Below are 57671 nucleotides of genomic sequence, written 5' to 3'. Positions count from 1 at the left end.
TCAATAGTCTTTATTCTAAGAGTAAGTCAAAAAATTTCTTAAAACACCATGTAATAGAAGGTACTTTGATACAGAAAATTTTAGAGAACCTCCTGCTAGAATACTATTCAACAGAACAAAGATCTACAGCTGCTATTAACGGCTATTTTCTAATACTTTTTACAGAATTATCAAGAGAAATTACAAATAGAACTGGTGAAGATATTAAGAATGAACAACATAAGGTAAAGGAAAAGATTTTAAAGTATATTAGAGATCGATATAAAGATATTAAACTTAATGACATGGCAGAGTATTTTAATTTTCATCCAAGTTACCTAAGCAGCCTTATAAAAAAAGAATTTGGTAAAAATTTAAAAGAGTTACTAATTGAGCTCCGAATGACAGAAGCAAGTGAATTACTTAAAAATACAGATATGACAATTGAAAATATCGTACTTGAAGTTGGTTATAAAAATTCTAGTCACTTTTATAATATATTTAAGAAAACCTACGGGATGACTCCAAACCAATATAAAACAAATGTAATAAAAAAGATATTTGAATTCTAATTGAAACTTGTCCTATTTTTTGACTGAAAACCCGCTAGAATTGCGGGTTTTTTCCTGTTCCTAAATAAATAGAAGGAAACAATCTGAAAAATAAACCTAAAAAAAACATATAATCTCCTAAAGTTACAACATTACTAAATGATCTTTAAATTTGTAAGATTATAAATGTAAGCGTTATTAATTTTAGAGTGAGGAGGTTAAGAAACATTGTGACTTAATCTTTATAGGCTTGGAAATGGAATATTCGCAAATTAGTTTGTTTAGTGAACTAATAAATGGTATAGGGGGAAATTAAGATGAAAAAGAAAAAGTTATCTTTGATATCAATGTCATTGTTATTAGCAGGAAGTGTCTTAGCTGCATGTGGAAATTCTGAATCTAGTTCGAATGAAGAAGGAGGAGGAACAGAAGGTAATAAAGAACCAATCGTACTCAAACTAGCGGAGAATCAACCAGATGATTATCCAACAACAATTGGTGACAAAGAATTTGCGAAATTAGTAGAGGAAAAAACAGATGGTCGTTATAAGGTAGAGGTTTACTCAGGTGGTCAACTTGGTGATGAAAAAAGTGTCATTGAACAAATGCAACTTGGAACAATGGATTTAGCAAGAACAAATGCTGTACCTCTTGCTGAGTTCTCAAAAGAAATTGGTGTGCTACAAATGCCATACATCTTTAAAGATGAAGACCACAAATGGAACGTACTTAATGGTGAAGTAGGAGAAGAAATTTTAGGAACACTAGAATCAGCCAATATTGTGGGCTTAACGTATTATGATTCTGGTAACAGAAGTTTCTATAATTCAAAACAACCTGTTGAATCACCAGAAGATATGAAAGGACTTAAAATTCGTGTTCAGCAGTCAGCTTTATTTGTAGATTTAGTCGAGGCTTTAGGGGCATCAGCAACACCAATGGCTTATGATGAAGTGTATTCAGCATTACAAACAGGTGTTATTGATGGAGCTGAGAATAACTATCCTAGTTATTATTCTTCTAACCATTATGAGGTGGCAAAGTATTTCACATTAGATAATCACTCTGGAGTACCTGAAGTATTAATGGCTTCAAAATCACTATGGGATAAATTAAGTGACGAAGATAAAGTAGCTTTTAAAGAAGCGGCAATTGAGTCCCAGACTGCACAACGTGAAGCGTGGGATAAATTAACAGAGGAATCAAAGAAAGCAATTGAAGAAGCTGGTAATGAAGTTGTTGTAATTGAAGATACAACTCCATGGAGAGAAGCTGTTCAATCTGTTTATGATAAGCACGGTGGAGATTATAGTGAGTGGATCGAAAAAATCGAAAATGAGTAATCTACTAAATTTAAAAAATGGTTCATGTTCATTAGTAGGAGTATATCTCCTATTAGTGAACATGGCAAAATGGCCCTTTCAAATAGGCTAATTAGAATTACAAAAAAATCAACTTTCAAATAATAAAGCTTATGCTACAAACAACATACCCATAATTCTTTAACATAAGGCATTCATGAATAGCAAGTTTAAAAAACCTCCTATTCATGAATGTCTTATAAAAGGATTGCAGGTGTTAGAGCATGAATAGTTAGGAGGCCCTTTGCATATGAAAGCTTACAAAAAAGTTAAAAATGGGTTTGACCAAGGGGTAGACACAATTGCAATGACCTTTATTGCTATAATGGCAATCATTGTCTCAGCGACTGTATTTTCTCGATATTTTTTTAGTTACACACCTCGTTGGTCTGCAGAAGTTTCCTTGCTCTTGCTAATTTGGGTAAGCTTCATCGGAATAGCTGTAGGATTTCGCGAAAAACTTCATATTGGGGTAGGAGTCTTTGTGGGAATGCTTCCAAAGAAGGCACAAGCATTTTTTGATTTCATAACAAAGATCATTGTCATAATAGTAGGAATTTTATTCACTTATTTTGGAATTAAATTCACCATGTTGATGGGGAATTCAACGATGTCAGGTACTGGACTACCTCAGAGTGTCTTATATGGTGCAATTCCTGTATCAGGTATTTTAATTGTTATTTATGGGGTTGAATTGCTCTTTAAAAAAGGTATGCATCAAGAATGGGAAGAAAACACAGAGGAGTGATGAACAATGGGTATTTTTATTTTAATGGGGAGCTTTGTTTTACTCTTACTTTTACGGGTTCCTGTTGCCCTATGTTTAGTCGTATCATCATTTCTAACCGGAATGTATTTAGATATAGACTTAGCAGCTTTAGTTCAACGAATGGTTGGTGGATTAAATTCCTTTTCTCTCTTAGCTATCCCTTTCTTTATCTTAGCGGGTGAGATCATGAATGAAGGTGGTATTTCCCGACGCCTAATCAACTTATCTAATGTCATAATCGGAAAAGTACGTGGTGGGCTAGCTATGGTAAACGTTTTAGCAAGTACTTTTTTTGGAGGAATTTCAGGGTCAGCCGTTGCAGATGTTTCTTCGATAGGCTCAGTGTTAATACCAATGATGAAAAAGAAGGGTTATGATTCTGATTATGCTGTCAACGTAACGATATCCAGTGCAGCGCAAGGGGTCATGATACCGCCTAGTCACAACATGATTATCTATTCAACAGCAGCTGGTGGTGTTTCAGTTGGCTCACTTTTTATGGGTGGATTAGTACCTGGCTTGTTACTAGGTTTGGTATTGATGATCATCACGTATATGATTGCTGTAAAGAGGAAGTATCCAAAAGGAGAACCGATTAAACGAGAAGAAGTTCCAAAGATTATCCGTGAGGGATTATTGGGCTTGTTAACAGCTGTCATTATTATTGGAGGAATTGTGACTGGTATTTTTACAGCCACTGAATCAGCAGCAATTGGGGTCCTATATGCATTTATTATCACATTCTTTGTTTATCGAGATATTCCAATTTCGAGAATGGGAATTATTTTGAAAAGAACGTTTAATACATTAGCAATGGTTATGTTTTTAATTGCTGCTTCATCAGCATTTGGGTGGCTTTTGGCTTTATTAAAAGTTCCGGCTATGGTGACAGAGGGATTAATTTCAATTTCTCCAAATGATGTTGTGACATTACTATTAATCCTTCTTATTTTATTAGTATTAGGGATGTTCATGGATATGGCACCACTCATTCTTATCGCAACACCAATCTTACTACCAGTAGCAACAAGTGTCGGGATGGATCCTGTACAATTCGGAGTAGTTCTTATCTTGAGTTTAGCTATTGGTTTAATTACTCCTCCTGTAGGAACCTGCATGTTTGTTGGGTGTGCAATAGGAAAAATCCCGATCGAAAAATCGGCTAAAAATATGCTCCCATTCTATGGAGCAATGATTATTGTCTTATTACTGATTACATTCATACCACAACTAACCCTTACTTTGCCGAAAATATTAATCAACTAGATTAGAAGACTGTTATGCCTAAATAAGCAGTAAATCATAGGCATAACAGCTCTTTGAAGATATATCAAGTTACACTAAACACTCAACTAGAGCTCTACATCCTATGAATATATCAAGCGTTTGTTAGTAGTTTACAGTTTTTAGTTTTATCTTTAAATGAAAACGCTTAAAAATATGAGGAGGAATAATATGGCTTCAGTATCTAAGAAAATAAGGAAATTTTCAAAGTTAAGAAAAAGAGTTTTAGCTAGTACACTTGCACTATCATTAGCCGCTCCTGTATTGGGTGTACAAGAATCTTTAGCTGCAGATAGTGGTAACCTAGGACAGTTTGAAAACTCAGGACCAAGTGCATATACAGGTGTTGGGGCAATTGAGACATATAAGATTGCAGCAAAAGAAAATCAACCGGAAATTGAAGTTGCTTCTCCAGAGCTAGCTATAGAAGAAGCTGGTAAGTATTTTAGAGATGCAAATAGAAATGGTACCCTAGAATTATATGAGGACTGGAGAAAACCAGTCGATCAACGTGTTGCCGATTTAATCGAGCGCATGAGTTTACACCAAAAAGCAGGTTTAATGCAAATTAATGTGAACTTCTCGATGAATAATAACCCAGGGGAAGATGGAAATTTATTAACAGAGGGAGGCATTAACCAACTTGTTGAACAAAATATGCGGTATGTCATTTTCCGATCAACACCAAATTTAGGAACTTTAGCAAATTTTAATAACCAAGTTCAAAGATATGCAGAAGACCTGGACTTAGGGATTCCGGTTACGATCATATCAAACGCACGTAACCATGCTTCAACGGACTACACTAATATTGGAGAGGCTGAAGGACAACATACATTTTGGCCTGGTCCATTAGGATTTGCTGCAGCTGGTGACGCAGAAGCAGTACGTGAATTTGCTGATATTGCCAGAAAAGAATGGGATGCTGTTGGTATTCGTAAAATTTACGGTTACACAGCGGATGTAGGAACAGACCCACTTTGGGCAAGAATTGAAGACACATTTGGTGAAAATCCAGAAGTTGCCGGTGAAATGATTTATAACGCAATAAAAGGTTTTCAAGGTGATATGCTCGGAAAAGATAGCGTTGCCATTACAGTTAAGCACTTCCCTGGTGGTGGAGCACGTGATGATGGTTTAGATCCGCACTTTGAAGATGGAAAATTCAATCCATACCCTACACCTGGAAGTCTATTAAAATATCATATTCCCCCGTTTGAAAAAGCAATTGAGGCAGATGTATCTTCTGTTATGCCTTATTATGCTTACCCAAGCAACACAAGTGCAGACCAAGGGTTGGACTGGTACAACGAAACGCAGCAATTCGAAGAGGTTGGTTTTGCGCTAAACAATGGAATCTTAGGGTTTTTGCGTGAACAACTAGGCTTCAAAGGTTATGTAAACTCAGATACGGGTGCTGTAAATGATAATGCATGGGGTGCTGAAGATTTAGAACTACATGAAAAGTTTGCAAAAGCAATTAATGCTGGAACAGATATCGTTTCGGGTTCCAATAATCCAGACGCTTTAATTAAAGCGGTTGAGGAAGGTTTAGTAACAGAAGAAACGATTGATGAGTCAGTTACATTATTGTTAACGGAAAAGATGAATTTAGGACTTTTTGAAGACCCATATGTAAATCCGCAGGTGGCTCTTGATCTGGTTGATCGTGATAAAAATCCAGAAGTATTTGCTTCTGCAGAATTAGCACACCGCAAATCTGTTGTTCTAATGCGTAATGATGAAGTTGATGGTGAAAATCTATTACCGTTAACAGAAGAAAAATTAGAAAATGTTAAATTGTACGTAGAAGGGTTTGTTGGAGCAATTGCAGGAAGAGGCGTAGCAGATCCAGCTGCAGACATTCAAGAGAAAGCTCCATTACAATCTGCTGCATTTACGACAAATTTAAAAGTAACACTTGAAGAAAAGTTCCCTAACATTATACTAGTAGATACTGTTGAGGAAGCAACTCATGCTTATGTCTTTGTACAACCAATGCAATCTAACTGGGATAATAATCCACGTATTACAGTTGGGCCTGAAACGGCAATTTTCGATACAGACAAAATCGTTGATATTCAACAAAAAGTTCCAACCATTACGGCAATTAACTTTACCAATCAGTGGCTAATTAATGAACTTGAACCAAATGCTGCAGCATTAATCGCTACTTTTGGTACTTCACAAGATGCAGTATTTGATGTTATTACTGGAAAATTCGATCCTGTTGGAAAACTACCATTTGGTATTCCAGCCAGTGAGGATGTAGTGGAAAGAGAAATTGGCGATGTTCCTAGTTTTGCTGATGAAGAAATTGAAGATTTCGCTTATGTAAACGCTGCTGGAGACGCATATGCTTACAACTTTGGACTTTCTTATAGTGAAACGAACCCAGGAACAGATCCAGGAACAGATCCAGGAACAGATCCAGGAACAGATCCAGGAACAGACCCAGGAACAGATCCAGGAACAGATCCAGGAACAGACCCAGGAACAGATCCAGGAACAGACCCAGGAACAGATCTAGGAACAGACCCAGGAACAGATCCAGGAACAGATCCAGGAACAGACCCAGGAACAGATCCAGGAACAGATCCAGGAACAGACCCAGGAACAGATCCAGGAACAGATCCAGGATCTATTGAAACACCAGGAACTGATAACGAAAACCAAAAAGGAAATGAGTTACCAAAAACTGCTACTAATCAATATAACTCTTTAATATTTGGACTAATTTTGCTATTAATTGGTAGCGGGGTATCTGTCATTATAAGAAAGAAAAAAGTAGGTATGTAATATATTAAAATTGAAGGAATGTAGTTCGATAGAAATAAGGAAAAGCACTTTAATAGAAGGAAAGGAAAAACCATCCCAAATAAGGATGGTTTTTCCTTTAGACGTGGCAAGTAAGTTTTTCTAATCTGAAAGTATCCTTCATTAAAATAAAAGTCGATTTGTAAACTGTAGATTTAAATGTTGATTGAATTGATATAATAGTAAAAACTCTGTCAAACAGAAAACAGAAAACAGAAAGATTCACCATTTTTGTCTTAATTTATGAAAATAAAAAGATTAGGGATGGGAAGATTTTATGACTAAATTTATTTACTTCTTATTCGACACATGGCGTGTAGTCCTTTTCCCATCAAGTTCCGCAGCTTCTAACGTACACCTCTATTTCTTTATGGAGTTCTTTCTCATCTTTTCAACAGAGGCACTAAGTTTAAATCCAGTATTTGTTGGGATTATCATGACTGTGATGAGGTTATTGGATGGTATAACAGATCCTTTCGTAGGATCAATGATAGATAGAACACAAACAGGAATCGGTAAATTTACACCATTTTTACTAGTAGGATCTATCCTTCTATCAATTAGCTTGGCTATGATAATAGTTGTGCCATTTTATATCCCTCAACATTATCACTATATTTGGGTTATTAGTTGGTTTGCTATTTGGATGATAGGATATAGATGTATGACAACAGTTAATAAATCTGTCCTTTCGATCATAACAAGGAATCCTAAACACAGACCAATTTCTGGGATTACAGGGGGGCTTTTTTCGGTTGGTATTCGATTAATCATTTTTAGTGCCATTGTTCCGATTTTACAAAACAGTGGTGGAATGAGCTCTCAAGAAGGATGGATGAAAGTCCTATTGTTTATCTTAGGACTTCACTTGTTATTATTTATTCTTGGTCTTTTTTCTATTGTAGGCGTGGATAAACCCCAATTCTATAGGGATATAAAAGTATCGACGAAAATGAAGCTGAAAGATTATTTTGGAGTGATTAAAGAAAATAGAGCCTTACAAATGCTTTTAATTGCTGCATCAACTGATAAACTAGCCATTATTGTAAATAGTGCATCAACAATTTATTTTTACATGTATGCTGTGAAAAATTTAGATTTACTTCTTTTCGTAAAAGGAGTTTTCACTCCAGTGGCATTCATTGGAGCATTTATTACCGGAGGAATAGCTATTAAATTTGGAGTAAAAACCATTTGTTTTAGGAGCGTGGGGAAATTTTGTAGTAACGGTTATTTTGATCATCTTTAGACCTTTTGCAGATGAATCTTTCGTAATGATCGTGTTTATTGTGTTAATGGCCTTGAATATGTTATTTCGGCGTTTAAATGATCAAAATGTGAATCCCATGATCGCTGATATTATTGATTATCATACCTACAAAACTGGAAAATTTATGCCTGGTACAGTTGGTGCTACTTTTACCTTTGTTGAGAAAATGATTAGTTCATTTGGAAGTACAATTGTCGGGTTAGCAATGGAGCTGCAGGTTATACTGCAGGTGCTGAACCAACAACCGCACTCTTCTGGACAGTAATTGGTCTTTATTTATTTTTACCGTTGTTGAGTGACATAACCAGTATCCTCGTAATGAAATTCTATCCAATTGATAATGAAATGTATAAAAAAGTGTATACTGAACACACAGATATTAAAAGCTGAGGTGGACTTTTATGTACTACCCTTACGAAAGTGTCGTCGTAAACGAAGAAGTACCCGTATTCTTGCTCATGACAACAGTCAAATACGTCGCCATGCATTGGCACGACCGAATTGAATTCTTATTAGTGTTAAAAGGAAAAGTCCACGTTTACGTCGGAAGAGATGATTATACCTTACATGAAAATGACCTTCTTCTTATTAATAGTAATGAAGTTCACGGAGTTGAATCAGATGTAGAGAATACGATATTGATTGTTCAAATTCCCATTTCATTTATAAAAAAATGCTATAAAACGATAGAACAGGAACGATTTCAATGTCAATCTTTTCTCCATGAAAATCAGCAGCAATTTAATGAAATTCGAACATTGCTCACTCAGTTATGTCTAAAAGTAAAAGAAAAAAAAGAAAGCTATGATTTAAAGGTTCATTCTCTTCTTCTGGACACCATCTATCTCCTTGTAACTAACTTCAAGTTGAAAAATCAACAAGAATTAAAACAAAAAAGCAAAAAAAATATTGAACGTATGAATAGAATTACCAATTACATAGAGAAACATTACATGCATCCTCTTTCACTCGAAGAACTAGCAGAAACCGAGCAGTTAACTCCCCCATACTTATCAAGATATTTTCAACAGCATATGGGGCAAACATTTCTGAAATATTTAAATGGAGTTCGCCTCGAGCACGCTCTTTATTATTTATTAGAAACAGATTTTCCCATCATTCAGATCGCAATGGAGTGCGGTTTTACTAACTTAAACACATTCCATAAGTTATTTAAAGATACGTTTCATACAACACCACATCAATATCGAAAGAAGCAATCAACATCTTTTACAACTCCTCGTCGGAAAAAAGAGGGTGTAGAAGGGTATGAATTTGTAGAGGAAAATGACATTCGGTACTTATACAAATATTTAGAAAAAGATAAAAATCAGTATGATTTATCGTAAAAAAGTAAACGTTTTCAAAATGAACCTTCCTTATAATTAAGTTAACACACAGTTTTTACAATGCTGTTTATTTAAAAAACTTATTATTGGAGGGTTATTTTATGTATAAAAATCCACATTATTTCTCACATCTTGCACATGTTGAATTAATTAGCCCAAAGCTAGAAGAATCGGTTGAATTTTTTAAAAATATTATCGGATTAGAAGAATCAGATAGAAAAGGGAATTCCGTGTATTTCCGTGCCTGGGGTGAACACTATCATCACAGTTTAAAGATTACAGAAGGGGAAGAACCTGGCCTTGGCCATATTGGCTGGCGTGCTGATAGTCCTGCTGCCCTGGAAGAAGCAGCAGCACAAATTGAAAAACTTGGACAGGGAATTGGATGGATTGAAGGTGACTTAGGACATGGTCGTGCGTATCAATTTCAATCACCTGATGGTCATTTAGAGGAAATTTTCTGGGACGTAGAAATTTATGAAGCACCAGCAGCACTTCAAAGTAAATGGAAAAATCGTCCGCAAAAAAATCCAGGGCGCGGGATCTCTCCACGTCGTCTTGATCACATTACCTTACATAGTAACGATGTGGCAAAAGATCGTGAATTCTACCAAAATATCGGATTCCGATATAATGAAGGAATCTTTTTAGATGCAAATGAACCAGGAAGTCCAGAAATTGGTGCATGGCTTTCGGTGACAAATCTATCTCATGATATTGCTTTCTTAAAATCTCACAATGGAAAGCCAGGCGGTTTCAATCACGTTTGCTATGCGGTTGAAAGTAGAGAAGAGGTTCTACTCGCAGCTGACCATATTATTGAAAACGGATACGAGTTAGCAATGGGTGGACCAACTCGTCATGCTCTTGCCGAAGGCTTTTTCTTCTATGTTGATGAGCCAGGCGGAAATCGATTTGAATTGTATGCAGGAGCACATTTAGTGTTTGCACCTGATTTTGGTCCATACAGATGGAGTCTTCCTGAAAATCCAAATGATGCCTGGGGTAGAGAAATGCCATGGGATAAATCTGGTAAAATTATAAAATAATTTTACCTTAGAGGCTAAGTTTAATCGTGGTGTTTAGGGAGTTGAATAAGTTTTGCCGAAATGACTCCCTATCACCAATAAAAAGCAAGGCCTTATGACTGCTAACAACTTGTTTAACAGAATCAGATCAATAGAAAGGATGTTTTATAGATGTGGCACTTTTTCCCTGAAAACTACATGTGGTCTTATCAGATTGTAAGAATGATAAGTCAGTCATATTTTGGAGGCGGTGAAGTAAATGAGATTTTGGATGCCGCTAGTCGAATGAAGCTTGGTGATTTTGATAGTTTTCATAATGAATGGATGAACGCCGGTAACAAGTCACTATCAACAGCAAATGATGCAATGGATAAAGGCTATAAGGAAACTGCTAGAGCAGCATACTTACGTGCAGCCAACTACTTCCGTACATCTGAATTTTTCCTGCAGCCAGAAGATGAACGCAAACTACCAACCTATTTAAAATCAGTTGAGTCCTTTAGAAAAGGCGGAGAATTGCTAGACAATCCACCAAAGGTTGTTAATGTTCCATTTGAATATGCCTCTCTTCCAGGATATTTCTTTGAAGCGCCTGGTCAAAAAAGAGGACCTTTAATGGTGATGTTCGGTGGTTTAGACTCAACAGCAGAAGAATTATACTATGGCCCTGCACAATTTTTAAATCAAAGAGGCATTTCCCTTTTAGCTCTTGATGGACCTGGTCAAGGAGGAGCATTGCGACTTCACAAAATTCATTCAAGACATGATTATAATACAGCAGGAACAGCTGCATATGAATGGGCCGTTGATAATTTAGATGTCGATCCTGAGTGTATCGGAATTATGGCCGTTTCAATGGGAGGTTATATGGCGGCAAGATGTGCAGCGTTTGAACCAAGATTTAAAGCATGTGCGATCTGGGGTGCTGTTTACGATTATAATGATGTTTGGCGAAAACGACCTGATAATCATCCTTTAGCTAAGATCCTGCAACATATTTTTGGTGTAGAAGACATGCCGGCTGCAAGAGCGAAACTGGAGCATTATAACCTTCGCGGTGTTGCCGAAAAAATTCAAATGCCTACTTATATTATTCACGGTGAAGATGATCGTCAAAATACAGTGGATAATGCCTATAACGTATATAATGAATTAACTTGCCCAAGATGGTTGAAAATTGTTCCGAAAAGCAGTCCAGGTTCTTCTCATTGTCAAGTGGATAATGTTATAGAAACGTACGAAATGTATGATTGGCTCAAAGAACAGTTAACGAGCTAACAAGGGGGCCCTTAGTAAATGAAGTTTGTGACATTTTACAATTCAGAAGGAAACATGCGTGCAGGATGTCTGATAAATGATAGAGTGATAGATTTAAATCTCTCATCTGATGGGTATTTACCTGATTCAATTGTGGAACTTATAGGAAATCAAAATCAATATCTACCTATGGTTCAGTCACTGGTTAACAAGAAAGATGTTCCTTCTTATTTATTGGAAGAGGTACGTCTTGCTCCACCTTTACCAAATCCAACTAGCTTTCGAGACTTTGTTGCTTTTGAAACACATGTTAAAAACGCAACAAAACGAAATGGTGATACAGTTGCACCTGAATGGTATGAAATGCCGATTTTCTACTTCTCCAATCACAATTCTATGAAGGGACCAGATGAAGAGGTAAAGAGACCAGCAAAGTGTTCAAGACTTGATTATGAGCTCGAATTAGCTTGTGTAATTGGAAAAGAAGGAAAAAACATTAAAGCTAGCGAGGCTGAAGATTATATTTTTGGCTATACCATCCTAAATGATTGGTCTGCACGAGATCTTCAAATGAAAGAGATGAAAGTGCTTCTAGGACCAGCAAAAGGAAAGGATTTCGCAACGTCTATTGGACCTTATATCTTAACTAAGGATGAACTAGATTCGTATAAAGTTGGTCATGTTTTTGATTTGGAAATGACGGCATCTGTAAATGGTGAGGTTCTCTCGAAGGGGAATTTTAGAGATGTATTCTATAGTTTTGGAGAGATGATTGAAAGGGCATCAGAGGAAGTCACCTTGTATCCAGGCGATATCATTGGATCAGGAACAGTCGGATTTGGATGCCTTATGGAACTTGGTACAGATGTTCATCCATGGTTAGAGCCGGGAGATGAAGTGGAATTAAAGATTACTGGACTAGGTTCTTTAAAAAATAAGATTATCTAAGAAGGGACAGATACAAAAGATGAAAATTGTCGACCTTAGTGTATCAATTGAAGAGGATTTGAAGGATCCTCTTCCTTTTTCTATCCGCTATGAAACACATGAAGAAGGAGCGGAATTCGGTGCAAAGCTTGTCGGAGTGACGCCCGATGACTTTCCAGAGAGAAAAGGACTTGCCGGTGAGTTTTTAACCTTAACAAGTCATGCAGGAACTCATGTGGATGCACCTTGGCATTATTGGCCAACAGCAGAAGGGAAGCCTGCTCGAACAATTGATGAAATGCCGCTGGAATGGTTTTTTAACGACGGTGTTGTGCTTGATTTTACTGACAAACCAGCAGGCTATGCAATTACAGTTGAAGATGTGAAAGAAAAACTCGAGATTATTAATTACAAATTGAAGCCTTTAGATATCGTCATGATCCGATGTGATGCAGATAAAAAGCGATATGAATCTAACTATAGTGAAATACATGTAGGTGTCTCAGCTGAAGCTACCCTTTGGTTAGTTGATCAAGGAATCAAAGTAATGGGAACTGACGGTTGGGGCTGGGATACACCACTTGCCATCCAAGCTGCTGATTACAAACAAAATCCACGTGAAGGTGTTCTTTGGGCAGCTCATTACGCTGGAAAAGAAAAGGAATATTGCCAAATTGAAAAACTAGCAAACTTAGATCAATTGCCTCCCTACGGCTTTAAAGTATCAGTGCTTCCGGTGAAGATAAAGGGAGCAAGCGCAGGTTGGACGAGGGCAGTGGCAATCATTGATTAAAAAACTAAATCAAAAATTAGCGTTTTGCAAGCACTTCAAAAAATGTGAGGAGGTACTAGCTTGACAAATCAATATGTAAAAAAAGTACTCGTTATTGGTGGAGGAATAAGCGGATTGTCAGCAGCGATTGCTTTAAATAAAATTGGGATTGAAGTTGAAATAGCTGAAAAAGAATTAGAGTGGAATGTGTATGGTGTTGGGATTATTCAGCCACCTAATGCTCTAAGAGCTCTTAATGAAATAGGCTTAGCAGATGCTTGTATGGAACAAGGTACGTCATATCCAGGTTTTGATTATTATACGGGTCAAGGTCATTTCCTGTTTCACACAGCATCTCCAACAATTGAAGGCTACCCAGGTGTAAACGGAATCTCAAGAAGACAGCTACACAATATTTTATTTGATTCCGTTCAATCAATTGGAACGAAAATATATATGGGTACAACAGTAAATACCATTGAAGATCAAGGAAATGGCGTAAAAGTCGAATTAAATAATGGAATAACTAGCACTTACGATTTAGTGATTGGATCAGATGGTGCAAATTCTAAGGTTCGAACATTACTATTTGGTGAAATCGAACAACGATATAGTGGGCAAGGAGTTTGGAGATATAATCTACCACGACCAAAAGAAATTAAGAATGGTCTTTTTTACTATGGTAAAGATGCAAAAGCAGGATTAGTTCCAATGTCTGACGACTTAATGTACCTACTTGTAACAACAAATGAACCAGGAAATCCTAGGTTCCCTAACGATCAATTACATGTTTTATTAAAGGATCGAATGACAGAATTTGGAGGGATTATTGCTGATATCACTAAGCAAATCGTCGATCCTTCTGAAGTCGTTTACCGCCCAATATTTACGCATCTTATACCAGGTCCATGGTATAAAGGAAATGTTTTACTAGTCGGTGATGCCGCACATGGAACAGCTCCACATCTAGGCCAAGGTGCTTCAATTGCGATTGAAGATGTTGTCGTTTTAGCTGATATTTTAAAACAAAACATTCCTGTTCAAGAAACCATGGAAGCATTTATGGAAAAACGATTTGAACGCTGCAAAATGATTGTAGAGAATTCCGACCAATTAGTTGAGTGGGAATTATTAACTGCTGCTGGAAAAATGACAGAAAAAGTGAACGTTGGAGAGTTTGTAAAAATGACTCTGGGAAAAATGAATGAACCTTTTTTAACAGAGTTAAATGTTTAACATAGTAACATAATTTGTATACGCTTTCATTTTAGATTGTTAAAAAAGGGTAAGGAGGCATTAAAAATGAATGGTTTAAGCAAAAGCAAACGTTATGAGAATTTCCTTGTCATCATTATGTTTTTCGTTGTCGGGCTTGTGTTTTTAGATCGATTAAGTTTAGGGTTTGTTTTTCCTATCATGGGACCGGATTTAAATCTATCAAATACACAGCTTGGTTTAACAGTTGGGATTACAAGTTTATTCTTTGGAATCTCTACGTTAATCTTCGCTAGTCTTTCTGATTTTCTAGGGAAAAAGAAGGTCATGCTCGTTATCTTTGTTTTTGTTTTTTCAATTGCTACCTTACTAACTGGACTTGTTGGTTCATTTATTGCTTTAATTATGACGAGAATCATCATGGGATTAGCTGAAGGGCCAGTTATGCCGTTAGTTCAATCGATTGTTATGGAGGAATCCTCTGAGAAAAGAAGAGGATTTAATATGGGAGTTATTCAAAGCGCTTCCTCCTTGATTGGAGGAGCAATGGCACCTGTATTGACCGTTTCTCTAGCAGTTGCTTTTGGCTGGAGATCAGCATTTTATATCATTGCCATTCCAGGGATCATCGTAGGTATTATCTTATGGAAGTATTTAAGAGAACCTAAAGTTGTTGAAGAACATGACGAGAAACATCAAAGGGTAAAACCAACGAAAGCAGATTACTTTAACGTATTTAAAACAAGAAACGTATGGCTATGCACAATTATCGGGACTTGTAATATGGTCTTCATCCTGACTCTTACCGCTTTTCTTCCAACGTTGTTAGCGAACTCAACAAACTATAAAGATGCTCAGATTGGCATGCTGCTTGGATCTATGGGGCTCATGATGTTTGTTGGGCAAATGGGAGCACCTGCACTTTCTGACCGTATAGGAAGACTACCTATTCTTAAAATCTTTTCATTTATTGCCATTTTCCTTCCAATCATGATCGCATTATATTACCAAAACTTTGTTGTTTTAATTATCTCAATGATTATCCTCTCGATTGGTAATGGATATCAACCACTTGTGATGAATATTGTGCCAGCTGAATCTGTATCTCGCAGATTTACTGCTACTGCGATAAGTTTCGTTATTTTAACAGGGGAAATTATTGGGGGATTTGCTGGTCCGATGATGGCAGGGGTTTTAGCAGATAAATATAGTTTAACAGCACCATTATGGGTTACTGCAATTGCTGCTTTTATTGCGTTTATATGTACTTTTGGCATTAAGGAAACAGCACCTATTAAAGTAGAGCAGTCTAAAGATATAGATTTAACGATGTAATCATTTTTTGAGGTTTATATTCTCGATATTTCACAGAGCAAAAAAAATTAATCAATATTTTAAAAAATCATCATATTGTTCCATATATAGGTAAAGTGGTGTTTTATAAGGACCAATTTTATACTATCCTATATATACAGAGAATGAATAAAACATGATAAAAAATGGAATCGGTTACTTAAGTGGGATGTTTGGAAAACAAAGACATTAACAGAACGTTCTAAAGTATTATTTTTGTAGAATTGGAAACTCGTTTAGAACAAAGAGTTTCTATTAAAAAAATAATTTTGAACGAACAAAGGAGCTTTTGATATGAAAACGAAAGTAGGGATTATCGGAGCAGGTCCAGCCGGTTTAATGTTATCACATCTCTTGCACCTTGAAGGTATTGAATCAGTGATCCTAGAAAAACGCCCTAGAAAAGATATTGAGGGAACGATCCGTGCAGGGGGTTTAGAGCAAGAGACAGTAGATCTTCTAATTGCGTCTGGCGTAGGCGAAAGAATGATGCGAGAAGGACATACCCATCATTGAATTGAGCTTCAATTCAATGAAGTCCGACAGAGAGTAAACATGCATGAGCTTATGGAAGGGAAAAGTATTATGGTATATTCCTCAACATGAGGTCATAAAACACCTTGTAGCTGCTCGATTAAAGGCAGGTGGAGAGATACTCTTTAATGCAGATAATGTTAGTTTGCATGATGTAGACAAACAATCACCGAAAATTAGATTTCAGTACGATGATAGTGATCATGAACTTAGCTGTGATTTTATTATAGGCTGTGATGGCTACCACGGGCCAAGTAGAAAAGAAATATGGTTCACAATGAGGTCGTTATTGTAAGCGCTTTAATAATACTTATTGGTCAATTTGGTGGGAGCTTAAAAAATCTCAGCGCCGTTCAATTAGGTGCACATGTTAAAAAGGCGGTTCTAGAGCAGGTAGGAGTTTGGGGTGATCAAGTTGATGAGGTCATCATGGGAAATGTACTTCAAGCTGGTCTCGGTCAGAACCCAGCAAGACAATCTGCTATACATGCAGACCTTCCTGAACATGTATCTGCTTTCACGGTAAATAAAGTGTGTGGATCAGGATTAAAGACTGTTCATTTAGGGACTCAAGCTATTTTAACAGGAGATGCCGAAATCGTGTTGCTGGTGGAATGGAAAATATGAGTCAGGCACCTTACTTATCTATGGCAGCTAGAGAGGGTTATAGAATGGGAGATCAGATACTCATAGATAGTATGATTCATGATGGATTGTGGTGTGCTTTTAATGATTATCACATGGGAATTACAGCAGAAAATATTTGTGACCAATATGAAGTAACGCGGCAGGAACAAGATGCATTTGCTGCATGGAGCCAAGAAAAGGCAGCAACAGCTATAAAAGAAGGGAAATTTAAGGATGGAATTGTAGAAGTAGAAATTCCTCAACGAAAAGGAGAACCAATTTTGTTTGACACAGATGAATATGTAAAGGTGGAAACAACAGTAGAAACATTAGAAAAGCTAAAGCCAGCTTTTAAAAAGGACGGACGTTTAACCGCGGGGAATGCATCAAGAATTAATGATGGAGCAGCTGCTGTTCTCATGATGAGTCTTCGCAAAGCAAAAGAACTTGGGATCGAACCCTTAGTCACAATTCGTGCTAATGCAAGTGCTGCTGTAGACCCAAGTATTATGGGGATCGCTCCTGTGCCAGCCACGAAAAAAGCATTAAGTAAAGCGGATCTTACAATCAATGATTTAGATTTAATTGAAGCGAACGAAGCATTTGCAGCACAAGCACTTGCGGTTGGAAAAGAGCTTCAATTTTTAAAAGAGAAGTTAAATGTAAATGGTGGAGCCATTGCCTTAGGACATCCGATTGGGGCAAGTGGAGCAAGAATTCTGACGACATTAATCCACGAATTAAAAAGAAGAAATGGAAATATGGTTTAGCGGCATTATGCATCGGTGGTGGTCAAGGAGTTTCAACCATTATAGAAAACTATGAAAAAGAGGTGCAGTAAAATGAAAAAAATATTTACTAGTTTTGAAGAAGCAGTTCAAGATATTAAGGACGGAATAACGCTTATGGTTGGGGGGTTTGGATTAGTTGGAATACCAGAGAACCTCATCAAAGCTCTATGTGAGAAGAATGTGAAGAATTTGACCGTTATTTCAAACAACTGTGGAGTTGATGATTGGGGACTTGGGCTTTTACTTAAAAATAAACAAATAAAAAAGATGATTTCATCTTATGTTGGTGAAAATAAAGAGTTTGAAAGACAAGTACTAAGCGGTGTATTAGAGGTACAACTAACCCCACAAGGTTCTTTAGCAGAGAAAATTCGTGCAGGTGGTGCAGGCATTCCAGCCTTTTACACCCCAGCTGGAGTAGGGACACCGATTGCAGAAGGTAGAGAAATAAGGGAATTTAATGGGAAGGAGTATTTGCTAGAAGAGTCCCTTACAGCTGATTTTAGTTTAATTAAAGCGTGGAAAGCAGACAAAATGGGCAATGTAATCTATCGGAAAACAGCTCAAAATTTCAACCCTATGATGGCAGCAGCAGGGACAATAACAATTGCAGAAGTAGAGGAAATTGTTGAAGTAGGAGAACTAGATTCAGATCAAATACATACACCAGGTATTTATGTTCAAGGACTTATTGTTGGTAAGCATAAAAAGCGAATCGAAAGACTTACTGTTCAAGCATAAAAAAGAGGAGGGACAAAGATGAGCAAAAACGTAAGAATACAAATTGCAAAAAGAGCAGAAAAAGAGATTCAAGATGGTTTCTATGTAAACTTAGGAATAGGGATGCCTACCATAGTTGCAAACTATATTTCGGAAAATAAGCAGGTTGTTTTACAATCAGAGAATGGGTTATTAGGGATTGGTCCTTATCCAACAGAAGAAAAAGTCGATCCAGATTTAATCAATGCGGGAAAAGAAACAGTAACGGCAATAAAAGGTGCCAGCTTCTTTAGTAATGCAGAGTCATTTGGCATGATACGTGGTGGTCATATTGATTTAGCGATCTTAGGCGGTATGGAGGTCACAGAAAACGGTGATTTAGCCAACTGGATGATACCAGGAAAAATGATCAAAGGTATGGGAGGGGCAATGGATTTAGTTCACGGGGCCAAAAAGATTATTGTCATCATGGAACATGTGAACAAGACAGGCCAGCCAAAGATTCTAAAAAAATGTTCGTTACCATTAACTGGTCAGAATGTTGTTAATCGGATTATTACTGATCGTGCGGTTATTGATGTAACGGAGGATGGATTGAAATTGATTGAAGTGGCACAAGGTTATAGTGTACAGGATGTTATTGATTCTACTGAGCCGGAGTTGATTGTGACTGAACAAGTTTTGAGTGATGCCTATTAGCAATTGTATGATTGTTTAATCGACAAAACCTTGGATATTGTACAAAAAATGTACAGACTTAATTTATTTCAATGATTTGTTAACTTATTTTACAACCAAAAGCCAAAAACGTTGATTTACCAATACTTAATTAACTCTATTTTATTACTTTAACCTCTATTAATTCCCCACCCAATTTTGACATGGTAGGGGTCGGGGGTTCGAATCTCTCTCGGATCATCGAAGTGAGAAGCTTCATTTCCTAGTAGGTATATGGAATTGGAGCTTTTTTTATAGTGATAAGTGTTATTAACACGTCTAGAATAAAGTCACCTTTAATAGGAAATTGTTCTTTTAATAATTATTAAGTAAGCGTATATTAAGTGGGAAGTTGGTAATTTTTTTTCGCCAACTTCCTACTCGTTATTTTATTTCTATAAAATCATTATAGATAACAACCTGATCTCTTCCCATATTTTTAGCTTTATATAGGGACTCATCTGCTAGCTGAATCATGTTATTGATTGATAAGTTTTTATTGCTAGTATTACTACAAACTCCAATACTAACAGTTAAAAATAGGCTATTTCCATTTTCTACTGAAAAAGAGTGTATATGAAGAGTCTTAATTAACAACTCGGATATTTCCAACGCCTTTTTTTCGCCAACATTGTTCAGCAGTGCTATAAATTCTTCCCCACCATATCGTCCAACAAAACCTATATCTTTAATTATCTCTTTTATTCGATCAGCAACAAAGATTATAGCTTTGTCACCTATGTTATGACCATAAGTATCGTTAACCTGTTTGAAATGATCAATATCTATTAATAGGATTGTTACATTTTGATTTAATTCAATCGATTCTTTCATCATATTGTTTGCTTTATCTAAAAAGTATTTTCGGTTTAATACATTTGTTAGGTGATCATACATTGCTGATTTTTGTATTGATTGATAGTTGATTAAGTTGTCTATTAATACCATATATTGCTCCCTAAAATATGGGATAACATTCTCTACCTCGTATGTATCTATTTTAAGGTTCTCTTGACTATAAGTAATAAGAAGAGCTTCATGTCCCTTACAATCTATTGGTATTGAAAGGTATGAGCCTGAAGACTGATGAATACCTAATATACTTAGATCTACATCAGTTGCATAAGTTAGTTTTTTAAATTGTTCTTGATCTATATTAAATGTGTGATTAACTAAAGTTTCACCTTTTTGAGTTAATATAGACCAACCTGATTTATTTTTAGAAAGGTAAAACCCATTTTCAAACTTTGTCAGAATCATTATTGTAGTAAGACCACTAACCGCTAACTCTTTTATTTCCTTCATACCTGACATTTGTTTGAAAGAACTTTGTATAAGTGTTTGCATGTAATATTTCTTTGATTCCAGCTCTTTTTCTAAAGTAATCCTTTTAATCCTATCAGCTAACCCCAATGATAAAACCAATACTTCGATAAGAGATCCAATTTTGGGGGCAAATAAGGTTATAGGAGTAAGTGGAACTAGCTTATATGCAGCCAAGATATTTAATAAGACTCCTATTAAAAGAAAGACCCATGCAGCAATGAAAAATTTTGCTTCCCTTGTTTTTAACCTTACTTTTATTGCAATTAATAGTATAAACAGAACAAAGATCGTTGCAATAAGGGTACTAGTCATGGTTGAGATACTGATACTAAGTGTAAAAGGAAGTATCAAAGCTATTGCACACACTGTATTAAAAATATTGACCAATTTAAATAAAATAGGTGCTTTCCTTTTTAATTGTAAAAAGTGTTTTGTGAACTGTAATGCAAATATTGCAGTCCAAAGAATAAAGAATGAATTTGATCTTAATGCCCACCAAGGATAATCTCCCCATAGCCATTGAAATGCATATCCATCCCATATTGATTGCATCGTTGTAAATCCAGCAATAAATAGAATGTAATAAAAATATGTTTTTTCTCTAAGTGAAAAGAATAAGAAACTATTATATAAAATTAATCCAATCATTGTGCCATAAAATAGCCCGTACATCATTTGTGCATTAGAATTTTCTATTGAAAATGCCACAGGGTCCCAAATAGTGATGGGCGCTTGAAAAAAGCTGTCGGTTTTAATCTTTAGATAATATGTACTTGCTTTTTCTGAAGGTTGTAGTTCAAGAGCGAAAATTAGATTACGATGTCTTATATTTCTCTCATTAAAAGGTTTACTGTAGCCAATTGTTTCCTTTAATTCAAGCTTTTGATGGGTAACCGAATATAATGAAACTAAACTTAAATGTGGCTTTTTTAATTCTAGTAATATATCTTTTGGAGAATCACTAGTATTTAAGATATTTATTTTTATCCAGTAGGTAGAGTGTGCAATGTCTCCGTCTATATCCAGCTTACTTATAGGAAGAAATTTGTCTTGCTTTTTAAGAATCTCGTTTTCTGAGATATTATTTTGATCAACGTATACCTCCCATGAATCTTTTATATTCACTTTTTCAAATTCGTTATTAATAATCATATTTTTTGAAGAAGCAAAAATAACGTTCCTGTCTGTAAGAATAAATGTGAAAAAGAGAATAAAAATAATTAATATTATCTTCTTAAAAGCCATTTTCATGAGGTTGGACTCCTTATTGCAAGAATTATTGTATAATTATATCATGAGCAATTCGTATTAAAACGAATAATATTTGGAGGATCTTATGAATTCAAAGTCATTTAACAATCTATTGCCAACGTTCAAAACGGGAGATTTAATCCTTTTTAGTGGTCAATACTCTATAAGTAAGTTAGTAGAAAAACTTGAAAACAGCATGTGGTCACACGTTGGAATGGTAATACGTCCAGATCCAAAGGGAGAAGTTTATTTTTTTGAGTCAACAGCATTAACTAATTTACAAGATGAATGGTTTCATGATAATAAGACAGGACCAAAAGTCGTGAAACTTTTAGATCGACTTAAATCATATGGACAAGATGTCACTCCTTATGAAACTCCTCAATATGCACTTCGTTCATTAAACCTAAATCACAAAATAGATCAACAAAAGCTATTTGATTATATTAAGGAAGTACATGGAATTCCAAATCCTAGTGAATGGAAAATGATTGAAGAGGTAATCGAAGGAAGATATTTATCTATAATCTCCAAAAATATTGACTATACATGTAGTAGGTTAATAGGTGAAACATATAAGACATTAGGAATTGCATCATTTAACATCCCTCTTAATGGTTTAATTCCTAGCGATTTTTCTTCAACAGGGAAAATTCTGATAAAAGATGGCAATTTGGAAGAAGAAGTATTAATTGATATCAAGGAAAACGTTGAACATACGTAGAATATTTTCGGAGTATAAATGCATAAATTTTAAAAAGTATTCAATTATGCAATTTAAATTAAGCTTTAATGTGTATCATTCGGACAAACTAGTGAAGCAGTAATCAAAACAGAAATCTGACTAAATTAACTTTGCATAAAATAGTTATTAACACAACGAAATAAAAATAGTTAAAACGTCTCGAATTCCTGATAGTAATGGATTTGAGACGTTTTCTATTAGCTTTGGAACTAAAAGAAAAGCGTAATTAACACAACTATGGAAAGGAAAGATTAACCTTTTGCTAATCCTTTATGATCTGGGATTTGTGGAGGTTGTTCTAACCATGCATTCTTAATCATTATTTCCACACCGCTCCTCGCAAATTGAGCTACTTCTGTTGTCAAGCGAACATAAGAGGTTGCAATATCTGTTCTTAAGGAGGCTGCTGAAGCAGTTGCATAATTGGATATACTAGATGCAATGATTAAAGAAGTATGAAACATAATTAATTTATCAGAAAATGGTGGTACTGTTGAATCGGTTACTTCTAAGTCCCAAGGCATTGGTGAGGGAAGATCATCATCTGTTAACATTGTTGTAAAAACCTGCACATGTTTTGTAGCGATTTCCTTCCCCTTTAAACAATAGTTACGAACTTTTTTAGATTTTGCCACTTGTGCAAGTCCTGCCATAAGAGCTTTCCCTAAGGAATTCGTTTCAACATTTGCCTCTATATGAGTAATTTCAATCACATTTAATGGTCTGTTTTTGTTAGTAAGATTTAGTATTCCTCCTAGATAACTCTTTTCATCAACAAAATCAACATGATTGGAGGTTGTTACATAAGGTGGTCTTACAAATAATCCCTTTGATAATAATGTTTCTGCTGTTTTATTATATAACTCAGTTGAAGTTTGTATTGCTTGACTTAGGAATGCACGGACATCGGAGTGGGCACTGGTTGCTAATGCTACACCATAAATAGATAAACCAACCTTAGACATGTTTTTAATGTAATATAAATAAAATGAATCTGAATACAATCGTGGAGCATGTGGACTTACATCTTCATCTGTAAATCCAATTGGCATCGGTTGGTTATCATTATGTAGTATTTTTTTACTAAAATTAAAATTTTCGATTGATATGTCGAGCGCAAATTGTAATATTGACTTTATTTCAGAATCATCAACATTGGATAAAAAATACTTCAAAATACAAATAGAAAAACTGTTGTTTTGGTAGGTGCTCCAAACCACTGATATTTCAGAAGATGTTAACCTTAAATTACTTTCTTCTCGCATTTTTAATCCTCCAGATGTTTTGTTATAAGTAATATCCACTTGTCCAGGAAATTTATTCAGTTATTAAAAGAAGGTAACTTTGTCCCCTATCATATTATGTGTGCTTAACTATGAAATATCCTTCATTTAACGGTGCTATATTGGCGGAAAAACAAGAAACTCTTGCTGCACAAATATATTATTCAATAGATATGTTTTACAAAAGAAAAAGCGCTAGTGTTGAAGATCTAATAATACTTTCTTTCTAAACTAAACTAAGTTAAATGAATTTCATGTTGGATATCTTTTCTGAAGATAGGGAGGAAATTCTCTATTATTCTTAAAGTATTAACTTCTTGTAAAATATCTATTAACAAAACTAAGTAAAGGTAGTTAAAACATCTCGTATCTTTGAAATCACTGTGGTTGAGAGGTTTTTTTATTAGAGAAAGAACGAAAGATAAGTGTTATTTATTAACACATCTTGAGGGATAAAACCTAATCTAAACATATCTTTTTCTTCAGCAAAGACCTAGATAGATGAGTCACACATAGTTTCGTAGTACGAAGAAAATGGCGACATAAAACAAGTTCCTATTTATTTCTAGGAACTGGTGTATTCGGGGATTTTCTAATAATAGCTATAAAAGTTCTAGATATCAAAAATGTAATTGTTATCGTATAAAAACTAGTAAATGAACTCCAGCCCTTTTTAAATTTTATTAAACTTGTTCTAGTTTCAAAAAAGTGTTCCACTAAAGTCATTGGTATACTAAAGTAAAGTGACTTCATAAAAATTGTAAGTAAATTGGATGACTTTGTTACTTGATTATAATATACGCAGGCAATGGGATAGAGCAAGTAATCGAATATAAAACTAATATCAAACAACTTGAACAACTTAACTGGATAAGAAATATAGCCTTTTTTTGTAACTAACTTATCTAGAATTGAGGAAAGATATCCTTTAAATAAAAATATTAGCATCCAGTCTTTAACTGGAGGTTTTCTCATTAAATTTAAAAAAGATAACAAACCAAATATCAATAAAAGTCTAAGCGTATTTTTTTCGAATTTATGCATAATTTTCCTTTCAATAAACTTATTAAGTTAATAATAGGTTACCTAATCATAGAGAAATTATTCTTTTGTATATGTCGTAATACGCTTTTACTGGGCACTAAAAAGTACCTGTTTTAGGGGTCTATGTGAATCAATTAAATTTTGGGTCGTTTTACTAAAGATAATTAATAACTCTCTGTCAAGGCTTACTTCATAACCACCTATATAGGCTTTACCCATCTTTATTTTTGGCTCTTTTCTGAACGATTGTTGCTATGTAACCAAAAATTATAGTGAAAACAGTGTTCAGTTTCTTCACTATAAGGGTATTATTTTATGAAGAAAAGATGCCTCCAGACTCTTTCAGTGCTGGTTGCTACAGGTATAAAAGCAAAAAAGTTTGCGAATACAGCCCTAATTTTTGACCCTAGAAATATTCTACAGAGTAGGTGTGTTTTCTAATTCAGTTGTTCTTTAGAGAGCTTCATGATCAACGAATGTCGGGGGTTGCTCTATCCATTCCCGACTTATCATAATGTTCATCCCATCTTCTCCATAGAAACTTGCCTTCCGTATGAAATCAGCATATAAAGCCCCTAGGTCCCTACGCATTGATGTAGACATTCCAACACCATATGAAGATATTCCTAAGTTTGAAATGGTTCCAATTAACACCATCATCAATTGGTTAGAAAAAGGTGCAGTTGTGGAGGTCGATATTGTTGCATCCCATGTTGAAGGGATGGGAACATCACTTTCTACTAAGACATCATGAATATCACGTACGATATCCGTTGAGACTTTTTTGCCTCGTAGAAAGTATTTTCTTAAATCAACATCATTTGTTACTTGAGCAAAAGCCATACACAGATGTTTTCCCATTACATTGTGAAGAGAACATGCTGTCAAATGTGTTACTTCAATTGCCATTAAAGTCCTCTGTCTTCCCACCCAACCAGCAAGGAAGTGCTGTTTATGTAGCATTTCTACATGCTTTGGATATTCCATATTAGGCATACGAATTAGGATTCCCTTGCTTTTCATTGTTTCAATAACACGATTGTTGAGTGATGAGGTATCTTTAAAAAATTGTTCATACAGAGTTCTAACATCCTCTCTAGGTGCGGTTGCTACACCACTCGTGTGGGATGCCAGACCAAACGAACAAATATGTTTTAATAACTCTGCATACATAACATCTGAAAATAACCTAGGTGCATGCGGTATAACATGCTGTTCAATAGGAAAGGCGTGTGGAATGGCAATTCCTTCTTTTTCAAACAAGGTTCTAACGGAAAGCATATGAGCCTCTGCTATATTAAGTGCTTGTTTAAGTATCTGATTAACCTCTGGATCTTCTGCTGTTTCAATAAAGTGAGTCAATAAACAAGATACAATACTGTCATTGGTATATGTGGTCCATAATAATGCTATTTCTGAGCTAGTAAGTTTTACAAACTCCCTTTTGTTCTCCATCTTATCCACTCCATTAATCTAATTTTAAAAGTAGAATTCCCTTATTAAATAATAATTAACACAAATATATAAAAATATAGTAGTTATACTATTACCAAAATAATGTACTTGTATGATTCAATGAGAATTGATTATGAATACAATGGAAAATGAATATAGGTTCGATGTTAGTTGACCATTTATTTATTTTTCGATTAGAGCAATGTATTATTTAGGTAAAAATATAAAAGGTAAAAAATTGTAAAGTTTTGATAGTTAAAAAGAGAAACCCTGATAGAAGATAATATGAACAAGGAATTCAAAAGAAATAGATATAGAGTTACTTTGACGTAAAACCAAATGGTGTTATATCATTAGATGCAATGAAATGAAATCAAATGGCTTTGTTTATGTTTTGAAAAAAGGAGTAATGAAAATGGAAACACTACAAGATATTAAGCAAACAGTTGTATTTGAAGCACCTATACAAATAGTATGGGATACGGTATCAACTTCTGAAGGTATTGAATCATGGTTTATGCCAAATGATTTTGAACCAAAAGTAGGACATGCATTCCATATTCAATCCCCTTTTGGTCCATCTCCATGTAAAGTTTTAGAGGTGGATGAACCAAACAAAATTTCATTTTCATGGGATACAGATGGATGGATTGTATCTTTTCTTCTAAAAGATTTAGGTGAAAAAACAGAGTTTACACTTATACATGGTGGCTGGAAAGCTCCAGATTTTGTTCTCCCAAAAGCAAACGAGAAAAGCTCTGTTATTCGTGAGAAAATGGATAATGGTTGGGTTGGAATTGTTAATGAAGCTCTTCGAAAGGTTGTTGAAGGATAAGTGACAGCAGCAAAGCATGATGTATTTCAAGCTATCGCTGATCCAACTAGAAGAGAGGTTCTTCACTTGCTTGCCAACAACGAATATCAGAAAGCGAATGCCTATAACGGAAATCAACAACAAGGTTTAACAGAACCTACCATATACGTAACTCAGATGGTGAGATGAATTGTTGGAGAAAATTAAAGTATTGCCCAAAAAGGTGTCTTTTGCTATAGGTTTAACTCTAATATTAGGTAGTGGAGTATTTTTATTCTTGTTATCATCTATATTACAGATTAATAACTGGGTTAAGATGATTGTAATAGGAATTATTTTTTTTATTGCGTTCTTATTTATACTAAATGCTTCTGATAAAAGGCGTTCACGCATTGATATGAGAAAGTAACTCAAATTTATTTTCTAACTTACTTATTAGTGAGGTCTCTAAATACATTGATATTCTCAAAAAAAGAAGCATAAGTGTTGAAGATCAAATTTAACATTTTTCTAACTAAACTAAGTTAAATGCCTTTTTAATTGGATACAAAAATGAACAGCTTTGTAAAGAGGGAGAAAACTCCCTACTTATTCTAAAAGTCTTAACTATTAACACAACTATATTTGATTAGTTAAAACGTCTTAATTTCTTGATAGTACTGGAGTTGAGACGTTTTTTATTAGGACATGAACTATAAGATAAGTGTTATTAACACGTCTTGGGGAAGAAGCACCAGATTCTATATCTATTTTTCAGCAACAAAAACATGATTTAGAATTGCCCATTTATTGCGTAGTTCATATACTGCACACCAGAATTTACAAAATTGTAGGGGAAATGAACAATAATTTACTATCTTCTGACAAGATCTAATTAGAAGATAAGGAATATTGTGAAGCTTTTCAATTAAACGGAGCAGACTACACGAATAAAGCATTTGATTATATAATGCTATGCTAAAAGCATGATAAAATAGCCTCTGAAAGAAAGGGAACACAGATGAAAAAGAAATTAATAACTTTTGGAATTGGATTTTTGTTAACGGCTCTTTTATTCGCTGGAACTTTTAAAGTTACAAAATTAACAACCTTTCAATTATTTGGAGAATTAACATACCAAGTTCAAACGGAAAACAAAGTTCTTGCTTTAACATTTGACGACGGTCCGACAAAGAATGTGGATCAGATTCTGCCTTTATTGGATAAATACGAGGCAAAAGCTACTTTTTTCCTTATCGGAAATGATATTGAAAAATACCCTGAAGAAGCAAAAAAAGTGGTGGAAGCGGGGCATCAAATTGGGAATCACACCTATTCACACAAAAGAATGGTTTTAAAATCTCCAGCTTTTATTAAAGAAGAAATTGAAAAAACCGATGAGTTGATTAGAAAATCTGGATATAAGGACGAAATTGACTTTCGACCTCCCTATGGGAAAAAATTAGTGGGGTTACCTTATTATTTAAATAAGCACAACAGAGAAACGATTATGTGGTCTTTAGAACCGGATACATATTACACCAGTGCTGATGAAAAAGTAGATTATGTAATGGATAACATAAAACCAGGATCGATAATCTTACTTCATCCAATGTACGATCAAACAGGTGAGGCAATGGAAGCAATTGAAGATATATTGAGTGAACTTACGAACGATGGGTATAAATTTGTGACTGTGGATGAGCTTCAAAAATTATGAGTTAGTATTAAAATTAATTATCGTTAGTCTTTTCGTTTGGAGAGATATAGTTTGTAAAACAAGGATGATTGTTCAATAGGTATGTATCCCTTTTTCCTTCTTCAAGTAACAGATGCGATTGTTCAACAGGCGTAATAGCTTTTTGTGCTGTCGTGAGCAGGTTGTGAAATAAGAAGAGATGAAAATTATAAAATGACAAATGTTTAAAAAGATAGACCCCCGATATAGAGATAGAGGTCTTTCCAAAAAGGCTTTTTGGGTTATATTGAATAGTTCATCCAATTTCCAAGAGAACCACCCATCTTTTCATAAAATCTTTGGGCTCGGTAATTATCAGTTCCAGTTACCCACCCCATATGTGCATACTCGTTTTCTTTTGTATATTTTTCGCATTGTTTAAACAGTTCTTGGGCTACCCCAGTCCCTCTTGCGTTCTCAACGACAAATAAATCATTCATTACTGTAACTTTATCGGTTTTCGTTGTACTAAAACTAAAATATAATGTTGCAAAGCCGAGAAGTTTACCATCTTGTTCAGCAACGAATTGAATACCTCTCTTCTTTTCCAGTAAAGTGTCAATTAAATTATGTATGTTTTCAATAGGTGGTTTAGGTCTTTTATAAAAATCAACGATATACTGATACATTAAATCGGTCAATTGGTTCATATCATCTTTTTCTACACTTCTGATTATTAAGGACATATTGGTTTCCTCTCCCTTTTTATCTAATAGTAATTTCTATTAAGTTTCCGTCTGCCTGTTGAAGCTTATCAACTGCTTGTAAATCTTCGGCAAGTATCCAGCCTTTTTCTACAACCCAAAATGGATGATAATTAGTAGCTTCTACTACTTGTTGACCTATAAATATCTTATAGGTAATGCCAAAATATGTATACAAAAGAAAAATGTAGTGATACAATTTTCTTATTATAAAAATAGTAAAATAGTAGGGGGATTATATGAAAAGTTATTTCATGAAGTCATTGTTTTTAACTGGATTTATCTTGCTGTTTTCTTTTAACTCTGTTTCCGCATCTACAGATATTGAAGGATCTTATGCTAAAGATGCAATATTGGAATTAGTTGAAAAGGGCATTATTACAGGGGATGCAAATGGAGATTTTAATCCAACAAGTAACATAACGAGACAAGACTTTGCTAGTATCCTAGCAAAATCACTTGAATTAGACTCTTCAAATTCGTCAGTTACTGCTACGTTTTCAGATGTACCAGTTGACCACTATTCTTATTCGTATGTAGAGGCTGCTGTAAAAGCTGGCTTGATAAGTGGAACTGGGGAAGGTAATTTTGGAATTGACGCAAATCTAACTCGTAAAGACATGGCAACTATTTTAGTACAAGCATTAGGAGCTGACGCGACTAGTTATGGAGACAAGTTAACATCTGCTGATCAAGATAGAATTTTAGAGTGGAAAAGAGACTCAGAGGCTTATGCTGATGACCTAGGATTCTTGATTGGTGAGTCGTCTAACAGTTTTAATCCTCAACTGGTTCAAAGAGAACAAGTTGCTTTAGTTGCCAATAAGTATTTTGTCAAAAAGAGTCAGTAAGTATTCTTCAAAGTATACTTAATTCAAGAAATTCGAAAAAGCCCCTCCATAAATAAAATGGAGGGGCTTTTAAATGGGGTAATTCATGATGTTTGATTAGTTAAAGGATTTATTTATTCACATATCAAAGAAATCTTTTCTATTCACTTCATAACCAAAACTTTTCAAAGCTCAATCAGCATTTGTAGCTATATTTTAATCAAGATTTATTTCAAAACTACAACACATTGTAACATAATATTTTTTGAAATATTAGTAAACATGTTGTAAAAGAGGGAGGGAACACCATGTTATTCCAAATGAGTAACTTCGTTTAAAATATTTATTAACACAACTAAATCATTCTCAATAAAACGTCTAAATCTCACGAACGTTAGGTATTTAGACGTTTTTCAATTACATTGGGAACTAACGAAAATTGTTAATAACAGATTTTTTTGAACAAAAACCTAATCATATCTTTCTTCGGCAACTAGCATCTAGCCAAATCCATTTATTGCGTAGTAGACGTAAATTGCAACATAAGTAATAAGTAAAACCTCTTTTAACAAGAGGTTATGTATAAACTTATTTATCTTGTGCAATCTCTTTTCTATTTGGAGCAAGTGGTGGTTGTTCTAACCATTTATTTTTTGTCATTAGATCAAACCAATCTTTTGTAACCATCAGGTTCTTTAAAATTATTTTTTCGTAATTTAATACAAGATCTGATCTCATAGCAGAAGCTAACCCTGCTCCATGATAATTTTGGGCAGCCTGTAATAAAAAACCTATGTGATACAACATTAATTTATCTGAGAAGGGAGGATCTTGGGAAGTAGTAACTTCAGATTCCCATGACATGGGTACAGGTAAATTGTCTCCATTTAGAATTTTCCCTAGAGATTGGATCTGGTTATTAGATATTTTTTCGGTATTTCTTAAAAATTTCCTAACTTCAGTATCTTGTGTTACTTGACTAAATCCTATTGAAAGTGACTTTTCCAATATTTTCTTTTTTAAGTTAAGAGAAAGTGCAATTATTTCTGTTGCAGCTAAAGGACGTTTGCTTCCAAAAAATCCATCTGTGAATTTTTGTCCTAATACAAATTCAGGACTTGATTCAGGATAAAAGGTAGGGTCTCTTTGGAAATGACCTTTTTCAAGTAATAAATCAGTTGTTTGGTGATACATTCTTTTTGCTTCATTATTACAAGAATCATAAAATTCTCGTAAATCTTTTCTAACTGAAGAACTAAGAGATGTAGAATGCCCTAAAAGTCCGTGTAGAGAAACGATATGTAAGTAATGTAAACAAAATATGTCTGAGAATAGTCTTTTAGTTCCTTTATTAAGATCTGACTCATTAAATCCAATTGGAATCGGAAAACCTTCATTTTCAATAAAAGAAGTAATTTTTTTCTTCTGTTTTGCAAATGTATTAATTGCATCTTCAAAAAGTAATTTTATTTGTGTATCTTCAATTACCGAAAACATATGTTTGTTTATAATATCAACTGCAGTTCCATTAACATATTCACCCCACAGGGTACCTATTTCAGCAGATGTGAGTTTTAAATCCATAATTATCACCTCTAGTAAATGTTACCCAATTAATGGGCGATTTATAGGTGAGGCTTTATAAAATAGTAAAATATAATAAGTTATAGGCAGTAAAAGGGAGTTCACAATTTGCTAAAAGATTGCGTCAGTTTGGAGTGAACATTACCGAATCTTTGTTACTTTCTGGAGCTGAAACAATTTACTATGCAGATGTAAAAGTATTCGGAAATAAATTAAAATAGCTGCGTCAATCAAGAAAATTTTCAATTAAAGAAGTCAGTAGACAAATTGGTTGGTGGTATTGTTGTATAGAAGAATGTGAGAACGGTGAACCAGTTAGTCTTGATTATTTATTAAGTAAGGATATGAAAGAAATCAACAATTAACTTTATATTAGTTATGCTGCACACATCTAATATAGATCACTAGATTTATGATAATTTTAATTTTTGATATTCCATGATAAGTTCATCTAAATCTTGACTGATAAAAACTGTTGTAGGATGATGTAATCCAAGAAGTTTACCTTTTTCAATTAAATCAATGCGTTGTTGATTAATTCTTACAAGTAGTACATTCTCCTTGTTTATAGGTAATAAAGTAACAGTGTTCAATTTATTTTCTCCTTTGAAATGGTAAGTTATTGGTACTATATTACCTATTTATTAATAAAATGTAAATACTTTGTAAATTCACAAGGTACACTTTAATTCTCAATTCAAGAATACTACGCAACAGAAAGAAATCTTCAGCATCGAAGCACGAATGTTGAAGAATAATGAGGTTCAGTAGAAGTAGAAATAATGCCACTTGACGGAAAATCACTAATTGATGCTTTTTGTTCTGATAATCGACTCATATAACACCAATTTTTTATAATTTCCCCATATTTAACTATCATCGGTATTTTATAAGAGCTTAGAAATGATCAATGATTAATCTATACTAATGAGAAAATGAACCAATGAAAATAACATTAAGGCTCATATGCTTTTTAAATTAGGATGTTTTCGAAACTTTTTTTCCTTTAAATAAGCAAAACAATCAGCACTGTATTAAGTCTAGTGGCATCTTTTCTTCATAAAACTGTATCCTTATAGTGAAAAAACACTGTTTTTACTCAAAATCTGGGTTGCATAGCAACAATCGTTCAGAAAAGAGCCTTATATACAATCGACTTGATCTGAAAATAAAAGACTATTGTTCTAAATTCAATGTTTTTTATTTTTTTTATTTTTTTATGATATAATAAAATAAAAAATGTAAAGGGGATTATCTGTGGCAAAGAAGGTAACTATTCAACAGATTGCAGATTACCTTGGAATTTCTAATTTTGTAGTATCTAGGGCTCTATCTGGTAAAACTGGAGTAAAAGATGAAACAAGAGATAAAGTATTTCAAGTTGCATCACAATTAGGTTATTTCACACAAAAAGGTATTAACAATTCAGATATAAAAAAAGAAAATGTTGAAGATAGTATAGATAATAATAGTGTATTAATAGTAATGCCGAATATACGAAGTCAGTTAAAGGAATCCATATACTGGGGGCCGATAATAAAAGGTATTTCAGATACACTCGAGAATTTGAACCTGGGCATGATAATCTTAACTGAAAACAATTTTAAAAGTTTGCCTCGTTCTCTTAATCCTGAAGGTTTCATGGGATTAATAGGTGTAGGAGAGGTTGCAACACAGATCATACTAGAAGTACAAAATAATGGAGTGCCTGTTGTGTTAATAGATCATGAAGATAAGCTATACCCAACAGATACGGTCTTTTCAAATAACTTTGATAGCAGTTACTTGCTTGCAAATTATCTTATAGGATTAGGTCATAGTCATATTCAATTTGTTGGTAATATAAATTATTCTAGGAGTTTCTTTGATAGATGGCTGGGTTTTAGGACTGCATTAGAAGAAAATGATACACCAATAAGTAATGAATTTTATGAATTGATTAAAGATGACAGCGCTGAAATGTTTATTGATATTAAAGCTTGGCTACTAAAACTTAAAGCAGAGGGTAATAAATTACCAACAGCTTTATTCTGTGCTAACGATTCTATTGCTTTGCACGTTTATAAAGTTCTAGAGGAGTTAGATATTAGGGTTCCGGATGATATATCTGTTACAGGATTTGATAATATTGAGGATTCTTATTTGTTAAAACCAACTTTAACAACTATTGATGTACCTAAAGAAGAGCTAGGTAAAAGAGCAGTTAGAGCTCTACTTAATAGAATTGACATAAAAAATGCACCTAAAGAAAAAATCATTGTCTCAAGTGAACTATTACTAAGGGAATCTGTTTTATCTTATAAAAAAGAAACAGAGTAAAATATTGAAAGGCTATTATCATTGAGATAATGGCCTTTTTTATTTAATCAAGGCTGTTTTTGTAAACTTTGTTGCTTTAACAACTCCAAGTAAACAGCACTATACAAAGCATAGTGGCATCTTTTCTCCATAGGATCGTACCTATTTTGCTATAACACAATGTTTCTACTGAATAATTAGGTCAATTAGCAAAAATCTTTCAGAGAAGAGCCTTAATCAAAAAGTAAAAATCTTATTTATTTCACTAGATTTTATTATTTTTAGATTAACAATGTTTTATTTTGTTAGTTATCTTATATTTTTATTTATTTTTTATCATAAAATATATTGACAGGAAAACGCTATCAAAGTAAACTTTAATTGTAAGAAAGAAAAAATAAATAACTAGGGGGAGAAAAGTTGAATAAAAAAAAGTATTATAAGCCTTTTACATTATTATTAGCCGTTTCACTTTTTGCAGGATGTTCTAGTAATAATACTTCTGAACCAAGTTCTGAAGGAAATGGAAAGTCTGAGAACACAATTGGTGGAGAGATTACAGTATTGACCAACAGAACTGACCTTGTTGATACAAAACTACCAGAGTATGCAGAAGAATTTAATAAAACTTATCCAGATGTAGAAGTGAATTTTGAGGCATTAACAGACTATGAAGGACAAACAAAAGTAAGATTGAATAGTCAAGATTATGGTGATGTATTATTAATACCCTATATGCCAAGAAATGAGTTACCACAGTTTTTTGAACCACTAGGAAAAGAAGAAGAATTACTAGAAAAATATCTATTTGCTGATGAGTATTCATATGAAGGCACAACCTATGGTATTCCAGTCCAAGTTAATACTTACGGAGCAGTTTATAATAAGAAAGTATTTGAAGATGCAGGAGTGAAAGAATTACCATCTACTCCACAAGAATTTTTAGATGCAATGAAGAAAATTAAAGAGAATACTGATGCAATTCCTTATTATACTAACTTTTCTGCAGGTTGGCCTTTAAGTGATTGGGAGAATCAAAGATTAGCAATTGCTGGTGAAGGAGACTATGTTTCTCAAAAGATGCCTCACATTGATGACCCATTAGCTGAAGGTAGACCACATCACACGTTATATAAATTAATGTATGATTTAGCAAATCAAGATTTAATTGAGGAAGATCCATTTACAACTGATTGGGAACAATCAAAGCAAATGCTAGCAGATGGTGAAATCGGAGCCATGTTCTTAGGGGTTTGGGCTGTTTCACAAGTGCAAGCTTTGTCTGATAACCCAGAAGATATTGCTTACATGCCTTTCCCATTTACACATGAAGATGGCTCAAGGTACGCTGCAATGGCTGGAGACTACAAGATGGGAATTAATAAATATTCTGAAAATAAAGAAGCTGCTAGAGCTTGGTTAGACTGGTTTATTGATGAATCTGGATTTGCAGTAGAAGCTGGAGCAATTTCCCCTGTTAAAGGTGCTGAATTACCTGAATCTTTAGCAGATTTTGAAAATGAAAATGTTCAATTTATCGAAAATCTACCTGCAAAAGAAGGAGAAGAAGATTTATTTGGTAAGCTTGACCAGGAAAGTGAAGTAGGTTTTGGTATAGATGCGTTTAAACAAAGAATTATCGAGGCTGGTATTGGCAATAGAGACGAAACATATAAGGATATTACAGATGAATTAAATCAAAAATGGAAAGAAGCAAGAGAAGAATTAGGTGTTGAATAAAAGATAAGTTGATTCTTAAAAAAAGAGGAAGACTCAATGGCTTCCTCTTTTTAAATAAAGAACTGACTTTATTTTATTTAAAGGCACTGTACCCTTGTGAAATTTATAAAAGGGAGAGAGTATATTGAAACTAAAACAATCCAGAATGAATTATAACTCACAAAGGAAATTAGTTATATTTTCATTTTCCTTAATACCGGTACTATTATTATTAACCTTCTCTTATCTACCAGTAATAAATATGTTTTTTTATAGCTTTACTGAGTGGAACGGGTTCAGTCCTACTAAAGAATTTGTTGGTCTTGACAATTACGTGGATATATTTACTGATTCAGAGTATTTTCAAGTATTTAAAGTAAGTATATACTATTTTATTGCGACGTTTGTCCAAATGGGAATTGCTTTATACTTCGCAACAATCTTAAGCTTTAATGTCAGGTTTAAAAACTTCTTTAAGGGCATATTATTTTTCCCATACTTGTTAAATGGTGTTGCTATTGGTTTTATGTTTTTATTCTTTTTTAGACCTGAAGGTACATTAGATACATTTCTTACAATTATTGGTCTTGAAGGATTAATTCAACAATGGTTAAGGAATCCAGAAATAATTAATATCTCGTTAGCAGGTACTTCTGTTTGGAGATACATGGGATTTAACTTTATTATCTTTTTAGGTGCGATTTCATCAATTCCAAAAGAAGTGTATGAAGCTGCAGAAATTGATGGAGCAAATAAATGGCACCAATTTAGGTATATAATCTTACCTAGTATTATGATGATTATACAACTTAATTTAATTTTGGCTATTAGTGGTGCAATCAGTGTGTTTGAAATTCCTTATATTATGACCGGAGGGGCAAATGGAAGTGAAACATTTGTTATTCAAACAGTAGACTTAGCATTTAAATTCAATAAATTTGGTTTAGCATCTGCAATGGGAATTGTATTATTGGGAATAGTCGTTGTTGTTACAATTATTCAAAGACTTACATTTAAAAAGGAGACAGAGTAATGAGGGGTATCAAAGCAAATATATTTACATTTATAAAATATTTCACTTTATTATTAGGTGTGTTCGTTGCGTTGCTTCCTATAACTGTTATTTTGTTTTCTTCTTTTAAGACAAGCGATGAATATAACTCAACTAATCCACTAACTCCTCCTGAAAATTGGTTGAATTTAAGTAATTTCACTAGAGCTTTTGTAGAGGGAAACATGATTGTAGGTTTTCTTAATACAACCATAATACTTGTTTTATCATTAATAGGGGCAACATTAACTGGTTCAATGATTGCGTACGTGTTAAACAGGTTCAATTTTAAAGGTAAAAAGATTCTTCTTGGTGCATTTTTACTTGCAGTATTAATTCCAGGTGTAACAACGCAAGTAGCAACATTTCAAATTGTAAATGAACTCGGTCTATTCAATACTCGTTGGGCAGCGATCATTCTTTATATGGGTACTGATATAATTGCTGTTTATATCTTTATGCAGTTCTTAAATAATATATCTGTTTCACTAGATGAATCAGCATTGTTAGATGGAGCCTCGTATTTTACTGTTTTTAGGAAGATTATTTTGCCTCTTTTAAAACCAGCAATAGTTACAGTGGTTATTGTCAAAGGAGTAAATATCTACAATGATTTTTATACTCCATTTTTATATATGCCTAAAAAAGATCTGAGTGTTGTATCAACAGCCCTTTTTAAATTTCAAGGACCTATGGGTTCGTCTTGGGAAGTAATTTGTGCAGGAATAATGATTGTAATTATTCCAACACTAATTATTTTTCTTATACTTCAAAAACATATTTATAACGGTATTACACAAGGTTCTGTTAAATAATAATTACTTCTAAAGTAGAGTCTGCGTATATAGATCCATTCTACATATCAAAACTTTCCATTCTATCTCCTTCCGAATGGGGAGTTTTGGTAACGTAGAAACCGACTATAATTATCTAAGATAATCACACTATTATTTTTTTCCCAGATTAGTTTTTTTATATCAAATTGTAAGCGTTAACAATACTGCTGCAATAGGAGGATACACTATGAAAAGGAAAACTACTCAAATACTCTTAATTACCTCTATGTTATTTACACTCTTGTTCTCTAGTACTGATATCAAAAAAGTAGAAGCATCCCCAATTACTGACTTTGTATACAGAGAAGGTAAAAATCTTATGCTGAATGGAGAAGTATTTAAGTATTCAGGTCCAAATATCTATTGGTTAGGATTGGATGAAAATACAGGAGACACTCAAAGTTATCCAACAGCATTTCGTGTAAATGATGTCTTAGATACTGCTGTAGAGATGGGTGCTACTGTTGTTCGTTCACATACCTTGGGGGCAAGTGTTGGTATTAAGAATGGGTATAATCTTACACTGAAACCTGATAAGAACAGTCCTTTAAGTGAAGAAGCACTTCGTCGAATTGATTATGCTATTACAGCTGCTAAAGAACGAGGTTTAAGAATTATTATTCCTTTAGTAGATAATTGGGATTATTATCATGGAGGTAAGAAAACTTGGGTGCGTTGGTATGGATATGATGGAAAAGATGAATACGGAAATGAGGATCTAGTAGAATGGGATAAATTTTATACTGATAGTAATATTATTAATGGATATAAACAGTATATTTCTGATCTATTAAACCATACCAATGTATATACTGGAATCAAATTAAAGGATGAACCAGCTATATTAGCTTGGCAAATTGGTAATGAACTCGAAACGGAAACAGATATGTTTCATGAAAAGCAAAATTGGTATCAGACAATTGCAAATCATATTAAATCTATTGACAGTAATCATTTAATATCAGCTGGATCTAGATTTGGTGTCGATTGGCCAGCAGTAAAAGTAAATGAGATAGATATTATTGATGCACATTACTATCCACCAAATATAGATGAATTGAATGCACATGCATTAGATGTCACAAATGCTGGTAAAGCGTTCGTGGTTGGAGAGTATTCATGGAATAATGGGTCTGTCGATCATCTTGAAGAGTGGTTATATACAATAAGAAGTAATTCAAATATATCTGGAGACTCTTACTGGTCATTATTTGGACATAATGATCAATATGGTTATGTGCAACATAACGATGGTTTTACTTTACATTATCCTGGAACAAATGAGGACATGAAGGAAAGAGCTCAAAAATTACGTGAACACGCATACTGGATAGACGGGAGAGTGATTCCAAGTCATGGAATCCCGAGTACACCTATTTTAACTAGTAATTCTAATGGAACGATTACATGGAGAGGAGCTACATTTGCTTCTGAATATATTATCCAGCGCTCTAACTCACCTTATGGTCCATGGTCAAATGTATGCAATTGCTCACCAAATGACTTAGATACTCCATGGGTAGATCCTACTTATCCAGGGGGAGAGGTATATTATCGGATCAAAGGTATTAATTTAGTTGGAGTAGAGGGGAACTGGTCTATAGATACAAATGGTGGATATAAGCTCATAAATCGGAATAGTGGATTAGTTTTGGATGTGCCTGGTTCATCAACACAAAATAATATACAATTACAGCAATGGTCTGATAATAGTGGTTTAGCACAACAGTTTACATTTGGAATTGAAGAGGAAGGTTTTGAAATGAAAAGTGTAAGTAATTGGAAATCTATAGAAGTCGAAAATTACTTTAGACATAATAATGCTAATATCGTACAGAATGAAGACAGGGATCAGATTAATCAAAGGTGGATAATTCAAGATCTCCGAAATGGATATTTTTCTATTAGAAATATATGGAGTAACAAAGCTATGGAAGTTCCAGGTGGTAGTTTAAGCGAAGGAATTGGAATTGTACAATCTGATTTTAATGAAGACTTTAATCAACAATGGCAATTTATCCGCCAATGGTAGGTAATTAATAAAATTAGATAAACATCTGAAATCTTAATGAAAATCTTGTGGCTATAAAGTCACAGGATTTTTTTATTTTCTTATTATTTATTTATTTTTAGGTAATTGTAAAGCTACTAATTTATAGGATTGTCAATGTTTAACCTTACTAAAGACAAGTTTTATCATGAAATATTTCTTATTTTTTATTTTGTAGTAAATAAAGCGTTTACAAAATTAAAGTATATGTCTTATAATAAAAATAAGAAAAAAATATAAAAATAATAATATATATAGGAGGTGATTTATGGTTGATTATTTTTTGAGTATTTTGATTGGTATAAAGTAGAAAGGGAGAGGGAATATGCGAAGAAAAAAGCTACAAAATAGGAGCATTTCACTGGCATTAATATTTATTCTTTTAATTACAATTATATCTCCTTATGGAAGTATTTTTGGATATAAGGTAGGTATTGCTAATGCAGAAGAGAATAATTTAATTACTAATGGTGGTTTTGAAACAGGGGACTTATCAGGCTGGAACACAAGTGAAAGTCCAAAATTTAAAGTAACATTAGATGAATTCAATAAAGGTGATTATTCTCTAGAGGTAAGTGGTCCTCAAGATTGGAACGGGATTAAACATATAGTTGAAGTAAAGCCGAATACAGATTATGTACTTTCTTTTTATGGAAAAGGTGGAGGAGGAGCTGCGTATAAAGTATTGGCAGCTGATGAATCTACTATTGCAGAGAATTATACCTCTGCTCAAGAAGAATGGTATGAATATGAAGTGAATTTTAATAGCGGAGAAAATAATAGTGTTATAGTTTATATTTCAGATTCAGGTCAAAAAGCCTATTATGATGATTTTACTTTAACAGAAGAGCTAAAAAATTTAGTTAGTAACGGTGATTTTGAAACAGGTGATTTTACAGGCTGGAATACAGGAGATAATTCTAAATTTGTCATATCAAGTGACGATAAAAATTCCGGTGAACATTCATTAGAGGTAAATGGTCCGCAAGATTGGAATGGTATCAAATATACTGTTGACGTCAGCCCTAACACTGACTATACCCTATCTTTTTATGGAAAAGGTGGTGGAGGAGCAGCATATAAAGTATTAGGAGCTGATGAATCTACTATTGCAGAGAATTATACTTCTGCTCAAGATGAATGGTTTGAATATGAAGTGAGTTTTAATAGCGGCGAAAATGATAATGTAATAATTTATGTTTCTGACGCTAGTGAAAAAGCCTATTACGATGATTTTTATATAGGTGATCCAGTAGTAGCTGAACCTTTACCAACAGCTCCAGTTGTAAGTAACGTTATTATAACGGGTGAAGCGAAAGTAACTAAAAAATTAGTTGGAAATTATGAATATACTCATGAAACTGGAATAAGTGAAGGATATTCAATATATCGTTGGCTACAATCTGATGGGGTAGATGGGGAATATACTAAAATCTCAAAAGCGATTGGAAAAGAGTATATTCCTACTAATGAATTAATAGGTAAATTTATAAAATTAGAGGTTACACCTGTTGATACTGCTGGTATTGCTGGAGAACCTGTACTGAGTGATGCAATTGGTCCTATAGAAAATTCTAGCTTACTAGATGATTTGAAATTTAAAATTGAGAATGCTGAGATAATCATTTCTAAGGCTATAATTGGCTCTGGTTATGGTGAATATTCTGAAGAGTCATACAATAAGTTTGATCAAACAATTTTACATGCAAAAGATATTTCTATTGATCCAGAATCGACAGAGGACATAATAAAAAATGAAATAACAAAAATTGAAGATGCATTGATTGAATTTGATAATGCAAGAAATAAAATGGAATCTCTTTTTGATCATTTTATTTCCACCAAGGGTGATAAACTTTTCGATGGAGAAAACGAGTTCCGTTTTATTTCATATAATTATCCTGGAGCTTTATACAATGAAGATGAAGCAGGAGGGATAATGCCCACAGCTTTTGAACAAGAAGATGCAATTAGAACGATAGAGCAAGTTGGAGGTAAGGTATTTAGAACGTATTCTTTAACGGTAAAGGATAAAAATGACCCTGAAAATGCAATACGACATATTACCGGTCCTGGAGAAATAAACGAAGAAGCATTTAAATCTATGGATAAATTACTACAGATTGCTAATGAGTATGAAATTAGAGTAATCATACCTTTCATAGATAATTGGGATTGGCCACCAGGAGGAATTACTGACTTTGCTCACTTTAGAGGTAAAGAAAGGTTAGATTTTTACTCAGATCCACAACTAATTGAAGACTTTAAGATCGTTATGGAAAAAGTGTTAAACAGAGTTAATAGCTATACAGGTGTTAAATATAAAGATGATCCGGCAATATTAGCTTGGGAAACAGGTAACGAGTTAATGGTTGCACCAGAATGGATGGCTGAAATTGCAGCTCATTACAAGAGTATAAATTCAAATCAGTTGTTGATTTCAGGAAATCAGATGGAATTACCTCATACCTATAAAAATATATCTGATGAAGCATTAAAAGATCCCAACATAGATATTGTGAAGAGTCATTATTATAGCGGTAATTATGCGAACAAAGTAATAGAAGATAAAGCAATAGCTTCACAAAATGGAAAACCATTTATCGTTGGTGAATTTGGATTTAAACCAACATCAGAAATAGAGACTATGTTGGATGAAGTGATAAAAACAGGAACATCTGGAGCAATGCTTTGGAGCTTAAGACCACATAGTTTTAATGGAGGATTTATCCGACACGATGAAATGGTTGTTGATGGAATTCTATACCGCCCTTATCATTGGCCTGGTATGCCTTCTGGTGATTATTATGATGCTTCTAATGTAATGAAGTTGCTTAGGGAAAAAGCATATGAAATTCAAGGTGAAAATACTCCAGAAATGCCTAAGCCAGAGCAACCACCAGTTATGTTTGAATCTGAATCTATTTCTACCCTTAAATGGAGAGGATCAACGGGAGCTAGTTCTTATACTGTTGAAAGAAGCTTAAATCTTTCAGGAGGTTGGGAAATTATCGGTGATGGAATTCTTGATGATGTTGCTCCTGGAGAAGATATGTTCGGAGATTTAACAGCAATATCTGGCAAAGAATACTTTTACAGAGTAAAGGGTGTAAATGACAGTGGAGAAAGCCCTTATTCGAATGTAATAGGACCAATTGTAGCAAAATATACATTAGAAGATTCTATGGATGATCAATCTAAACAATACTATTCAGATGATCAATCTATTATTTATAGAACTCCGAGTTCGATTTTATCTTTCACTATCGATGCTTCTACTAATGGGGAAGCCGATTTTAAATTTTATCTATCAAGCGATGGTATTAATTTTAAGGAAGTGACTCCTGAAAAATCAGAATCACAATATTATTTATCAAGCGCTGAAGTAGAAGAAGCAAATCAATTAAAAATTGTTTATCCAGAAGGAAAAAAGGAATCAGGGGAAATAAGAAATGTTTCGATTGAATATGTTGGAGATGGAACAGTATTAAGACCTGTGAAACCTTTAATGAGTTCAGGTGTACTAGTTGATAATATGGATGATTTCACTAATATGTTTTATTATAGCAATAACTTAGATTTTAATAATGAAAATAAAGAATTAACTGGTCAAGATCAATCAAAACTTGTTCGTACAGATAATGAGGAAGCCTTTATACAATATAGGACATTAGGTGACATGAATTCTATTAAACTAGAGACATTCAGTGAGTCTAAGCCTAGTGAAATACAGAACTTTACACTTTTCATTTCCGAAGATGGGGAAAAATTCGATGAAGTAACTGCTGAGGTTAGCTATTTAGGCGGTGAATGGTATAAAACAAATTACAATGTTAAAAATCTACCAACAAATGTGAAATACTTGAGGATTTATTTTCCAGAAGAGAATAATAATTATCAGATTAGTAAATTACAAGTAGCAGTAGGTTCAGGTGAGATCTCTTTCCCTAGTAAACTACTCCCACATATTATTGATGCAGGAGAACATTACGGAGGAGAAAGTCTATTAGCAAAAACCTCATATTCTCCAGTACCAAATGGTGGAGATGCTACTATTGAACTTAACACTGTATCAAAAAATAGTGGTGAGTATTCATTGAAAATTGATTATGATCTGGGAACAAAATCATTTGCTGGTTTAGAAAAAGAATTGGAAGTCGTAAAAAGAAGTGCTTATGACACCTTACAATTTTGGATAGATCCTGATGGATACAATCGAGAATTAACTTTATTACTAAAAACTGAAGATAATAAAGTTTGGAGAAAAAATGTTTCTGTCTCGGGTAATAAAAGCACATTTATTAATCTTCCTTTAAATAGTTTTCGACATAATGATAATGAAAACGAAACCATTGATGTCGATAAATTAAAAAGTTTTAGTTTTATCGTTCAGAAGGGTGAAGCACCTGTAAAAGGTAGTTTATTAGTTGATGATATTAGATTTATACAAACTCGACTAATAGATAATTTTGACTCTTATGAGAATCTAAATGAGTTTTTAAATAGGTATGGAAATCGTAATACAGGTGGAGGATCTATTACTAGCACTTTAAGTGAAGAATTCAAAGAAAGTGGGGACCATTCTCTAAAGCTTGATTATGATCTTACTGGACCTGGTTATGCTGGTTTAATTACTACTTTACCAAATGTCGATTGGACTAGCTTTGATAAACTTAAACTATGGATAAAAGTTTCGGAATCTTCTGTTAAGTTTACGATACAAGTAAAAACAGGATCAAATGAGGTAATGGAAGTTACACGAACTCTAGAAGGTGGGGAAGATCCGCAAATAATTGAGATTCCTTTTGATGAGTTTGATTATCCAGCATGGTACGGAGGGTCAGGAGAGTTAGATCCTAGTGAGATAATTGAATTTAATCTATATTTAGGTCTTGTTGATGAACCTGTTGGAACAATATTTGTTGATTCTATAGAATTAATTGAGGAAGCAGACCCAGGAACAGATCCAGGAACAGATCCAGGAACAGATCCAGGAACAGATCCAGGAACAGACCCAGGAACAGATCCAGGAACATACCCAGGAACAGATCCAGGAACAGATCCAGGAACATACCCAGGAACAGATCCAGGAACAGATCCAGGAACAGACCCAGGAACAGATCCAGGAACAGACCCAGGAACAGATCCAGGAACAGACCCAGAAACAGACCCAGGAACAGACCCAGAAACAGATCCAGGAACAGACTCAGAAACAGACAAGAAACAAGACAAATCAGAAGATAATAATAATTTATTGCCACAAACTGCTTCTAGTAAGTTTAATGTTCTCGTGATTGGTATTACTTTGTTACTAATTGGAGGAATATTAATATACAATAGGAAAAATGTAAAATCGTAATATCTATTTATAGAGTTGGCTTGGTTGTTAAGCCAACTCTATTTTTTTATCAGTTAAATATGGTATTAAAAAAGTAGAGGGGTTCGAGAAATGAAAGATAGTAAAAATTTAGGCTTAGATAAGAGGTTAAGATCCGTACTTAACAAAATACCCTTCATTAAAAGAGGAGAAAAACTGACATTAAAATCAAAATTATTAATTTCAATTATCCTATGCAGTGTTGTTCCAAGCATATTAATAGCGGTTTTTGTATATTCAGTTTCGAAAGATTCAATAGAAAAAAAAGTAATCGATATGACAGATGAAATGGGTACTTTATTAACTCAGAACTTAGAGAAGACAATTACAGATATTGAAGGGATTACATTAATACCATATTCAAATATTGAATTAATCAAAGACTTTGCCCAGGATGATAATCAATCAAAAGACGAAATCTTAAAAGTACAGTCAGAAGCAAAAGATTATTTTTCATCTATAATATACAGAAATGAAAATATTAGTCATATGTATTTTTTGAAAGACAATGGAATTGTATTTGGAAATACTGGAACTTCTTCTGATGTTGAAATATTAATGAAAGAAATTAAATCAACAGTAAAAGCTACTAAAGGGGAAGTAATGTGGTTAACAGGAATAAGTGAAGATTTCGAAAATATATATGTGGTCAAATCGATGAACAATGAATTTGGTAAGCACATGGGATTTTTAGTCTTGAGAGTTAAACAGGAGATTTTTAACGGATTGTTTAATGCTGGTCACTCTTCCAGTAATAGAAGCATGGATATTATTAATAATACTAATACAGTAATTGCTAGTAATAGTAAAGATAAGGTCGGTACACAACGATCTAATATTGTAGACTCAAATTTTAGTAGTGGTGACTCTTTAGCTTATGAAAATAAAATGGAGAACGGATGGGAATTAATTATCTCCACACAAAATTCTTACTTAATGAAAGAGATAAATGGAGTAATTGGTTACATTTGGTTAATCGTAGGATTATTTGTCATTTTATCAACTACTATTGGAATATTAATTACAATTAGTGTTACAAAACCAATAAATAAAATTGTTAAACTTATGCGATATGCCGAAAAAGGGGATTTAGTGGTAGAAGCTGACGTCAATAACACTGAAATAGGTAAATTAGGAAACAGTTTTAATAAAATGATTTTGAACATGAAAGAAATCATAAAAGAAAATAAAGTAATCTCAATATATGCTGTTGAGAGTGCAGAACACCTTAAAAGGATTTCCAAAGAATCAATATACACGTCAGAACATATAGCTACTGCAATTGAAGAAGTATCTACAGGAGCAACAGATCAATTTAGTATGGTAGAGAAAGTCAACAATGATATCAATGATTTATCAATTGAGATACTAGATGTTACAAATAACATAAAGAATGTTTCAAGCTCGACTGGACAAATGAACATGTTAAGTATGGAATCAATAAATAATATGGAAGAACTAATATCAAAAAATATGGAAATGGGAAGTAATTTTAATCTCTTAAACAATACAATTAAGAAGTTAAATACTGATATGAAAGAGATAAAAGAAATTATAGCTATAATAAGCAAAATAAGCGAACAAACAAATTTACTTTCATTAAATGCAAGTATTGAAGCAGCACGCGCTGGTGAAGCTGGTCGGGGATTTGCAGTTGTGGCGGATGAGGTCAGAAATCTTTCATTGCACACAAAAGAATCGACCTCGAAAATAGATAAGTCCTTAAAAAAAATATATACACAAGCGACAAGATGTGCAGATATTGTAGAACTATCTAATGAGATATTCTCGGATCAAACAGAGAAAATTAATAATACAAAAGATAGCTTTAATAAAATAATTAAGGGCACTAACACAATATCTGCTGATATAACGCTTGTTGAAGATTCTATATATACAATCAATGATAAAAAAGAAGAAATTTTAGAAACAATGCTAAATATGGTGAGAATAGCTAAACTTGTGAGTGATCGAACCGAAGAAGTGACTGCAACAACTGAAGAGCAAGCAGCAGCAGCTGAAGAACTAGATTCATTGGCAGAGAAACTTGCTAGTACAATAGTAGATCTTGAGCAATTGATAGGAAAGTTTAAAGTGAAGTAATACTACAATACCATTGATTTCTAAAAATACCTTACTTATAAGGTATTTTTTATTTTATTTTATTTATTATATTTTATTATTGTTATTATAATAAAAATAATATAATATTATATTTATGAAGAAATTATAGGGGGATGTTTTTATGAACACCAAAAATCCAAAGTTGGATTTTGTCCATAGGAAAGGTCAACAATTAATACTTGATGGTAAAGTTTTTCGATTTGCGGGTCCAAACATATATTGGTTGGGGTTAGATGAAAACGTGGGAGGTGTTGATTACCCTACTCAATTCCGTATCGAAAATGTTCTAGATACAGCTGTTGAAATGGGAGCTACTGCTATAAGATCACATACTTTAGCTGCCTCTCATGGTCACCCTAAAGCAATAGAACCAGAATTAGGAGTCTTTAATGAAGAATCCTTAAAAAAAGTAGATTTTGTCATAAAATCTATTGCTAACAGAAATTTGAAAGTATTAATACCTTTAGTAGATAACTGGAATTATTATCACGGTGGGAGAGAAACTTTCATTAAATGGCTAGGATTAACTGATATCAATGATTTTTATAATAATCGTAAAATTATCGAGAGTTTTAAAGAATATATTTCTCATATTTTGAATAGAGTCAATACTTATACTGGGATTGCATATAAAGATGATCCAACTGTACTCGCATGGGAAGTGGGGAACGAGTTAGTAGACGCGCCCTTGGAATGGGTAGAAGAAATAGTGAATTTTATTAAGAGTATCGATACTAATCATTTAGTTGCCTACGGTAACAGGTTTGGTCTAGATGAAGAGAAAATGACAATTGAAAATTTAGATATTCTAGATGCTCATTACTATCCTGTTGATTCTGATAAATTAAATAGAGATGCAAATATTGCTAAAAGGGAAAATAAAGTGTTTATTGCAGGGGAGTTCGGATGGCCAGAAGGTGATCTTGACAGTTTTTTAGAAGTAGCTAAAACGAATAAAGGAGTGTCTGGAACCTTTTATTGGTCCCTGTTTGGGCATAATGATGATTATGGTTATGTGCAACATTATGACAGTTTTTCTCTGCATTATCCAGGAGACTATACAAATAATGAAAGGTTTTCACGTATCCAATCATTAAGAAAACATGGCTTTGATATGAGTGGAAAGGACATAGCTAAACACTCAGTTCCAAAGGCACCTATAATAACTGAAATCACCGGTGCAATAAAGTGGAGAGGCGTAGTAGGAGCTGCATGTTACACCATTGAAAAATCTATGAACGGTGAAAGTGGACCTTGGAAAGTTGTTTGTGAAAAGAATGTTTCAGACGATCATTCTATTTGGATTGATTCTGAGCGAGATCAACTAAAAGATGCGTGGTACAGAATAAAGGCTTATAACCTTTCAGGTGTAGAGGGTCCTTATTCTGAAATATACCATTCCTCTCCTATGTTTCAAAGTCCGGGTTTAAATACATTCAAAGTAATCTAATAGTATTTAAGTTAAGATCTATAAAAAAACTAAATGTAAACAATTAAGCATATAACTAGCTCTTAATAAAGAAAGTTACACAGAATAGGTGGAATGCACAATGAAGATTCATTCCCTAAATGGAAATTGGGACTTCAAAAATTCAGCTGAAGAGAAATGGCAAGAAGGTGTCGTACCAGGATCATTATTAGCTGATTTATATCGACTTAATATTATAGATGACCCATATTATAGAGACAATGAAGACAAGCTTTATAAACTATTTAATTTTGACTATGTGTATAGAAAGAAATTTAGTTTAAAAGCACAAGACTTTAAAGGGTTAAGTGCTTTGCTTCGTTTTGAAGGAATAGACACTATAGCTGATATATTTTTGAATGGACATCATATTGGTCAAACATCTAATATGCACAGAACATATGAATACAGTGTTGAAAAATATTTGTTTCATGGATCAAATGAAATAGTTGTAAAACTAAAATCACCACTAAAATATATTCACAATAAGCAACATCAACTTCCACTTTATGGAATATCGATGGCTGTACCTGGGTATACACATATTCGAAAAGGTCATTATATGTATGGCTGGGATTGGGGACCACAATTACCCGATTGTGGATTATGGAGGGATGTCTCTTTACTTTTTTCCTCAGGTACACGTTTTTCAGATATCAATATTGAGCAAATTCATGATATTGATATGGTAAAACTTAAAATCAATATGAGTATCGACAACCCTTCTAAAGAATTAGTTGCTGCTACTGTGAAAATTACTTCTCCAGATGGACAGATTAAAATTATAGAGAGCAAGGTAAAAGAAAAAGAATTATTCGAAATTAGTATAGAAAACCCTAAATTATGGTGGCCAAACGGTTTTGGAGAACAACCATTATATCTTGTTGAATATGAATTAAAGGATATCTATAATGTTTCTCTAGATGAAAAGTCGATGAATATTGGATTAAGAACAATTACAGTAAACACCGAACCTGATCAGTGGGGCAGTAAGTTCGCATTTTGCGTAAATGGTATTGAATTTTTTGCAATGGGTGCAGATTATATTCCGGAAGATAATGTAGTGAGCTGGGCAAGTAAGAAAAAAACTGAACGGCTACTTGAAAATTGCGTAAAAGCTAATTTTAATATGATTAGAGTGTGGGGCGGAGGCATTTATCCTAGTGATCAATTTTATGATTTATGTGATAAACACGGCTTAATTGTCTGGCAGGATTTAATGTTTGCTTGCGGAGTTTATGATTTGGAAAATCAGGACTTTGTTGAAGATTCACTGTTGGAAATAAAGGACAATGTAAAGAGAATAAGACATCATGCTTGTTTAGGACTAATTTGTGGGAATAATGAGATTGAAATGTTCTTTGAAGATGGAAGAATTCCAAAAACAGATCGTAATAAAGAAAATTATGTTAGGTTCTTTGAAGAGAAAATACCTCAAATGATAAGTGAGATTACACCTCAATTATTTTACTGGCCAGGTTCACCATCCTCAGGGGGGAACTTTTTCGATACAAATGGAGAAAATCATGGTGATGGTCATTACTGGGATGTGTGGCATGGAAATAAGCCATTCACAGCATATAGAGATACTTATTTTCGGTTCATGTCGGAATTTGGATTCGAATCTCTACCCAATATCAAAACAATAGAGAGTTTTACAGAAGTAGAAGATAGAAACCTATTTTCATATATTATGGAAAAACATCAGAAAAATCCTGACGGAAATACAAAAATACTCACATATTTAGCTAATAATTTTCAAAATCCAAAAGATTTTTCTTCTCTAGTATATACATCTCAGATTTTACAGGCTGAGGCAATGCGGTATGGAGTAGAGCATTGGAGAAGAAACAGAGAAAGATGTATGGGTGCACTATACTGGCAGCTAAATGACTGTTGGCCAACAAGCTCTTGGTCGAGTATTGATTATCATGGTCGTTGGAAGGCCTTACATTATTCAGCAAAGAAGTTTTTTGCCCCTATTTTATTATCAGCTAAAGAAGATGGCACTAATATAGAACTTCATTTATCAAACGAAACATTGTACGAATGGGAAGGTAGTGTTTCTTGGTATTTAATGAAAAATAATGGCGAAATAATTCAAAAAGAAACCTTCTCTGTCAATATAAACAAACTAAGTACCACACAATTGTTTACAAAAGAGTTTGATCTTGAAGACAGTCGTAATGTATTTTTCTATTTTAGATTAGAAAAAAATGGAGAAATTATTTCGAATGGTTCAGTTTTATTTGAACCTGCAAAGTATTTTAATTTTCAAGATCCGAAGTTAGATCTGAAAATTGACGAAACTGAAGAACGTTTTCAGATTAAGGTTCATAGTCAGTCATTTGCAAAATATGTTGAATTATCAGTAAAGGATATAGATGTTATTTTTTCAGATAACTATTTTGATGTACCTGTAGGGGAGGAAATAGTTGTATCTATAAATAAAAAAGAATATCCAAACCTAACAGTTAATTCTCTAGAAGAGAATATAATGGTGCAAAGTTACTTCGATAGTTATTGAAAATTGCTGTAAAAGTGGGGTGGAAATATTGAAAAAGTTTAAAAATGAAGTTGAAATGCACTTGAGGGATCATATTTTACCCTTTTGGATGAAACTTAAGGATAAAAAACATGGTGGTTTCTTTGGACAAGTGAATTATGATTTATCAATTAATAAAGAAGCACATAAGGGTGGTATAGCAGCATCAAGATTTTTGTGGTCGTTTTCTGCTGCTTACCGTATCACTCAAAAAAGAGAATACCTTGAATGTGCTAATCATGCTTATAAGTTTTTAGTTGAGAAAGTTTATGACCACGAACATCAGGGATTGTACTGGCTAGTAGACTATCAAGGTAGTCCTGTTGAAACGCAAAAGCATGTTTACACACAGTCATTTGGAATTTATGCATTAAGTGAATATTACCGAGCAACAAAAAAAGAAGAAGCATTACAATATGCAAATAAAATTTATGAATTAATTGAGACATTAGGATATGATCAAAAGTTTAATGCATATAAAGAAGAGTTTAATAGAGAATGGCACGAGCTTCCCAATGAAAAATTGAGTGAGAATGGCGTTGTTGCTTCTATTACAACCAATACACACTTGCATGTATTAGAAGCTTATACAAATCTATATAAAGCATTTCCAACATCAGTAGTAAGAGAACGTTTAATTAATTTAGTAGATATTTTCTATGAAAAGATTTACGACGAGGAAACAAAATACTTGCATGTTTTCTTTGATAAACATTGGACACCGCTTCTTAACCTGAAATCGTTTGGACATGATATTGAAGCAAGTTGGCTAATTGATGATGCTCTTAAAGCATTAGCATTGGATGAAGAGAAATATAGTCAAATGGTGATAGATATTGCCTATAATATCGCAAAAGCAGCAATTTTAGAAGATGGATCACTTGCAAATGAACAACATGAAAACACTATTGATTACACAAGAGTTTGGTGGGTGCAGGCAGAAGCAATGGTAGGATTCCAAAATGCTTATGAGCGCACCAAAGATGAAGAGTTTTTGAGAATTGTCGATGGACTATGGGAATACACAAAAAATAACCTTGTTGATAAACGCGAAGGTGGAGAGTGGTTCTGGGCGATTGAACCTGATGGAAAGCCTACAGAAAGAGCTGTTGGGGAACCCTGGAAAACACCATATCATAATTCAAGATTTTGTTTAGAAATGATGGAGAGGATTGATAAGTAATGATACATGAAAAATATTTTGAATTAGAAGAAAAACAAAATGAATTGTTAAGTAAAAAGAATACGAAAAAAGCTGATTTTTATAATGGTGTTTATGATCGTTATGAAAATCCTGTTATTACACGTCATCATATTCCATTGCATTGGCGTTTTGACTTAAATAAAGAAACAAATCCTCACTTTATGGAAAGATTAGGGGTAAATGCGGCATTTAATCCTGGTGCAATTTATTTAAACGAGAAGTTTTATCTTGTTGTGCGTACAGAAGGGTTAGATCGTAAATCCATCTTTGCACTGGCTGAAAGTGACAACGGAGTAGATAACTTCCGCTTTATTGATACACCACTTGTTTGGGATGATATTGACGAAAAAGAAACAAATATTTATGACATGCGCCTAGTTCAACATGAGGATGGGTGGATTTACGGTATCTATTGCTCTGAGAGTAAAGATCCTGAAGCACCTGCGTTTGATACTTCAAGTGCAATTGCACAAGCAGGATTAGTAAGAACAAAGGACTTAAAGAAGTGGGAGCGTCTTCCTAACATCCAAACTCCTTCTCCACAGCAACGAAATGTTGTTTTGCATCCTGAATTTGTAGATGGGAAGTATGCATTTTATACTCGTCCACAAGATGGATTTATATCAACTGGTTCTGGCGGTGGGATAGCTTTTGCTCTATGTGATGATATATTAAATCCCCTTATTACTGAAGAAACTGTCATGCATGAAAAGCGGTATCACACAATCTATGAGGTGAAAAATGGTCAAGGACCAGCTCCTATTAAGACAGACAAAGGATGGATTCATATTGCTCATGGTGTAAGAAACACAGCAGCTGGATTGCGATATGTTCTTTATACAATTGCGACAAGCTTAGAAGACCCAACAAAAGTGATTGCAACACCAGGTGGACACTTCATTGCTCCTTACGATGATGAAAGAGTTGGCGATGTATCAAATGTTGTTTTCTGTAACGGTGCGGTTGTGAATGAACAAAATAAAGTATTTATTTACTACGCATCTAGTGATACTCGTATTCATGTGGCGACAACGACAATTGAGAAATTAGTAGATTATACGTTTAATACACCAGAAGATCCGTTCCGTTCATTAGATTGTGCTAAACAGAGAAAGGATTTAATTGTAGATAATCTGGAGCTGCTTAAAAGTCTGAATAAGTAGTTATTAAGCGTTAATGCTACTCTATACACTTATATCTCAACTAGAAGTTCTGAGAATATTTTTTATCGATTAAAAGATAGAAAGGAAATATTCTAAGGAGGTTTTCAGAATTTCTCAATATGATAATTACAAACGAAAAAAAATTGTTTCAAAGTTTCTTGAACTAAAATATAAGACGATGCCATTCCGCTTATTTGTTCCTGAAGGTTATAAGCCAAGAAAATCATATCCTCTTGTCCTCTTCTTGCACGGAGGAGGGGAGCGAGGGGATGATAATTTAAAGCAATTAATGAATAATGATGGTGCAATTTTTTGGGCTACAGCTGAAAATCAGTCCAAGGCTCAAGTGTTTGTGTTGGCTCCTCAGGCCCAGAATTTACCTGAGGGAGGCTTTGGGATTACTAGAGATATGAATAATAACATTGATTTAAGCAGAGTTTTTGAATTTTCTAATGACCTTCAGATGGCGTATGAAATATTACAAAAGGTAAAAAATGATTATAATATCGATGACAAGAGGATATATGTTACAGGTATGTCCCAAGGGGCTTTCGGTACTTTTAATTTGAATATTAAATATCCTAATTTGTTTGCTGCCATGGTTCCAATTGCTGGTGGAGGAAATCCTAAAGATGCACAAGTTCTTGTTAATAAACCGCTCTGGAATTTTCATGCAGAGGATGATCATATAATACCAGTCACATTCTCCCGCAATATAATAGAAGCAATAATAGATACTGGTGGAAAACCAATTTATACTGAGTACTCGGCTAAATGTAACTATAATCATGCTTCATGGGTACCAGCATATAAAAATCCGAGATTATTTGATTGGGTCATGGAGCAAGAGATCAATAGATAGGTATTCAGTAATAAAGGTCTAGTATTTACCTAATAACAATAGAAATTATGGAGGAGGTAGCGATTGATGGACTACCTTCTATTATTATTTGGAGGTTTATTGGCAGGTACTGTTGGAAGCCTTGTTGGACTCGGTGGTGGAATAATTATCGTTCCGTTATTATTAGGACTCGGTACAATATCCTCCTTACCAAATATAAGCCCTCAAGTAGCAGTAGGAACATCTATGATAGCCGTTGTCTTTACAGGGTTATCTTCTGTTCTTTTCTATTTTAAAAATAAACAAGTGGATGTAAAAAGTGGAATGATATTTTTTGTAACTAGTGGTCCAGGAGCGATATTAGGTGCTTGGCTAAATAAACTTATATATACTAATCTATTTTCCCTCTACTTTGGAATATTTATGATCCTTGTATCATTGCTGTTAATGATAAGGAAGAAAATTATTCCACTAGAACACTCTAAACAATCAACTATTATACGAACAGTTACAGCACCAAATGGGGGAACTTTTAGTTATGGTTTCAATCTTACATTAGCCCTGTCTATATCATTTGTTGTGGGGGTTATCTCGGGTCTTTTTGGTATAGGAGGAGGCTCTTTACTTGTACCGTCAATGATTTTACTTTTCTCTTTTCCATCGCAAATAGCAGTTGCTACTTCGATGTTAATAGTTTTTTTATCTGCTATATTGAGTTCTATTACCCATATCACATTAGGAAATGTTAATTGGGTATATGTATTAATGTTAATTCCTGGAGCATGGTTTGGTGGGAAATTAGGAGCAATTATTAACAATAAATTAAACGACAAAATAATAATTTCTCTGCTACGCATTATTTTAATTGTTATCGGACTTCGAATGATATTTTAGAAGTTGTTATCCTTTTTTTTTATTATTTTATAATTTAGGTGAGGTGAAAATACATGAATAACGTACCGTTATTCTTTGAACCAATATTTAAAGAACGGATTTGGGGAGGTAACAAACTATGTACTAACTTTAACTATAATATCCCATCCGAAAAAACAGGTGAAGCATGGGTGATCTCAGCCCATCCTAGTGGCTCAAGTAAAGTTAAAAATGGAATATTAAAAGGGCAAACATTGGCTGAGATATGGGAACAACACGGAGAGTTATTTAATAAACATCACGATCATGATGAAGAGTTCCCTCTTTTGGTTAAAGTTTTAGATGCAAACGACGATTTATCGGTACAAGTTCATCCAGATGATTTGTATGCAAAAAATAAAGAAAACCAGCCATTTGGAAAAACAGAATGCTGGTATGTACTTAGTGCTGAAGAAGATGCTGAAATTATTTATGGACATCATGCAAAGACAAAAGATGAATTAAAAGAGAAAATAGCCAGTGCTGAATGGAATGCTCTTCTGAGAAGTGTCAGGGTAAAGGCAGGGGATTTCATTTATGTACCAAGTGGAACGATTCATGCTATTGGAAAAGGAATTGTCATATTAGAAATACAACAAAGTTCAGACATTACATATCGTTTATATGATTATGATCGTCTTGATGAAGATGGTCTTGCTAGAGAATTGCATCTGGAATCAGCTATTGAAGTAATAAATGTGCCCCATAAATTAATTGCATATGAGCAAGAAGAGATAAAACACTCCGGTTTTACATCTAAGCTGTTAGTAAAAGAAGAGTATTTTACAGTGTTACTTTGGAGTATAGACGGAAGTGTAAAGAAAGAATTAAATGCTGATTTCTTGCAAGTTAGCGTAATTAGTGGAGAAGGGGAGATAATTATAGGAGACGATAAATATCCAATTCTAATGGGTGATCACTTTATTTTGCCATTTCCAGTGAAAGCATATGAATTAAAGGGAACAGCAAAGTTAATCGTTTCGCATACTTAAGGAGAGAGTTGTTAAAAGAGAAGGGTGCCTCTATAGCTATATAGCAGTTAAGGGGTTAATAATAATAAAATATTTTTTGTCATCCTCGGTATTGATTAAAAAATGTAAAGGGAAAATTGTTTTAGCTGTAAAAAGAGGTATATTACCTATGCATAAACAGTAAAACACCTTCTATCATTAAATCCGTATTTAAGTGTATTTGAACAAGACGTACAGTACTTAATAATTGGCTTAATCCTTCTAATGCATAATACTCGCACTGAACAGGTGTTAACACTGCAACTGAAGCCGTTAATGTATTAATTGTAAGTAAACCTAATGAAGGAGAACAATCTATTACATATAATCATATTGATTTTTGATTTTTGATTTTTGACAGTTTCAAGTGCTCTTTTTAATCTAACTTCCCTGGAAATGGTTGGGACTAGTTCGATTTCTGCATCTGCTAATTGAATCGTAGCAGGAATAATATCTATTATAGCACTGAATTTATGCTACCTACGTATGAAATGAAATGGAATTAAAGAGCTTTCAATATGTAACAAATGATTTATATATTGAATGCAGCTTAAATAGGGAGTCAATCGCTTGATTTTTATCGGGTGGCTGACTCCTTTTTGTTTTACATTGTTAACTTGAAGAAAATTACTATTTGAAGTCTAGAGGAAAGTAACTTCTTTAAATAGTGTACTTTTTATACGATAAGTACCTATTTTTAACCTATATTAAGCTAAAGTAGATACAATTTTTTGAAAAGTGCCTATCCAAAAAGGAAACAAGCTCATTAAGATAAGTAATAATAACAAAATTAACTATCTGCTCCCTTTGTAAACGCTATTAATTCAGCGGTGATTAAATTTATCAGCGATTCGGCTAGGCCCCCTTATATCGGACACGAACTTCTGTTTTCTTTTATTTCCATAGTTTTTCACTTTAGTGTAAGTATTTAGAGGAAATTGTCCCTATTTTCCTCACTTTGAAAAGATGCTGGACCTCAATTGACTTGACATAGAGCCT

The 57671-nt window shown here is 33.8% G+C and carries 44 protein-coding genes and 3 pseudogenes (1 of these 47 running past the window's edge); 38 read left to right on the top strand and 9 right to left on the bottom strand.

The features are described 5' to 3' along the window. The 19 genes and pseudogenes from LC076_RS19060 to LC076_RS18975 all read left to right on the top strand — a co-directional run. A protein-coding gene (locus tag LC076_RS19060) for an AraC family transcriptional regulator (RefSeq protein ID WP_226670678.1) crosses the window boundary here: on the top strand, positions 1-551 show its 3' portion. It extends 499 nt beyond the left edge of the window; only the last 551 of its 1050 coding nucleotides appear in the window; the start codon falls outside the window, past its left edge; it ends in the stop codon at positions 549-551. Between the two features lie 296 nt (positions 552-847). After that, positions 848-1873 (top strand): TRAP transporter substrate-binding protein, encoded by a 1026-nt coding sequence (locus tag LC076_RS19055; RefSeq protein ID WP_226670677.1) that lies wholly within the window; start codon positions 848-850, stop codon positions 1871-1873. Positions 1874-2141: 268 nt separating this feature from the next. Beyond that, the gene (locus tag LC076_RS19050; RefSeq protein ID WP_226670676.1) at positions 2142-2639 is read left to right on the top strand and encodes a TRAP transporter small permease; all 498 of its coding nucleotides are present in this window, start codon (positions 2142-2144) and stop codon (positions 2637-2639) included. A 6-nt stretch (positions 2640-2645) separates the two neighbouring features. Beyond that, positions 2646-3926 (top strand): TRAP transporter large permease, encoded by a 1281-nt coding sequence (locus LC076_RS19045; RefSeq protein ID WP_226670675.1) that lies wholly within the window; start codon positions 2646-2648, stop codon positions 3924-3926. Between the two features lie 189 nt (positions 3927-4115). Further along, positions 4116-6743 (top strand): glycoside hydrolase family 3 protein, encoded by a 2628-nt coding sequence (locus LC076_RS19040; RefSeq protein ID WP_226670674.1) that lies wholly within the window; start codon positions 4116-4118, stop codon positions 6741-6743. 295 nt (positions 6744-7038) lie between these two features. After that, positions 7039-8010, top strand: a complete 972-nt coding sequence (locus LC076_RS19035; protein WP_264191613.1) for an MFS transporter — start codon at positions 7039-7041, stop codon at positions 8008-8010. A gap of 25 nt (positions 8011-8035) precedes the next feature. Further along, on the top strand, positions 8036-8296 hold the full coding sequence (locus LC076_RS24260; protein WP_264191612.1) for an MFS transporter: 261 nt from the start codon (positions 8036-8038) through the stop codon (positions 8294-8296). A 136-nt stretch (positions 8297-8432) separates the two neighbouring features. After that, positions 8433-9380, top strand: coding sequence for an AraC family transcriptional regulator (locus LC076_RS19030; RefSeq protein ID WP_226670673.1), 948 nt, complete (start codon positions 8433-8435; stop codon positions 9378-9380). Between the two features lie 101 nt (positions 9381-9481). Further along, the gene (locus tag LC076_RS19025; protein WP_226670672.1) at positions 9482-10429 is read left to right on the top strand and encodes a VOC family protein; all 948 of its coding nucleotides are present in this window, start codon (positions 9482-9484) and stop codon (positions 10427-10429) included. Between the two features lie 150 nt (positions 10430-10579). Then, positions 10580-11686 (top strand): alpha/beta hydrolase family protein, encoded by a 1107-nt coding sequence (locus LC076_RS19020; protein WP_226670671.1) that lies wholly within the window; start codon positions 10580-10582, stop codon positions 11684-11686. A gap of 18 nt (positions 11687-11704) precedes the next feature. Beyond that, positions 11705-12613 (top strand): fumarylacetoacetate hydrolase family protein, encoded by a 909-nt coding sequence (locus LC076_RS19015; protein WP_226670670.1) that lies wholly within the window; start codon positions 11705-11707, stop codon positions 12611-12613. A 19-nt stretch (positions 12614-12632) separates the two neighbouring features. Further along, on the top strand, positions 12633-13385 hold the full coding sequence (locus LC076_RS19010; protein WP_226670669.1) for a cyclase family protein: 753 nt from the start codon (positions 12633-12635) through the stop codon (positions 13383-13385). A gap of 60 nt (positions 13386-13445) precedes the next feature. After that, positions 13446-14600, top strand: coding sequence for an FAD-dependent oxidoreductase (locus LC076_RS19005; RefSeq protein WP_226670668.1), 1155 nt, complete (start codon positions 13446-13448; stop codon positions 14598-14600). A 66-nt stretch (positions 14601-14666) separates the two neighbouring features. After that, positions 14667-15914, top strand: coding sequence for an MFS transporter (locus LC076_RS19000; RefSeq protein WP_226670667.1), 1248 nt, complete (start codon positions 14667-14669; stop codon positions 15912-15914). Positions 15915-16226: 312 nt separating this feature from the next. Further along, complete coding sequence (locus LC076_RS18995) at positions 16227-16448, top strand: FAD-dependent monooxygenase (RefSeq protein WP_226670666.1); 222 nt, start codon at positions 16227-16229, stop codon at positions 16446-16448. A 43-nt stretch (positions 16449-16491) separates the two neighbouring features. Then, positions 16492-16761, top strand: a complete 270-nt coding sequence (locus LC076_RS18990) for an FAD-dependent monooxygenase (RefSeq protein WP_226670665.1) — start codon at positions 16492-16494, stop codon at positions 16759-16761. After that, positions 16734-17934, top strand: a pseudogene (locus LC076_RS18985) (acetyl-CoA C-acetyltransferase). The gene LC076_RS18990 and the pseudogene LC076_RS18985 overlap by 28 nt, the downstream one beginning before the upstream one ends. 1 nt (position 17935) lies before the next feature. Beyond that, positions 17936-18625: a CoA transferase subunit A gene (locus tag LC076_RS18980; RefSeq protein ID WP_226670664.1), complete on the top strand. Its 690-nt coding sequence runs from the start codon at positions 17936-17938 to the stop codon at positions 18623-18625. An 18-nt stretch (positions 18626-18643) separates the two neighbouring features. Next, entirely contained in the window at positions 18644-19303 is a 660-nt protein-coding gene (locus LC076_RS18975) for a CoA transferase subunit B (protein ID WP_226670663.1), read from the top strand. A 402-nt stretch (positions 19304-19705) separates the two neighbouring features. Here the strand turns inward: LC076_RS18975 and LC076_RS18970 are convergent, their stop codons facing one another. Further along, positions 19706-21898 (bottom strand): diguanylate cyclase, encoded by a 2193-nt coding sequence (locus LC076_RS18970; protein ID WP_226670662.1) that lies wholly within the window; start codon positions 21896-21898, stop codon positions 19706-19708. 85 nt (positions 21899-21983) lie between these two features. On the opposite strand from LC076_RS18970, the gene LC076_RS18965 reads away from it, so the two are divergent. Then, positions 21984-22622 carry a hypothetical protein gene (locus LC076_RS18965; RefSeq protein ID WP_226670661.1) on the top strand — a complete coding sequence of 213 codons (639 nt, stop codon included), beginning with the start codon at positions 21984-21986 and terminating at the stop codon, positions 22620-22622. A gap of 272 nt (positions 22623-22894) precedes the next feature. Here the strand turns inward: LC076_RS18965 and LC076_RS18960 are convergent, their stop codons facing one another. The 3 genes from LC076_RS18960 to LC076_RS18955 all read right to left on the bottom strand — a co-directional run bounded on the left by LC076_RS18960 (position 22895) and on the right by LC076_RS18955 (position 26425). Then, a complete protein-coding gene (locus tag LC076_RS18960; RefSeq protein ID WP_226670660.1) occupies positions 22895-23908 on the bottom strand; it encodes a DUF3231 family protein in 1014 nt (337 codons plus the stop codon). Positions 23909-24481: 573 nt separating this feature from the next. Then, positions 24482-24901, bottom strand: coding sequence for a CBO0543 family protein (locus LC076_RS24415; RefSeq protein ID WP_319005559.1), 420 nt, complete (start codon positions 24899-24901; stop codon positions 24482-24484). Positions 24902-25423: 522 nt separating this feature from the next. Further along, positions 25424-26425 (bottom strand): DUF3231 family protein, encoded by a 1002-nt coding sequence (locus tag LC076_RS18955; RefSeq protein WP_226670659.1) that lies wholly within the window; start codon positions 26423-26425, stop codon positions 25424-25426. Positions 26426-26834: 409 nt separating this feature from the next. On the opposite strand from LC076_RS18955, the gene LC076_RS18950 reads away from it, so the two are divergent. The 3 genes and pseudogenes from LC076_RS18950 (at position 26835) to LC076_RS18940 (ending at position 28938) form a co-directional block, all read left to right on the top strand. After that, positions 26835-27260 carry an SRPBCC family protein gene (locus LC076_RS18950; RefSeq protein WP_413466011.1) on the top strand — a complete coding sequence of 142 codons (426 nt, stop codon included), beginning with the start codon at positions 26835-26837 and terminating at the stop codon, positions 27258-27260. Further along, positions 27261-27344, top strand: a pseudogene (locus LC076_RS18945) (transcriptional regulator); the annotation flags it as partial. It abuts the gene before it with no gap. An 895-nt stretch (positions 27345-28239) separates the two neighbouring features. Next, the gene (locus tag LC076_RS18940; protein WP_226670657.1) at positions 28240-28938 is read left to right on the top strand and encodes a polysaccharide deacetylase family protein; all 699 of its coding nucleotides are present in this window, start codon (positions 28240-28242) and stop codon (positions 28936-28938) included. Positions 28939-29198: 260 nt separating this feature from the next. On the opposite strand, the gene LC076_RS18935 is transcribed toward LC076_RS18940, so the two are convergent. Further along, positions 29199-29642, bottom strand: a complete 444-nt coding sequence (locus tag LC076_RS18935) for a GNAT family N-acetyltransferase (protein ID WP_226670656.1) — start codon at positions 29640-29642, stop codon at positions 29199-29201. A gap of 19 nt (positions 29643-29661) precedes the next feature. Next, positions 29662-29859 (bottom strand): hypothetical protein, encoded by a 198-nt coding sequence (locus tag LC076_RS18930; protein ID WP_226670655.1) that lies wholly within the window; start codon positions 29857-29859, stop codon positions 29662-29664. 40 nt (positions 29860-29899) lie between these two features. Between LC076_RS18930 and LC076_RS18925 the strand changes: the two genes are divergently transcribed. Beyond that, complete coding sequence (locus LC076_RS18925; protein ID WP_226670654.1) at positions 29900-30511, top strand: S-layer homology domain-containing protein; 612 nt, start codon at positions 29900-29902, stop codon at positions 30509-30511. Between the two features lie 567 nt (positions 30512-31078). Here the strand turns inward: LC076_RS18925 and LC076_RS18920 are convergent. Together LC076_RS18920 and LC076_RS18915 are read right to left on the bottom strand one after the other, a co-directional pair. Beyond that, positions 31079-32074: a DUF3231 family protein gene (locus tag LC076_RS18920; RefSeq protein ID WP_226670653.1), complete on the bottom strand. Its 996-nt coding sequence runs from the start codon at positions 32072-32074 to the stop codon at positions 31079-31081. 410 nt (positions 32075-32484) lie between these two features. Continuing rightward, complete coding sequence (locus tag LC076_RS18915; protein WP_226670652.1) at positions 32485-32667, bottom strand: aspartyl-phosphate phosphatase Spo0E family protein; 183 nt, start codon at positions 32665-32667, stop codon at positions 32485-32487. A gap of 664 nt (positions 32668-33331) precedes the next feature. Between LC076_RS18915 and LC076_RS18910 the strand changes: the two genes are divergently transcribed. From LC076_RS18910 to manA, 14 genes are all read left to right on the top strand, one after another. Then, the gene (locus LC076_RS18910) at positions 33332-34393 is read left to right on the top strand and encodes a LacI family DNA-binding transcriptional regulator (protein WP_226670651.1); all 1062 of its coding nucleotides are present in this window, start codon (positions 33332-33334) and stop codon (positions 34391-34393) included. Between the two features lie 399 nt (positions 34394-34792). Beyond that, a complete protein-coding gene (locus LC076_RS18905) occupies positions 34793-36112 on the top strand; it encodes an ABC transporter substrate-binding protein (protein WP_226670650.1) in 1320 nt (439 codons plus the stop codon). Between the two features lie 145 nt (positions 36113-36257). Continuing rightward, on the top strand, positions 36258-37124 hold the full coding sequence (locus LC076_RS18900) for a carbohydrate ABC transporter permease (protein ID WP_226670719.1): 867 nt from the start codon (positions 36258-36260) through the stop codon (positions 37122-37124). After that, a complete protein-coding gene (locus LC076_RS18895; RefSeq protein ID WP_226670649.1) occupies positions 37124-37957 on the top strand; it encodes a carbohydrate ABC transporter permease in 834 nt (277 codons plus the stop codon). The genes LC076_RS18900 and LC076_RS18895 overlap by 1 nt, the downstream gene beginning before the upstream one ends. Before the next feature lie 208 nt (positions 37958-38165). Further along, positions 38166-40010, top strand: a complete 1845-nt coding sequence (locus LC076_RS18890; RefSeq protein ID WP_226670648.1) for an RICIN domain-containing protein — start codon at positions 38166-38168, stop codon at positions 40008-40010. Positions 40011-40353: 343 nt separating this feature from the next. Then, positions 40354-45387: a carbohydrate binding domain-containing protein gene (locus tag LC076_RS18885; RefSeq protein ID WP_226670647.1), complete on the top strand. Its 5034-nt coding sequence runs from the start codon at positions 40354-40356 to the stop codon at positions 45385-45387. 90 nt (positions 45388-45477) lie between these two features. Continuing rightward, positions 45478-47508, top strand: coding sequence for a methyl-accepting chemotaxis protein (locus tag LC076_RS18880; RefSeq protein ID WP_226670646.1), 2031 nt, complete (start codon positions 45478-45480; stop codon positions 47506-47508). Positions 47509-47650: 142 nt separating this feature from the next. Then, positions 47651-48979 carry a cellulase family glycosylhydrolase gene (locus LC076_RS18875; protein WP_226670645.1) on the top strand — a complete coding sequence of 443 codons (1329 nt, stop codon included), beginning with the start codon at positions 47651-47653 and terminating at the stop codon, positions 48977-48979. A gap of 100 nt (positions 48980-49079) precedes the next feature. Beyond that, on the top strand, positions 49080-51524 hold the full coding sequence (locus tag LC076_RS18870; RefSeq protein ID WP_226670644.1) for a beta-mannosidase: 2445 nt from the start codon (positions 49080-49082) through the stop codon (positions 51522-51524). A gap of 19 nt (positions 51525-51543) precedes the next feature. Further along, positions 51544-52725, top strand: a complete 1182-nt coding sequence (locus tag LC076_RS18865) for an AGE family epimerase/isomerase (protein ID WP_413466010.1) — start codon at positions 51544-51546, stop codon at positions 52723-52725. Then, entirely contained in the window at positions 52725-53909 is a 1185-nt protein-coding gene (locus tag LC076_RS18860; protein ID WP_226670643.1) for a glycosidase, read from the top strand. The genes LC076_RS18865 and LC076_RS18860 overlap by 1 nt, the downstream gene beginning before the upstream one ends. 178 nt (positions 53910-54087) lie before the next feature. Beyond that, complete coding sequence (locus LC076_RS18855; protein ID WP_226670642.1) at positions 54088-54771, top strand: alpha/beta hydrolase-fold protein; 684 nt, start codon at positions 54088-54090, stop codon at positions 54769-54771. Between the two features lie 66 nt (positions 54772-54837). After that, a complete protein-coding gene (locus LC076_RS18850; RefSeq protein ID WP_226670641.1) occupies positions 54838-55644 on the top strand; it encodes a sulfite exporter TauE/SafE family protein in 807 nt (268 codons plus the stop codon). Between the two features lie 53 nt (positions 55645-55697). Further along, a complete protein-coding gene (gene manA, locus LC076_RS18845) occupies positions 55698-56654 on the top strand; it encodes a mannose-6-phosphate isomerase, class I (protein WP_226670640.1) in 957 nt (318 codons plus the stop codon). 151 nt (positions 56655-56805) lie between these two features. On the opposite strand, the pseudogene LC076_RS18840 reads toward manA, so the two are convergent. Next, positions 56806-57130: pseudogene (locus tag LC076_RS18840) on the bottom strand (ParA family protein); the annotation flags it as partial. Positions 57131-57671 lie beyond the last annotated feature (541 nt).

Origin of the sequence: Metabacillus litoralis (assembly GCF_020524045.1) — a bacterium.
Lineage (GTDB): Bacteria > Bacillota > Bacilli > Bacillales > Bacillaceae > Metabacillus > Metabacillus litoralis_C.
The sequence above is the reverse complement of the archived record's forward strand: the minus strand, read 5'-3'. Positions and strand labels throughout refer to the sequence as shown.

Coding starts and splice junctions, on each gene's coding strand:
- LC076_RS19000 (WP_226670667.1), top strand. CDS start 14,667: ATGAATGGTTTAAGCAAAAGCAAACGTTATGAGAATTTCCTTGTCATC.
- LC076_RS19050 (WP_226670676.1), top strand. CDS start 2,142: ATGAAAGCTTACAAAAAAGTTAAAAATGGGTTTGACCAAGGGGTAGAC.
- LC076_RS19055 (WP_226670677.1), top strand. CDS start 848: ATGAAAAAGAAAAAGTTATCTTTGATATCAATGTCATTGTTATTAGCA.
- LC076_RS24415 (WP_319005559.1), bottom strand. CDS start 24,901: ATGAGAAAACCTCCAGTTAAAGACTGGATGCTAATATTTTTATTTAAA.
- LC076_RS18870 (WP_226670644.1), top strand. CDS start 49,080: ATGAAGATTCATTCCCTAAATGGAAATTGGGACTTCAAAAATTCAGCT.
- LC076_RS18950 (WP_413466011.1), top strand. CDS start 26,835: ATGAAAATGGAAACACTACAAGATATTAAGCAAACAGTTGTATTTGAA.
- LC076_RS18955 (WP_226670659.1), bottom strand. CDS start 26,425: ATGGAGAACAAAAGGGAGTTTGTAAAACTTACTAGCTCAGAAATAGCA.
- LC076_RS18990 (WP_226670665.1), top strand. CDS start 16,492: ATGAGCTTATGGAAGGGAAAAGTATTATGGTATATTCCTCAACATGAG.
- LC076_RS19010 (WP_226670669.1), top strand. CDS start 12,633: ATGAAAATTGTCGACCTTAGTGTATCAATTGAAGAGGATTTGAAGGAT.
- LC076_RS18885 (WP_226670647.1), top strand. CDS start 40,354: ATGCGAAGAAAAAAGCTACAAAATAGGAGCATTTCACTGGCATTAATA.
- LC076_RS18975 (WP_226670663.1), top strand. CDS start 18,644: ATGAGCAAAAACGTAAGAATACAAATTGCAAAAAGAGCAGAAAAAGAG.
- LC076_RS18890 (WP_226670648.1), top strand. CDS start 38,166: ATGAAAAGGAAAACTACTCAAATACTCTTAATTACCTCTATGTTATTT.
- LC076_RS18855 (WP_226670642.1), top strand. CDS start 54,088: ATGCCATTCCGCTTATTTGTTCCTGAAGGTTATAAGCCAAGAAAATCA.
- LC076_RS18995 (WP_226670666.1), top strand. CDS start 16,227: ATGAAAACGAAAGTAGGGATTATCGGAGCAGGTCCAGCCGGTTTAATG.
- LC076_RS19045 (WP_226670675.1), top strand. CDS start 2,646: ATGGGTATTTTTATTTTAATGGGGAGCTTTGTTTTACTCTTACTTTTA.
- manA (WP_226670640.1), top strand. CDS start 55,698: ATGAATAACGTACCGTTATTCTTTGAACCAATATTTAAAGAACGGATT.
- LC076_RS18940 (WP_226670657.1), top strand. CDS start 28,240: ATGAAAAAGAAATTAATAACTTTTGGAATTGGATTTTTGTTAACGGCT.
- LC076_RS19030 (WP_226670673.1), top strand. CDS start 8,433: ATGTACTACCCTTACGAAAGTGTCGTCGTAAACGAAGAAGTACCCGTA.
- LC076_RS18900 (WP_226670719.1), top strand. CDS start 36,258: ATGAATTATAACTCACAAAGGAAATTAGTTATATTTTCATTTTCCTTA.
- LC076_RS18925 (WP_226670654.1), top strand. CDS start 29,900: ATGAAAAGTTATTTCATGAAGTCATTGTTTTTAACTGGATTTATCTTG.
- LC076_RS18965 (WP_226670661.1), top strand. CDS start 21,984: ATGAATTCAAAGTCATTTAACAATCTATTGCCAACGTTCAAAACGGGA.
- LC076_RS19035 (WP_264191613.1), top strand. CDS start 7,039: ATGACTAAATTTATTTACTTCTTATTCGACACATGGCGTGTAGTCCTT.
- LC076_RS18875 (WP_226670645.1), top strand. CDS start 47,651: ATGAACACCAAAAATCCAAAGTTGGATTTTGTCCATAGGAAAGGTCAA.
- LC076_RS18935 (WP_226670656.1), bottom strand. CDS start 29,642: ATGTCCTTAATAATCAGAAGTGTAGAAAAAGATGATATGAACCAATTG.
- LC076_RS18880 (WP_226670646.1), top strand. CDS start 45,478: ATGAAAGATAGTAAAAATTTAGGCTTAGATAAGAGGTTAAGATCCGTA.
- LC076_RS18960 (WP_226670660.1), bottom strand. CDS start 23,908: ATGCGAGAAGAAAGTAATTTAAGGTTAACATCTTCTGAAATATCAGTG.
- LC076_RS18970 (WP_226670662.1), bottom strand. CDS start 21,898: ATGAAAATGGCTTTTAAGAAGATAATATTAATTATTTTTATTCTCTTT.
- LC076_RS18860 (WP_226670643.1), top strand. CDS start 52,725: ATGATACATGAAAAATATTTTGAATTAGAAGAAAAACAAAATGAATTG.
- LC076_RS19015 (WP_226670670.1), top strand. CDS start 11,705: ATGAAGTTTGTGACATTTTACAATTCAGAAGGAAACATGCGTGCAGGA.
- LC076_RS18895 (WP_226670649.1), top strand. CDS start 37,124: ATGAGGGGTATCAAAGCAAATATATTTACATTTATAAAATATTTCACT.
- LC076_RS19020 (WP_226670671.1), top strand. CDS start 10,580: ATGTGGCACTTTTTCCCTGAAAACTACATGTGGTCTTATCAGATTGTA.
- LC076_RS19040 (WP_226670674.1), top strand. CDS start 4,116: ATGGCTTCAGTATCTAAGAAAATAAGGAAATTTTCAAAGTTAAGAAAA.
- LC076_RS18850 (WP_226670641.1), top strand. CDS start 54,838: ATGGACTACCTTCTATTATTATTTGGAGGTTTATTGGCAGGTACTGTT.
- LC076_RS18980 (WP_226670664.1), top strand. CDS start 17,936: ATGAAAAAAATATTTACTAGTTTTGAAGAAGCAGTTCAAGATATTAAG.
- LC076_RS19025 (WP_226670672.1), top strand. CDS start 9,482: ATGTATAAAAATCCACATTATTTCTCACATCTTGCACATGTTGAATTA.
- LC076_RS24260 (WP_264191612.1), top strand. CDS start 8,036: ATGATCGTGTTTATTGTGTTAATGGCCTTGAATATGTTATTTCGGCGT.
- LC076_RS18920 (WP_226670653.1), bottom strand. CDS start 32,074: ATGGATTTAAAACTCACATCTGCTGAAATAGGTACCCTGTGGGGTGAA.